The following is a 55,102-nucleotide window of genomic DNA, read 5'->3' as shown; positions in this document are numbered from 1 at the left end:
GCCAGGTCCGCGACGTCGCCTACCAGGCCACGACCACCGACTTCTGGCGATCGATGGGCGCGGTGGGCGGCCCCGAGACCTACGTCCTCGGCGGTGCGTTCAACTGCGGCAAGGCACAGCCCGGGCAGGTGGCAGCGGTCAGCCACGGCTGCCCCAGTGCGCTGTTCCGCGACGTCCGCGTGCTCAATGTGACCGACGAGGCCGGCGCCGACCAGCCGGGCGACGCCATCGCCGACGAGGAGCTCTGATGACCACCGTCACCCCGCAGTCCCTGGTCGAGCACGCGCTGGCCACCACCACGTCCGACCAGTGCGTGGTGATCGTCCAGGACTCCACGAGCGCCAACCTGCGCTGGGCGAACAACACGCTGACCACGAACGGCGTGATGCACGCCGTCGGCGTCACGGTGATCGCCTTCCAGGGTCCCGCCAACGCCTCGGTCAGCGGCACGGCCGCCTCGAGGGAGCAGGTCACCGACCTGGTCGAGCAGGCCGATGCCGCGGCACGCAGCGCGCAACCGGCCGAGGACCGCGCGCCCCTCGTCGGCGGGCAGGAGTCCGCCGACTGGGCCGACGCTCCCGGGGAGACCTCGGTGGAGGTCTACCGCGAGTTCGCTCACGCACTGGGGGCGGAGTTCGGGCGCGCCGACGCCGAGGGCCGGATCCTCTACGGGTTCGTCAACCACGAGGTCACCACGACCTACCTCGGATCGAGCACGGGTCTCCGGCTGCGGCACACCCAGCCCACTGGCCACTACGGCTGCACCGGCAAGACCGCGGACCTCACCGGCAGTGCCTGGGTCGGCGGCGCGACCCGCGACTTCACCGACGTGTCGGCCGAGCGGATCGCCGCCGACCTCGAGACCCGGCTCGGGTGGGGCAAGCGCCGCGTCGACCTGCCTGCGGGCCGCTACGACACCGTGCTCCCGCCGACGGCCGTGGCCGACCTGGTGCTCGACGCGTACTGGAGTGCCGGCGCGCGGGTCGCGCACGAGGGCCAGTCGGTGTACTCCCGGCCCGGCGGCGGCACGCGGATCGGTGAGCGGATCGTGGCCCCCGCGGTCACGCTCTACTCCGACCCGGCGTACCCGGGCCTGGAGTGCACGCCGTTCGTCGTCGCGAGCGGGTCGTCCAACGAGAGCAGCGTCTACGACAACGGCCTGCCGCTGGACCGTACGCCGTGGATCGACGCGGGCACGCTCGCCGCCCTGATCCAGACCCGCCACACCGGAGTGCTCACCGGCCAGCCGACCACGTCGGGCATCGACAACCTGATCCTGGAGGTCGACGGAGGCAGCGGCAGCGACCTCGACCTGGTCGCCGGTGTCGACGACGGTCTGCTGCTGACCTGCCTGTGGTACATCCGCGAGGTCGACCCGCAGACCCTGCTGCTCACCGGGTTGACCCGCGACGGGGTGTACCGCGTCGAGGGTGGCGAGATCACCGGCGTGGTGAACAACTTCCGGTTCAACGAGAGCCCCGTCGACCTGCTCCGCCGCTTCACCGCCGCCGGCGCGACGGTGCCGAGCTTCTCCCGCGAGTGGGGCGATGACTACTTCTCGCGCACGGCGACCCCGGCCCTGCGCATCCCGGACTTCAACATGAGCTCGGTCTCCCAGGCCCTCTGACGAGCCGACACCGGGCTCTTCCCAAGTGTGACGTGCGCCACTAGGTTCCCCTGTGGCGTCCCTCTCGGGGCGTGGTGAGGGAGATCCGCACGCACCCTGAGGAGTCCCGTGAAGACGCACCCGCCTCGCCGTCCCCTGCCCCGCCGCCGGCTCTCGGCGGTCCTGAGCACGTTGCTGATAGGCGCCGCGGCGCTCGTCGCGACTGCACCCGCCGCCTCCGCCGACGGGCCGGGAGTCGGCACCCCCTGGGTCGTCGCGGTCGGCGACTCCTACATCTCCGGAGAGGCCGGGCGCTGGGCCGGCAACACGAACAACGGCGAGTCCATCCACGATGCCGGTGGCCCGACGACGTACTTCGACAACGCCACGAACACTGCCGAGCAGATCAACCGGTGCCACCGGAGCAAGGCCGCCGACATCTACATCGGGGGCGGTGTCAACGGCCTCGACCTCGCGTGCTCCGGGGCGAAGACGACCACGTTCACCGACAGCAACGGCTACTTCAAGCCCGGGATCGACTTCTACGACAACGGCAGCGGCCAGCTGGGCCAGGCCAAGATGCTCCAGCAGTTCGCCGCCGGCCACAACGTGAAGATGGTCGAGCTCTCCATCGGCGGCAACAACTTCAACTTCGCCGGCATCGTCACCCAGTGCGTCGCCGACTTCCTCGGCTCGCCCTCCTGGTGGCCGGACTACTGCAAGGACGACAGCGTGGTCACCAGCCAGCTGACCAGCGCGTCGATCACCGCGCACCGCAACGAGATCTCGACGGCGCTGCAGAACGTCCGGCAGGCGATGCGCAACGCCGGGTACGCCGACAGCGCCTGGACCCTGCTGGTCGACAACTACATGTCCCCGCTGCCCAACGGGGCCGGCTTCCGCTACTCCCAGTCCGGCTACACCCGGCAGAGCACGGGCGGCTGCGGCTTCTGGAACGCCGACGCCGACTTCGCCAACGGGACCCTCCTCCCGACGATCAACCAGACCGTCGCCCAGGCGATCACCCAGTCGGGGCTCACGAACACCCGGACCCTCAACCTCACGAACGCGTTCAACGGCCGCCGGCTCTGCGAGAACACCGTCGGCCTCTACGAGGAGCAAGGCCTGTCCAGCTGGACCCAGGCGGGCGCGGTCGACAAGACCGAGTGGATCGACACGATCCGCACGGCTACCGCCACCGGCGACTACTACATCCAGGAGTCGCTGCACCCGAACTACTGGGGCCAGCTCGCGCTGCGCAACTGCGTCCGTCAGGCCTGGAACGGCGGGACGCCCCGCAGCGGCACCTGCACCCGCGGCGCCAACGGCTTCAACGCCTCCGGCGAGCCCAACATGACCCTCCAGTGACCCGTCGCGTGGCCAGTCGGTGACCTACGAGTGGTCAGTTCGTCACACCCACCGCGTGGCGAGCTGACCACTCACCGGTGACGAGCTGGCCACTCAACGGACGGGGTGGCGGGTGTAGACGAAGGTCGTGCACTCGAGGTGGTCGACCGTGCCGTCGGCGCGCCGGTGCACGTGGAGGATCTCGCCGAGGTGGTAGCCGGCGACCCCGACGATCTGATCCGGCGTGACGGCGTACCGGTCGGAGAGCTCGGGCGGGGCCAGCGTGTGTGACTCGAGGAACCCGTTGTGCCAGCGCAGCTCGAGCGCGCTGTTGCCCCAGAACCAGAGGCCGAGGAGCTCGGCGACCTCGCCGGGCACGGACGCCGACGGCACCCAGGACTCGACCGGGTCGGCACCGGGGTCGCCACCGACCAGGAGGTCGAGGGCGAGTCGGTCGGTGGCCACCCCGGTGGTCGCGTTGGTGAGGGCGACCACGCCGTCACCCGTGGCCTGGTCGACGAACGCGGTCGCCAGGAAGCCCGGCATCGATCCCGTGTGCCCGACCAGCACTCCCTGCTGACCGCGCAGCAGCCGCAGCCCGAGCCCGTACTCCCGCGCGGGAGCGACCGGCGCGGCCATCTCGAGCAGGGTCGACCGCTCCAGCACGTCGGGGTGCCCGGAGGCGAGGAACGCCAGCCAGCGCGCCAGGTCCTCGACCGTGCTCCACAGCTGTCCCGCGGGCGCCATCGCACGCGTGTCCGCGTGCGGCTCGTCGTGCCGGGTGCCGGCGAAGTGGTCGACGCTGCTCCCCTGCGCGTGCGGTGCCGTGGCGCCGTACGTCGTGCGGCTCATGCCGAGCGGCCCCAGCAGCCGGTCGGAGACCAGGGACCACCAGTCGGCACCGCGCAACCGGGCGACGACCTCTCCGAGCAGCGCGAAGCCGAGGTTGCTGTAGTGGAACGCCATGCCCGGCTCGAGCACCCGGCCGGTGCCGTCGTTCGCGGCGAGCAGGTCCGGCACCGGGACACCCGGCGAGCGCTCCCACCACGGCCCGACCGGCTCGGCCTGCATGCCCGACGTGTGCGAGAGCAGGGCGCGCAGGGTCACGTCGCGGTAGCCCGACTCCGGCAGGTGTCGTCCGAGCGGGTCGTCGAGGTCGAGCAGGTCCTCGTCGCGGCACTGCAACACGAGCACGGCCGTCAGGGTCTTGGTGATCGAGCCGATCCGGTACTGCTGCTCGACGCCGGGGGTGTCGCCGGCGACGCCCGTCCAGGCCAGGCGCCCCTCGTGCAGCACGCCGCCGACGACCGACGGCAGCCGGCCGGCGCCCTGCGCCCGCGCGAGCGCGGCCTGCCAACCCTCGGGAGTCGCGGTCATGCCCGGCTCAGGCGAACGCCTCGGGCGGCGGGCAGGAGCACACGAGGTTGCGGTCGCCGTACGCCTGGTCGATCCGGCCCACCGGCGGCCAGTACTTGTCCGGGTCGAAGCCGGTCGGGAAGACCGCGGTCGCCAGGTCGTAGGACAGCTCCTGGTTCAGCGCGTCCGCGGTGTGCGGCGCGCCCCGCAGCGGCGAGTCCTCGGCGCTCCACTCCCCCGTCGCGACCTTCTCGATCTCGGCGCGGATCGCGATCATCGCCTCGCAGAACCGGTCGAGCTCCGCGAGGTCCTCGCTCTCGGTCGGCTCGACCATCAGCGTGCCGGCCACCGGGAAGCTCATCGTGGGCGCGTGGAAGCCGTAGTCGATCAGCCGCTTCGCGACGTCGTCGATGCTGACGTGGGTCTCCTTGGAGAGGCCGCGCACGTCGAGGATGCACTCGTGGGCGACCAGGTCGTTGTGCCCGCGGTAGAGCACCGGGAAGCTCTGCTCCAGCCGCGTGGCGACGTAGTTCGCCGCCAGCACGGCGACCGCGGTCGCGCGGGTCAGCCCCTCGGCCCCCATCATCCGCACGTAGGCCCACGAGATCGGCAGGATGCCCGCGGACCCGTACGGCGCCGCGCTGATCGGCCCGATGCCCTCGCGCTTCTCGGCCTCGGGGTGCATCGGGTGGGTCGGCAGGTACGGCGCGAGGTGCTCCCGCACGCCGACGGGGCCGACGCCGGGGCCGCCGCCACCGTGCGGGATGCAGAACGTCTTGTGCAGGTTCAGGTGGCTGACGTCCCCGCCGAACTGGCCCGGGCGCGCGTAGCCGAGCAACGCGTTGAGGTTCGCGCCGTCGACGTAGACCTGACCGCCGTGCTCGTGCACGATCGCGCACAGGTCGGAGATGGTGTCCTCGTAGGCACCGTGGGTCGACGGGTAGGTCACCATGATCGCGGCCAGGTCGTCGGTGTGCGCCTCGCACTGCGCCCGCAGGTCGTCGAGGTCGACCGCGCCGTCGTCGGCGGACTTCACCACGACCACCTTCATGCCCGCCATGACGGCGGACGCGGCGTTCGTCCCGTGTGCCGAGGACGGGATCAGGCACACGTTCCGGCCGACGTCGCCGCGGGCCCGGTGGTAGCCGCGGATCGCCAGCAGCCCGGCCAGCTCGCCCTGCGAGCCGGCGTTCGGCTGGATCGAGACCCGGTCGTAGCCGGTGACCTCCGCCAGCCAGCCCTCGAGGTCGGCGATCAGCCGCTGGTAGCCGCGGGCGTCCTCGGCCGGGGCGAACGGGTGCAGGTCGGCGAACCCGGGGAGGCTGATCGGCTCCATCTCGCTGGTCGCGTTGAGCTTCATCGTGCACGAGCCCAGCGGGATCATGCCGCGGTCCAGCGCGTAGTCGCGGGCCGAGAGCCGGCGCAGGTAGCGCAGCATCGAGGTCTCCGACCGGTGGGTGTTGAACACCGGGTGGCTCAGGAAGTCCGTGGTGCGCTCGAGCTCGGCCGGGATCGACCGGGCGCCGAACCACCCACCCTGCTGCTCGATGCCGAACGCGGCGAGCACGGTGCCGAGCGCAGCGTCGTCGGCGTTCTCGCCCACGCTGATCCCGACGTGGTCGGCGTCGACGAGGCGCAGGTGCACGCCGCCCTCGCGGGCCGCCGCGACCACCTCGCCCGCCCGGCCGGGCACGCGGACGAGCAACGTGTCGAAGAACGCCGGGTGCACCACCTCGACGCCGCCCTCGCCCAGCAGCTTCGCCAGGCCGGTCGCCTTCCCGTGCACCTCCTGCGCGATCCCCCGCAGCCCGTCGGGGCCGTGGTAGACCGCGTACATCGCGGCCACCACCGCCAGCAGCACCTGGGCCGTGCAGATGTTCGACGTCGCGCGGTCGCGGCGGATGTGCTGCTCGCGCGTCTGCAGCGACAGCCGGTACGCCGGCCGACCGGCCGCGTCGACCGAGACGCCGACCAGGCGCCCGGGCATGTGCCGCTCGAGCCCGGCCCGGACCGCCATGTAGCCGGCGTGCGGGCCGCCGTAGAACAGCGGCACGCCGAACCGCTGGGAGGACCCGACGACGACGTCGGCGCCCCAGGTGCCTGGCGCCTCGAGGAGCGTGAGCGCGAGCAGGTCGGCGGCGACCACGGCGAGGGCGCCGCGCTCGTGCGCGTCGTCGATGAGCGGCCGCGGGTCGAGGATCCGCCCGGAGGCGCCCGGGTACTGCACCAGCACGCCGCACAGCTCGCCGTCGGGCAACCCGTCGGTGAGGTCGGCCACGACCACGTCGATGCCCATCGCGGCGGCACGCGTCTGCACGACGGCGATCGTCTGCGGCAGCGCGTCGGCGTCGACGACGAACGGCCCGGCGGCCTTCGGCTGCGCACGGCGTACCAGGGTCATCGCCTCGGCGGCGGCCGTGCCCTCGTCGAGCAGCGAGGCGTTCGCGGTCGGGAGGCCGCTCAGGTCGGCCACCATCGTCTGGAAGTTCAGCAGCGCCTCGAGCCGGCCCTGGCTGATCTCGGGCTGGTACGGGGTGTAGGCGGTGTACCAGGACGGGTCCTCGAGCACGTTGCGTCGGATCACCGACGGGGTGATCGTGCCGTGGTAGCCGAGCCCGATCATCGGCGTCGCCGGCCGGTTGAGCTCGGCCAGGGCGCGCAGCTCTGCGGCGGCCTGGGCCTCCGACGCGGCGGCCGGGAGGCCCAGCGCGTCGGTCGCACGGATCCGCCCGGGCACGGCTGCATCCATCAGCGCGTCGAGGGAGTCGAAGCCGATCGCCTTGAGCATCTCGGCGACGGCCTCCTCGTCGGGACCGATGTGCCGGTCGACGAACGGGCGGGCGCCGAAGGGGCGCGAACCGGGGGCGGTGTCCAGGGTGTGGCTGTCCGACATGAGGCTCCCATGCACTGGCTGCGGTCTCGGTGCTCGTCGCGAGCACCGGGTGGGTACCTCCCCCTCTGTCGAGCGACGGTGCTCTCCAGAGTTGCCTGCCCCGCACGGTCCTTGCGCCTGAGAGGTTCCGGGGAGGGATTGCCCCTTCGGCGCTCCGGCCCGGTGTCCGCTCGCGCGGTCTCCGCCGGAGGCTCTCCCATGCAGGGTGGTCAGCGGCTCCAAAACTACCAGCCCCGGGGTTTCGGCACGCCCAACCACCGCTGGTTGAGCCTGCCGACACCCCGGGGCCGGTGCAGGTCTGGGGTCAGGCGGTCAGCTGGAGAGCCGGGCCTGGCGTCGGGCCGCGAGCTCGTCGGCGGCATCGAGCGCCTCCGCGCTGTCGGCCGCGGTGCGCTCCGAGGGCAGCTCTGCGAGGGATCCCTCGATCTCGCGCCAGACGCCACCGATGGCGATGCCGAACACGCCCTGGCCGCCCTGGAGCAGGTCGATGACCTCGTCGTTGCTGGTGCACTCGTAGACGGTGGCCCCGTCGCTCATCAGCGTCACCCGGGTGAGGTCGTCGGTGCCTCGGGCGCGCAGGTGGGCCACGGCGGCCCGGATCTGCTGCAGGGAGACGCCGGCGTCGAGCAGCCGCTTGATCACCTTGAGCAGCAGGATGTCGCGGAAGCTGTAGAGCCGCTGCGTGCCGGAGCCGGTGGCACTGCGGACGCTCGGCTCGACCAGGCCCGTGCGGGCCCAGTAGTCGAGCTGCCGGTACGTGATGCCGGCCGCGTTGCAGGCGGTCGGCCCGCGGTAGCCGAGGTCGTCGGGCAGGGTCGACACGTCGTCGTCGAACAGCAGGCCCTGCTCCCCCGCTGCGTGCGCTGCCTCGGCCGCGGCGCGCTGCGCCTCGGCGTCCAGCTCGGCGGCGGACTTGCCGGTTCCGTTGTTGGTGCCCACTGCGACCTCCGAAGTCTCGCTTCACTGAGCGTAACCCCTGGGAAAGGGCAGATGCGGGATGTCGGCGTGCGAGTTGCATCTGTGGAGTTACAGCGAAGACATCCCGAACGGTAAACCTGAGGTTGAGGGTTGGTCAAAGACACGCACCGGCGTGTCGCGAACCTTCAACTTCTCCTTGAGACTTCCGGGCTCAGCCGGACGGTTCCTCGAAGTCCTCGGGGGTCACGTGGTCGAGGAACTCGCGGAACTTCTCGACCTCCTCCTCGCGCTCGTCCGGGACGGCGATGCCGGCGTCGTCGAGGATCTCCTCGGCGCAGACGATCCGAGACCCGGTGCGCAGCGCGAGGGCGATCGAGTCCGACGGACGCGCGCTGACCTCCACTCCGGAGGAGAGCACCAGCAGCGCGTAGAACACTCCGTCGTTGACCTCCGTGATGCGGACCTCGGTGAGCACGTTGCCGGTCGCGTCGAGAACGTCCTTGAGGAGGTCGTGCGTCAGCGGCCGGGGCGGGACCACGCCCTGCTGGGCGAAGGCGATCGCCGTCGCCTCGACGGCACCGATCCAGATCGGCAGGTAGCGCTCCCCCGCCAGCTCACGCAGCAGCACGATCGGCTGGTTCGAGGGCACCTCGACCCGGACTCCGACGACTTCGACCTCGCGCACGCCCCAACCCTAGCCCGCGCACCGCAGACGTGCGCCGGATCGGTGCCGGCGGCCGGACCCGGTCTCAGCGCAGGGCGCGGAGACCCGAGCGGACCAGCGTGGCGTGCAGGCGGAGGGACAGGGCCGCGATCTCGTCGACGGCCTGCGCGGCGCGTCCCTCGGCGCCGTCCTCGCGGCTGCGCCGGATCGGGGTGACCACCTGCTCGACGAGCCCGACCTCACGGTCGGCGGCGGTCTTGAACGCGCGGAGGTGCCGCGGCTCGATGCCGAACGCCGCCAGCGCACCGGCCGTCTTCGCGACGACGAGCGCGTCGCCGTCGTAGTGCTGGCGGGACCCGGCCCGGGTGTGGACGAGCCCGTAGGTCTCGAGCTGCTCGAGGAGCTCCTCGGTGATCTCGGCTGTCTTGATCAGCTCGCGGCGGGAGATGCGCACGTCGCCCCGGTCGCTGCGGAGCAGCTCCGCGGCCGCCGTACCGTCGCCAAGGACACCGACCGGCACGGTCGGCCCGCCGTTGAGGGACGGCGGCTCCAGGCCGCGGTCCATCGCCTCGAGGTGCTCCCTGATCACCTTCAGCGGCAGGTAGTGCTCGCGCTGGGCCCGGATGATGTAGCGCAGGCGCTCCATGTCCTGGGTGGAGTACTTGCGGTAGCCCGAGGGCGTGCGCTCCGGCTCGACGAGACCCTCGGCCTCGAGGAAGCGCAGCTTGGACTCCTTGATGTCCTCGTCGGGAAACTCCGCGGTGAGCTCGGCCAGCGCCTGGCCGATGCTCTTGCGAGCCGCCTGGCGCACCTCAGTCCCCCGTGGCGGCGCTGGCGAAGAAGACCAGCCGGAACTTGCCGATCCGGACCTCGTCACCGTTCTGGAGCAGGGCGTCGTCGATGCGGTCCCGGTTGACGTAGGTGCCGTTGAGGCTGCCCACGTCGTGCACCCGGTAGGAGCCCTCGGTGCGATGGAACTCCACGTGCCGACGGGACACCGTGATGTCGTCGAGGAAGATGTCGCTCTCCGGGTGACGCCCGGCGCTGACCACATCGGTGTCGAGGAGGTAGCGGCTCCCGGCGCCCGGGCCGCGCTGGACGATCAGCAGCGCACTCCCGGCCGGCAGCGCGTCGGCGGCGGCGGCGTCGGCCTCGTTGAGGATCGCGCGGTCGTCCCCGTCGGTCTTGGCCGTCGGGCCACCGAAGCTGATCGTCGCGGTCGTCTCCACCTGCGCCGGCTCGAGCGGGTGACCGCACTGGGAGCAGAACTTCGCATCGTCAGTGTTCTGGTTTCCGCACTGCGAGCAGGTCTGCATTCCGGACCTCCCAAGTCACCTCTCGTCGCGGACGTGAATCCCCGCCGCCCAAACCTTCAAGACGCAGTGGAGGTTCACAGTTCTGCCGCCAACCTATCAGTGCCCGGCAACCGGGCGACGGCGGAACGCGTCAGGACGCGACGAGCTGCTCGTACGCCGCGGCGTCCAGCAGCTCGACGCCGGAGTCGGCGTCGTCGACCGTGACCTCGAAGAGCCAGCCCGAGCCGTACGGGTCGGTGTTGACCAGCTCGGGGGTCGCGTCGAGCGACTCGTTGCGGGCCACCACCTGGCCGGTCACCGGCGAGTAGACGTCGCTGACCGACTTGGTCGACTCGAGCTCGCCCACGGCGGCGCCGGCAGTCACGCTCTCACCGACCTCGGGGAGCTGGACGTAGACGATGTCGCCGAGGGCGTCCTGGGCGTAGTCGGTGATGCCGATCCGGACCGACCCGGCGCTCTCTCCCGGCGTGCGGACCCACTCGTGCTCGGCGGTGTACTTCAGGTCGTCGGGATACAACGCTGCTCCTCTGGCTGCTCGGGAGGACCCGTCCACGGGTCCCGCTGGGATGAAACTACCGGCCCCCGGTCAGTCCGGGTTGGACGGCTCGGCGTACCTGGGCTGCGTGACCTTCCGCAGCGACGTCACCCGGATGTCCTGGCTCTGCTTGATGCTCACCTTGCCCTCGTCGAGGGAGATGTCGTCCACGAACCCGCCCGGGAACTTCAGCGCCGGCGTGAGCGTCGCGGGGTCGCCGATCACGTCGATCGTGTACGGCGAGGTCAGCACCCGTCCGTCCACGTCGACGCCGCCACTGGCCGACTCGAACGACGTCTGCGCCACGACGCGGACGGAGTCGTTGATCTCGATCGCCTCGGCCCCGGCGTCGCGCAGCTCCTCGATGCCGTCGAGGAGCAGGTTGAGGCTCAGGTGCGAGTCGGGAACGGTCACGGTGATCCGCACCCCGGGACCGTGCGCGGCGAGCGTGCCCGCGAGCACCCCGAGGGAGGTCAGCTCCTCGCGGGCCTGCTGCAGGGCCGCTGCGGTCTTGTCGTTGCTGTGGCTCAACGAGTCGCGGGTCGCCTGGAGGTCGGCGATGTCCTGCTCGGTCCTGCGCGAGGCCGCCTGCAGACCGTTGAGAGCCTGGATCAGGTCCGCCTGGCGCAGCCCGGCGTAGTCGTCGTCCCGACCCGCGATACGGACCTGCGTGACGGCCGCGGCCCCGAGGACGGCGAGGAGCACCGCGACGACCACCTGACCCCGCCCCGGCTGGAGCAAGGCCCTCCGGAGCCGGTGCCCGGCCGGATCCGCACCGGCGGACTCGGGACCGACGGTCGGCTCGGGGACCGGCTCAGGAGCAGGCTCGCGGACCGGCTCGGTTGCGGGCTCCGGCGCGGGCCGGGGGTCCTGGCTCGGGTCGTCCATGGCGTCGGTCGGGCGGTCGGTCATGCGTGGAAGAGATGGCGACGAATTGCGGCCACGTTGGCGAAGATGCGGATCCCGAGCACCACGATCACGCCGGTCGAGAGCTGCGCACCCACGCCGAGCTTGTCGCCGAGGAACACGATCAGCGCGGCGATGAACACGTTGCTGATGAACGAGACCACGAAGACCTTGTCGTCGAAGATGCCGTCGAGGAACGCGCGTGCGGCCCCGAACACGGCATCGAGAGCCGCGACGACGGCGATCGGCAGGTAGGGCTCGAGGCCGATCGGCACGTCGGGCTTGAGGAAGAGGCCCACTCCCACGCCCAGGAGCAGCCCGATCACGGCAATCACGACAATCCCTTTCCTGCTGACGTTCCTGCACTCCTGGCCAAACGCAGGTCGGGCACCGAGGCCGCCGGCAGTTGGAGCGAATTCTGCGCGAGCATCCGGAACCTGAACCCGAACTGTCGTTGCAGATCCAACCACGTCGCCCCGCTCGTGGTCTCCGCGAAACGAGACGGCAGGCGCTTCGGGTCGCCGATCGCGAGGATCACGTACGGCGGGCTCAGGCGCGTGTAGTTCACGGTGATCGCGCTCCCTGCGTGCCGGATCGCCGACAGCGCAGTCAGCCGCTGGCCGTTGATGGTGATCGCCTCGGCACCCGCGGCCCACAGTCCGTTGACCAGCTTCTGGAGGTCCTTGTCGAGGACCTTGCTGCTGTCGTTCTGCGAGCTCGGTGCGTTGGGCGGGTTGTCGACCGTGATCTCCACGCCGGGCCCGTGCACCGCGGACGTCCCGCTGCCCAGCGCCAGCAACCGGACCTCCCTGAGCAGACCGGACGAGGTCTCGCCGCTGCGCAGCAGCGCCGACCGGAGTCGGGTGTTGCCGGCCTGAAGCTGCGCCACCGTCGTGCGGTCGGCCGCCAGCGCCTCCTTGCGCGCCTTGACCTGGTCGATCAGGGCCTGGCGCTCGCGTTCCTGGCTCGCACTGTCCTGCGAGGTCTGCGCGGCGGCGGTCACGGCCAGCACGGCGAACACCGCGAGTGCGAGCGCCCCGGCCAGGCCGATCGGCTTGCGGGACCTCACGCGCGTTGCCCCACCTGCTCCCGCGGCCGACGCCCGGCGTGCGGCGGCCTGCGCGTAGTCCTCGTCGAGGGCGTGGGAGGTGAGGTAGGCGAGCAACCCCATCGTCACCTGGTCGGGCAGACGGGGGCGGCCCTCCCCGAGGCTCGGGACCGGCGGGTCGTACACGTCAGCCTCCGCCGAGGTCGGGCGCCCGTCGGTCACGGTCGGCCATGAGCTTGCGCACCTGCCACGCGTAGAGCAGGCCGGCCCACCAGTACAGGCCGATCCCCCAGATCGCGAACGCCCAGCCGAAGACCTTGCCGAGCGTCGCGGCGGGGCCGCTGCCGTCTCCGATGAACAGCAGGGGGAAGGCGTAGAGCAGGTTGAACGTGGCCGCCTTGCCCAGGAAGTGCACGGGCAGCGCGCTGTACCCGCGCCTGCGCAGGAACGGGACCAGGCACCAGAGGAAGGCGTCACGCGCCGGCAGGATCAGCGCGACCCACCACGGGATGATGTCGCGCACCGCGAGGCCGACGACCACGGCGAGGATGTAGAGCCGGTCGGCGACCGGATCGAGGATCTGCCCGAGCTTGGAGGTCTGGTTCAGCCGGCGCGCCAGGTAGCCGTCCAGCCAGTCGGTGAAGCCCGAGACCATCAGCAACGCCAGGGCGAGGACGTCGGCCTCCGGGCCCAGGACCAGCCACAGGAACAGGGGCACGCCGAGCAGGCGCAGCGCGCTGATCGCGTTCGGCACGGTCCAGATCGCCGATCCGCGTGCGTCGTCGCGGCCGGCCGTGCGGGCTCCCCGGGTGCTGCTCATGTCGCAGTCACCCTATCCGTGCACCAGCCTCGTTCCGCGCGGGCCGGCACCGCGCGCGAGCCGGTCGCCCGGACCGGTCCGCGCGGGTGGTCGCGAATGCGTCAGACGGCCGTCCGGGCGAGGGCGTCCGCTGCCTCGCGCTCGACCAGGATCTCCACGAAGTCGCGGATCCGGGCGCCGTCGAGGCCGTGGTAGGCCGACTCGACGGTGGTCCGCAGGTGGTCGGGCGCCGCCCCCGGGAATCGGGTGTGCAGGCGGGCGCTGACCTGGTCGACCACGCGGGTCTCTTCATCGGCGAGGGCCATGCCTCATCGTGCTCCCCCGGGCGGGCGCGGTAGGTGAACAGCGGGTGAACAGATCCTGTGAGGGTCGGCGACCGACCAGCCTCGTCGAGCTCAGGCGCGGCGACGGATCTGCACGCGGGGCGGCTCACGCAGGCTCTGGCCCACCACGCAGTACCGCTCGGTCGCACGGGCGAGACGGTCGAGCGTGCCGTCGTCGACCTCCCCGGTGACCTCGACGTCCACCTCGAGGCCGCTGATGCCCACCGGCACGCCACGGTCGATGCCGAGCGTGCCGCGCGCGTCGAACGACGCGCTCGCCTGCAGGCGGACCTCGCCGAGGTCGAGCTCCATGGCGGTGGCGACGCTGCGCATGGTCGCTCCGGCGCAGGCGAGGACCGCCTGGAGCAGAAGGTCACCGGAGCACGCGTCCTGCCCGTCACCGCCGGTCGCGGGGTGCAGCCCGGCGCGCACCGGACCGGCGAAGCCCGCCACCGTGCAGGTCACACCGGCCTCGGCGAAGTCGGCGCTCGCGGTCAACGGGGTGCGGGCGGCCGCCGGGTCGGAGCGGTACCGCTCCTTGAGGGGAGCCTGGAGCGAGCGCAGCGTCGAGGAGTCCATCGACCCAGTATCGAGCCCGGTCGCCCGGACCCGCAGGGGTCGGACGTGCTCGACGGGTCAGGCCACGGGTCAGGCGGCGCGGTGGACCTGGCAGCCGCAGCGCGGGCAGTGCTCGCGCTCGCAGCAGTCCAGGTCCTGGCCGCACCCGCAGACCTCGGGACGTCCGGCGGCGGCGGTGCCGTCGTCCGGCGCCAGTGCTGCTTCGGTGGTCATGGTGTCTCCCTGGAGTTGCTCTCTCACCAGGAGAAACGGCCGACCGTCCGGATACATGACGCGATCTGCCCGAAATGACCCATCTGGGCCATGCCGGCACGGTCAGGACGTGCGGAGCGGCTCGACCGGACCGCTGACCTCGACCCGACCCGCGTCCCAGTCGACGCTGCGCACGGACTCGATCGGCACCAGGTGGCTGTGCCGGTGCAGCGAGGTCACCGCCCACTTGACGAGCGCGGGTCCGTTGAAGTCGCCGCGGTCGTAGCCCAGGAGCGATCCGGGCCGGCCGCGGCCCACGACCAGGCTCACCACGAGCATCCGGGACTCCTGCTTCCGGGGCTGCAGGCGCACGTCGAGCACGTGGCCGAGGCGCTCACCGTCGCGGACCACGTCCATGCCGAGGAAGTCGTCCATCCGGTGCTGCGCGGTCCCCGGTCCACTGGCGGGCTGACGGTCCAGGAGACCCTCGCGCGGGACGCGGATCCGGACGTCGGAGCCGACGTGCTCGACCAGGTCGAGGGGCAGGTAGAGCGGTACGTCCCGAGCGGCGTACTGGGCGCCGAGGCTGATCCACGTCGCCCGGAGCCAGTTGCCGAGGCGACCGGAGAAGCGCGGGACGAGCGCCGCCGCACCGACCAGGATCCCGGTGACCGCCATCTCACCGCCGGCCCCCTCGATGAGCTCGAGGTCGTCGACGTTGCACACCATCTTCCCGTCGACGTCGACGACCTGGCGGTCCAGCAGGTGCAGCGCGGCGTCGAGCCAGGGTGCGTCCAGTCGGTTCGTCAGCGGTGGCATCTCACATCCCCGCTCCCATGTGGGTGATCACCAGCAGCGGGATCGCGGCGACGGCGATCACCACGATCAGCACGAGGAAGATCGTGCCGAGCACGTTGGCGAACGCCTTGTTGACGTGCTCCCCCATGTAGTCACGGTCGTTGGCGACGACCAGGATCGGGAAGTACGTGAGCGGCAGCGCGACCGCGGAGAACACGACCGAGATCTCGGTGACCATGATCGGGTCGACTCCGGTCATCAGCACGCCGATCGCGAGCAGGGTCGCGAGGATCAGGACCAGGTGGAAGCGGGCCGCCTGCCGCGGCTTGACGAACTTGCCCCACTGCCAGCCGAAGAACTGCGCGATCGAGTACCCCGCGGAGAGCCCGGTCTCGCACGCGGCTCCGAACGTCGCCGCCACGAAGCCGATGATCACGAATGCGAACCCGATCTTGCCCACCGCGACGGCCACCGGAAGGGCCACCTGGCTCAGGGCGCCGACGTCGACCTGCAGCGGCCCGAGGACGACTGCCGTGCACCCGGCGATGGAGAGCGAGAGCAGGCCCCCGAGCGGGAAGCCGATGAGGACGTTGGCGCGCATGATGCCCAGGCTCTTCGACGTCCACTTCTCCTCGACGCCACCGGAGGAGAAGAAGAAGACCTCGTACGGCGTCATCGCCGCGCCGAACAGACCCACGGCGAAGTACGCGTAGGTCGGCCAGTCCTCCTTGCCCGGCTTGTCGAAGGTCGCCGCCTGCGAGACGAAGTCGCCCCACGAGGGACCGAGCTGCCAGAGCGCGACCGTGAAGACCACGAGCCCCAGCCCGAGCAGTCCGAGGACGTTCTCCATCACGCTGAACTTCGCCCGCCACAGCACGGCCCAGACCAGCAGCCCGACGAACGGGACGATCAGGACCTCGGAGATCGAGGTGACCAGCATGATCGCCAGGGCCACCCCACCGATCTCGGCGATGAAGGTGAGCAGGGTGACGGCGACGGAGGCGACGAGGTTGGCCAGTCCCATGCGCGGGCCGAGGCGCTCGCGGACCAGGTCGAAGGTGGCGCGACCGCTGCAGGCGGCGACCCGGCCGGACATCTCCGCGAAGACGCAGATGCCGAAGACGCCGAGCAGGGTGACCAGAGCCAGCGACATGCCGAAGCGCGCACCGACCTGGGCGTTGAAGACCAGGTCACCGATGTCGACGAACCCGCCGATCGCGGTGAGGATGCCGAGGGCGACCTCGAAGACCTTCTTCACCGCGCCCTCACTTCGCCCTCACGGGGATCCCACCGACGCCGGTGAGCTCTGCACCTGCTGGTCGAGGTCGTCGAGCTTCTTGCGCAGCGCGTCCACCCGGTCGATCAGCTGTCCGGCACCGGCGCCGTCGACTCCCGGGGACGCGAGTGCGATCCGCACGTCGACGAGGAGGGACATCGCGTCGTCCAGCGCCTGGTTCACAGCCGCGTTCGCCCGGTGCAATCCGTCCGGCGGCTGGGCGACCTGGAAGCCGGACACCTCCTTGCCGGTGGTGTCGATGGCGTCGGTCACGGTGACCACCGTGAAGTCGTGCGGCGCGCGATCCTGGGCCTCGAGCCGCAGGGCGACCCGCGCGGTGCCGAGCCCCGAGAGTGCCTGACCGAGAGTGCGGTCGGCCGAGCCCTGCCACGCCGACGTACTGGCCGGCGCGCCCGTCCCGCAGCCGGCAGCGAGCCCCGCCGCGACGATCAGGGAGCCGGCTCGCGCACACCACTTCCGGGCTCGCCGCATGGCACCGCAGTACCCGTGCCGGCTCGCCGCCATGCAGTCGAACCCGCGTGCGAGTCGGCCACCCGAGTCGGGTCCGCGCCGCGCATGGGGCCCGGGGCGAGGGGTACTCAGCGGTGGCGAACCGAGGAGGTGGCCGATGCAGGACACGAGTATCGGAGCAGTCGTGCTGATCGCCGTCGTGGCGATCGTCATCGTGGGGATGTTCGTCCTGCTCTGGGTGCGGGACAAGGGACGAGCCGACGAGGTGTCGGCCGACCGTGGCCGCACCGAACCCGCTCCGGTCCGCACCCGGTCTCGGAGCGCACGGGAGGGAGCGGCGGACGAGCCGCCCCACGTTTCAAGAGAGAGGCGGCAGTGACATGGAGTTCATCCTCTGGATCCTCGCGGTGATCCTGGTCATCTCCGGGATCGTGAGCCTGGTCCGCGGACAGGTGCTCTGGGGCATCGCGCTGATCATCATCGGGCTCCTGGTCGGTCCCGGCGGCGTCAGCATCTTCACCTGACCCGAGAAAGCCGATCAGGCGGCGGCTCGCAGCCAGAACGTGGCTGCGGGCCGCCGTTTCGGCGTCCTCGACCGTCCAGCCCCAGCAGCGTCCCAGGAGGAACATGAGCGAGCACTCCCGCCTCGTCGCGTCCGTCGCCGACCTCGCGTCGGCCCACACCTTCCGCGTGGGTGTGGCCGAGTCGTTGACCAGTGGTCAGCTCGCCGCCGACCTCGGGGCCGGACCTGAGGCATCGACGTGGTTCCGGGGCGGCGTCGTGGCGTACGCGTCCGAGGTGAAGTTCGCGGTGCTCGGGGTCACGCCGGGTCCGGTGGTCACCGAGCGGTGTGCGCGCGAGATGGCCGAGGGCGCCGCGAGCCTGCTGGGGGCGGACGCCGTCGTCGCCACCACCGGGGTCGGCGGACCCGATCCGGAGGAGGGAGAGCCGCCGGGTCGCGTCTACGTCGCCGCGTACGTGCGCGGTGGCCAGACCTGTGAGCGGCTCGACCTGTCGGGCGAGCCCCCGGACGTGCTCGAGCAGACACGCGTGCGTGCGCTCGCCCTCCTGCGCGAGGCGATGGAGCGCTCGCTGGAGTCGGTCAGCGGACCACGGCGACCGGGCACTGGGCGTGATGGAGGACCTGCTGGCTCACCGAGCCCAGCAACATCCCGGTGAACGCCCCGCGTCCTCGCGAGCCGACCACCAGCAGTGTCGCTGCGGCGGAGGCGTCCGCCAGGGCACGCCACGCGACGACCGGGATCGCCTCCGGCACCAGGTGTACGTCGGGATGGTCACCCTGGATGCCGGCGACGGCCTCGCCGAGCAGGCGCTCCTCCTCGGCGATGCGCTCCATGAACTGAGCCGGCACCTCGCGACGGGTCGTGCCCGTCGCGCTGCCGTCACGCCACCCGTGAACCACCACGACGTGCTCGCCGGTGAGCTCGGCCCGGCGGCACGCGAACTCCAGGGCCGCGTCGCTGCCGCCCGAACCGTCCACCCCGACCACGATCCGTGAGGCGGCGGGGTGTGCCACCGGTCGGGCCACCACGACGGGGCACGACGCGTGCCGGGCGAGGTGCTGGCTGACCGAGCCGGCGACCAGACCGGCCACCTGGCCGTGGCCGCGGCTGCCGACGACGAGCAGGCCCGCATCGGCCGCCGCGTCGAGGAGCACGGGAACGGCGGGGCCGGCGCGGAGCTCCACCGACGCGTCCTGCAGCAGGGCCTCCCCGAGCACCTGCTCGGCCGACTGCCGCACCTCCTCGAGGTGGTCGCCCCAGAGCAGCGACCGCTGCGGCATCAGGTCGTCCGCCGCCGTGGCGATCACGGCCTCCACGGGCTGCTCGGTGAGGAGCGCGGTCCGGATCGCCCAGGTGAGGGCCGTCTGTGCGTCCGGCGAGCCGTCGTACGCGACGACGATCCGGTCCTTGCTGTTCACTGTCATGGTCCCAGCATCCCCTGTCCCGGGTCCGCCCGCTCAGGGTCGCTCGGAACTCCTGCCCGGGACCTTCGGCACACCGAGTCGGGTCGCACGTCGCTGTGCCCCCGCTGCGCCACGAGGGACCGTGGTGTCATGGAGAAGATCGAGGTCCCGCACGGCGCCGTCGTCGTCGGTGTCGACGGCTCACCGGCCAGCGATCGCGCGGTCGTCTGGGCGGCACGACAGGCCGCACTCGAGGGACGTCCGGTCGCCCTGGTCCACGGGGCCAGCCCGACGGTCGCCACCACGTGGATGGGCGCACCTGCCTTCAACCCGGCCACCCTGCTGCAGGCGCTCGAGGACTCCGGCAGGGCCCAGCTCGAGGCCGCCGGTGCCGTGGTGCACGAGCGCGAGCCCGGCGTCGCCGTGTACCGGGTGTTCGACCACCGCGATCCCCGGGATGCGCTTCTCGCGCACGCCGCGTCCGCCTCGATGGTGGTCGTCGGGTCGCGCGGACGGGGGCCGATGGCCAGCCTCATCCTCGGCTCGGTGAGCCTGGCGGTCTCCCAGCACGCCCCGTGCCCGGTGGTCGTCGTGCGGCCGACGGGCGAGGAGGCACACGGTGGGATCGTCGTCGGTGCCGACGGCACGGTGCGCTCGGACGCCGCGGTCGGGTTCGCCTTCAGGCAGGCATCCCTGCGCTCGATGCCGCTCACCGTGGTCCACGCCTTCTGGAGCGAGCAGGACGAGGGGTACCCGTCGGAGGCACGCGACTACGAGCAGGCAGACCTCGAGGACATGCGGCTGCTGCTGGCGGAGTCGATCGCAGGCCCGGAAGCGGACTACCCCGACGTCAAGGTCACGTTGCACGTCGAGCGCGGGATCCCCGACAAGGTGCTGCTGCACGCGTGCGCGACCGCCGATCTCGTCGTGGTCGGCACGCATCCCAGCAACGCGGTCTACGACCTCCTCGCCGGCGAGGTGAGCCGGTCGGTCCTCGGCCACGCCCGGTGCCCCGTCGCGGTCGTTCCCGACCCCGTCTGAGAGGTCTCGTCCGATGTCCCCCACCCCCAGACGACGCGTCGTACCCGCACCACGGTCCGTGCCGGTCGCGGTGACGGGCATCGAGCGCGACCGGATCGTGGTCGCCGTGGACGGCTCCGCCGCCAGCGTGCGGGCGCTGGTCTGGGCGTTTCGGCGCGCAAGCGAGCTGGGACTGCGGGTGGAGGCCCTGACGACCTGGCCGCTGCACGGGGCTGTCTTCGTCAGGGAGGTGGCCGGTCACTTCTGCGAGCCGCGCTGGCGGGCCCGCGAGGTGCAGGCCGACGCGGTCTCGCGCGCGCTCGCGGCGGTGGACGACGCCCCGCCCTACGAGCTGCGCGTGGTCAACGCCGACCTGGTCGACGCACTGGTGCGCGCCAGTGCGCGAGCCGTGATGGTCGTCACCGGCTCCGACGGACCCGCGCCGGGCCGCGGCCTCCGTGGGCGGATCACCGACCGGCTGCGCGCCGCGCTCCCGGTCGACCTGGTCCTCATCGGTCCGGAGAGAGCCGACCAGGACGATGCGGCCGAGACTCGCGCGGAGACTGCGTCCACGGCCGGCGGCCGGAGCCGGCGCCCTCAGCGGCGATGACTCCTCGCGTGGCCCGTCCCACGTGGGCGACGGGCTACCGCCGGTCGTGGCTGCGCGGTGACGTCGTCGCCGGCGTCACCGTCACGGCGTACCTCGTGCCCCAGGTGATGGCGTACGCCGACCTGGCCGGACTCCCCGCCGCCACGGGCCTCTGGGCCGCGGTCGGGGCGCTCACGGCGTACGCGCTGGTCGGCACCTCGTCGACGCTGTCCGCCGGTCCGGAGTCGTCCACCGCCCTCATGACCGCTGCGGCGCTGGGCTCGGTCGGAGCGTCGGCGGGTCGGGCCGCCGACATGGCGGTCGTGCTGGCCCTGGCCGTGGCGGTGCTCTGCCTGCTCGGCTGGTTCGGACACCTCAGTGCGATTGCCCAGATGTTGTCGCGACCGGTGCTGGTCGGGTACATGGCCGGCATCGCCGGGATCATGGTGATGTCCCAGCTCGGCAAGCTGGCCGGCGTCCCCACGTCCGCGGACACCTTCGGCGGCCAGGCACGGCAGCTCGCGGCACAGGTCGGCGACGCCGAGCTGCCGACCCTGGCGGTGGGTGCCGCGACCCTCGCGGTGATGCTCGTCGGCGCCGCACTGAGGCCACGCGCGCCGATGGCCCTCGTCGGCATGCTGGGCGCGACCGCGGTGGTCGCCCTCCTGCACCTCGACCGTCACGGCGTGACCCTCGTCGGCGACGTCCCGGCACGCCTTCCGGGGGTCGGCGTGCCCCGGCTCTCCACCCGTGAGCTGCGCGACCTGGTCGCTCCGGCGCTCGGCATCGCCTTCGTGGGCTACACCGACACGATCCTCACCGCGCGGTCGTTCGCGACCCGCACCGGTGACCGGATCGACGCACGTCGCGAGCTGCTCGCCGTCGGGGCGGCGAACCTCGGATCGGCGCTCATGCACGGGTTCCCGGTGAGCAGCAGCGGCAGTCGCACCGCGATCGCCGACGCGGCCGGTGCGCGCAGCCAGCTGGCCAGCCTGGTCACCGTCGTCGTCACGCTGGTGTCGGTCTGGACGCTCGAACCGCTGCTCTCCGCGTTCCCCGCGACGGCGCTCGCCGCAGTCGTCGTGTACGCCGCCGTTCGGCTCGTGGACGTCGCCGAGCTGCGCCGGTACGCGTCGTTCCGCCGCAGCGAGCTGACCCTCGCCCTCGCGACGACCGTCGCGGTGCTCGCTGTCGGCGTCCTCAACGGCGTGCTCGTGGCGATCGGGCTGTCGGTGCTCGACCTGCTGCGCCGGGTGGCTCGGCCGCACGACGCGATCGAAGGATTCGTCCCCGGACTCGCCGGGATGCACGACGTCGACGACTTCCCCGAGGCCGTGCCGGTGCCCGGGCTGGTGATCTACCGGTACGACTCCCCGCTCTTCTTCGCGAACGCCGAGGACTTCCACGCCCGAGCGCTCGCCGCGGCAGCGGCGGAGGGCGTGCGCTGGTTCGTCCTCAACACCGAGGCGATCGTCGAGGTCGACATCACCGCGGTCGACGCGCTCGAGGAGCTGCGTCGGGAGCTCGAGTCGCGTGGGATCGTGCTCGCGCTGGCCCGGATCAAGCAGGACCTCCGCGCGGACCTGGCTCCGTCGGGGCTGCTCGACCGGATCGGCGAGGAGCACCTGTTCCCCACCCTGCCGACCGCAGTCGAGGCCTACCACGCATGGGCGGCGGCGCAGCCGGGTCCTGCCTGAGACCGGGCTCGACGCCGGATCACGCGATCCGCACGCGCTCCTCGTACCGCGGCACGACCGCGGTCCACCACAGCTGGGAACGCAGCCGCCCGGCGAGGGCCTCGGCCGCGCTCGGCTCCCCGTGGACGACGTACGCGGTCTGGGGCTCGGGCAGGTCGCGGAGCCAGGCGACCACCTGGGAGGCGTCGGCGTGCGCCGAGAAGCCCCGGATGTTCGCCACCTCGGCACGCACCGGGACGTACCCGCCGTGGATCTTGATCTCCCGGGCCCCGTCGGCGAGGGCGCGACCACGCGTCCCCGGCACTTGGTAACCCGTGAGGATCACGCAGTTGCGCCGGTGCGGGAGCTGGTGCTCGAGGTGGTGCAGGACGCGACCGCCGGTCGCCATCCCCGAAGCCGAGATCACGATGCAGGGGTGCGACGGGTCGTTGAGCTGCTCGGACTCCACCGGGCCGGGAACGAGGGTGAGCCGGCCGGTGTCGAAGGGGTCGCCACCGACGAGCAGCTCACGGCGGAACTCCTGGTCTCCGCGGTCCGCGAGCGCCTCGCGGTACACCGCCAGCGCGGTCAGCGCCATCGGACTGTCCACGTACACCGGCACGTTCGGGATGCGGCCCGCGGACACGAGATCACGCACCACACGCAGCAGCAGCGGGGTGCGGTCGATCGCGAACGCCGGCAGCAGCGCGACGCCGCCGCGTGCCAGCGTGTGGTCGAGCGCAGCCACGAGCTCCTCGACGGGGTTGCCCTCGTGCGCGCGGTCGCCGTACGTCGACTCGACCACCACGTGGTCGACCGGCCCCGGCTTCTCCGGCGGCAGCAGCAGCGGATGGTCGGGCCGACCCAGGTCGCCGCTGAAGAGCATGCGGGCACCCTCGCGCCCGACGACGGCGAAGCGCGAGCCGAGGATGTGGCCGCCACGGTGCAGGTCGACCCGGACGTCGTCCCCCAGGTCGAGGGTCTCCCCCGGCCTGAGGACCTCGAGCAGCTTCAGGGCGGCTTCGGCGTCGGCGGTGTCGAACAGCGCCCGCGGCTCGGCGTGCTTGGACAGCTGCGACTCGCGGGCCCACCGGGCCTCCTCCTCCTGGATGTGCGCCGCGTCGCGCAGGACGATCTCGATCAGCTGCGCGGTGTGGCGGCTGCAGACGACCGGACCCGAGAAGCCCTCGCGCACGAGCACCGGGAGGAAGCCGCAGTGGTCGAGGTGGGCGTGCGTCACCACGATCGCGTCGATCGTGCTGGGCGGGACGGCGAGGGGTTGCCAGTTGCGGCGCCGCCACTCGCGGTCGCCCTGGAAGAGACCGGCGTCGACCAGGATCCTGCGTCCTTCGGCGTCCAGGAGGAACTTGCTCCCGGTCACCGTGCCCGCAGCTCCGAGGAACGTCAGGTTCGTGGTCATCGCCGGCCTCCGATCGTCGTGGTTCAGCCGCTCAGCTCGACCGGCTTGTGCAGCACGCCGGAGATGTCGTCGGCGGCTGCTTCGAGGAGTGCGTGCGCCAGCTGCGAGAGCGCCCGCGCGGTGGCGAGCTCGTCGCCGATCTCGGGCACGTCGGGGTCGGCCGGGTTCAGCCGGGCGGTCCCGGTGCCGGTGAGCGCCGTCCGGTCACCGGTGCGCAGGTGCGCCACGGCCCGGGTCATCCCCTCGTGCTCACCGATGTCGATCTGCACGGTCCACGACTTGCTGACGGGTGCGCCGGTCATGACTCCTTGCTTCCCGCCCGCTGCACCGCGACCTTGATCGGTTCGGCAGGGGCTTCCTTGAGGGGCACGGTCACTTCGAGCACGCCCGCGTCGTACCGGGCGACCACTTCGTCGGCGGTCGCGCCCTTGGGCAGGCGGACACTCCGCGTGAACGAGCCGTAGCGGACCTCGCTGTGTCCGTGCTCGTGCTCCTCCTCGCGGCGCTCGCCGTGGATCGTGAGGACGTCGCCGTCCACCTTGACCTCGATGTCCTTCTCCGGGTCGACGCCCGGAAGGTCGGCACGCACGACGTACTTGCCGTCCTTCGTGAAGCTCTCGACCGGGATGTAGTGCACGAGGTCCGACAGGCTCGAGGGCCGGTTGAGGTCCAGCCACTGGAAGAACTCCGAGAACGGGGTCTCCGCCGGGCGTACCAGGGTGGTCATCTGTCTCTTCCCTTTCTCTGTGGGGGCTGGCCGGAACCACCCGACCAGAAGGGCTACTTTCACGTTCTCTCCGCCCGCTCGCGGACAGCAGAGGCAGAGGTCCTCCGTCGAGCGAGGACCTTCTCCCCTTCGGCGTGGAGATCGCCTCCGTCCGGCAGGAACCGGACAGGAACGACGAGCAGGTGGGCCGCGTCAGCCGGTGCTTGACCGGGTACCTGCGGTGCATGAGTGACACGACTGCGGGCGGCATGACTGCCACCAACCTCCAGAAGGCCGCGGCCGCTGTCGGCGCCGTCTTCCTCCTTGTCGGCATCCTCGGGTTCGTCCCCGGGATCACGGCGCACTACGGCGACATGACGTTCGCCGGCCACCAGTCAGGCGCCCAACTGCTGGGCATCTTCGGGGTCTCGGTCCTGCACAACGTCGTGCACCTGCTGTTCGGCCTCGCCGGCCTCGCACTGGCGCGCACCTGGTCCTGGGCGCGCGTGTTCCTGATCGGCGGCGGCGCGATCTACCTGGTCCTGTGGCTCTACGGCCTGCTCGTCGACCAGAACGGCAGCGCCAACTTCGTGCCCGTCGACGACGCCGACAACTGGCTGCACCTCGTCCTCGGGCTCGGCATGGTCGCCGTCGGCCTCGCCCTGGGGCGGGACCCGCGCCACGACCCCCGCACCCTTCAGTGACGGCCGGGCAGGACGGCGCGTGAGGGCCGGCCCGGCTCAGCCGACCTCGAGGACCGCAGCCCCCACCAGCGCGCCGCGCGCAAGGTCGTCGAGGGCGCGGTCGGCGTCCGCGAACACGTACCGCGTCGTGCGCGGACTCAGCTTCAGGGCGGCCGCGAGCGCCAACAGCTCCTCACCGTCCTGACGGGTGTTCGCGGTGACGCTGGTCAGCGTCCGCTCGCGGAACAGGTGCCGCTGGTAGTCCAGCACCGGTACGTCGGACAGGTGGATGCCCGCGACCGCCAGCGTTCCTCCCTGGTCCAGCGCCTCGAGCGCCACCGGGACGAGGTCACCGACCGGCGCGAAGAGGATCGCCGAGTCGAGCGGCACGGGCGGGGCGTCGTACGCGCCGCCGGCCGATGCCGCGCCGAGCTCGAGCGCCAGCCGCTGGGCGTCCTCACCCCGGGTGAGCACGTGCACCTCGGCGCCCTGCGCGATCGCGAGCTGTGCGGTCAGGTGGGCGCTGGCCCCGAAGCCGTAGAGGCCGAGCCGGCCGCCGGGTGGAACCGCCGCGCGGCGCAGCGCCCGGTACCCGATGATCCCCGAGCACAGCAGCGGCGCGGCGTCCTCTGCGGAGAAGGCGGCGGGCATCCGGTAGGCGAACCCCTCGGCCACGACGGCGTACTCGGCGAACCCCCCGTCGGCGTCCCACCCGGTGTACTCCGACGCGCGGCAGAGGTTCTCCCGACCGGACCGGCACTCCCGGCAGCGGCCGCAGGTCCGCCGCAACCACGCGATCCCGACCCGGTCGCCGACGCGGAAGCGCGTGGCAGCCGACCCCGTGCCGACCACCTCGCCGACGACCTCGTGGCCGGGCACGCGGCCGGGCGCCTTCGCGGTCAGGTCTCCGTCCGCGAGGTGGAGGTCCGTGCGGCAGACACCGCACACCTCCACCTTCACGAGCACCTCGTCGGGAGCGCACTCGGGCACAGCGCGATCGACGGCGGCGAGCCGCCCCGGCACGCCAGGACGTCCCGAGACCGCCCACGCCCGCATCACCGGGACGTGCCGCTCTTCGCCTTGCCCGGAGTCTTCTCCTCGGCGTCCTCGGCAGCCTTCTCGTGGTAGGCCTCGGCCGCGAGGTAGCGCATCAGGCCACCCTCGATGTCAGCTGCCCGTGAACCCCGTGCGTGCGGGTGTCCGGCTGCCTCGGTCGCTTCCCGCGCCGCGGCGGCGTTCTCGATCCTCTGGTTGTCGGTCACGGTTCCACCTCCGATCGCTCACTCCGAGCCTTGCCGACGCAGCCTCGCGGAGGGAAGGGCCGAACGGCATCGGCAGGCCGGGTCGAAGGCCGTCGCCGACGGAGCAGGTGGCGGTGACCTGCACCAGAGACGGTGGTCCCGGAGCTCGCGGCTTTGGTCCCTGACGGTCTGCGCCGGAGCGGAGAAGAGTGGGAGGAGAACCTGGAGGCGAGGCACATGACCGCGTTCTATCCCGTGCACGTGGAAGCACACATCGACCCCAAGCTGAGCCGCTGGCAGTGGTTGTTCAAGTGGCTCCTGGCCATCCCGCACTACATCGTGCTGGCCTTCCTCTGGCTGGCCTTCGTGGTGCTGAGCTTCGTGGCCTTCTTCACGATCCTCTTCACCGGCCGCTACCCCCGCGGCATCTTCGACTTCAACGTCGGCGTGCTGCGCTGGACCTGGCGCGTCTCCTACTACGCGTACGGCGCCCTGGGCACCGACCGCTACCCGCCGTTCTCGCTCCAGGACGTCCCGGACTACCCGGCCCACCTCGAGATCGACTACCCCGAGCGGCTCTCGCGCGGCCTGGTGCTGGTCAAGTGGTGGCTGCTCGCGATCCCGCACTACCTCGTGGTCGGCCTCTTCCTGGGCGGTGTCGGCTGGGCCGCGAGCGACGCCACGCAGACCGACCACACCTGGCAGACCAGCGGCGGCGGGCTGATCTCGCTGCTGGTCCTCTTCGCGGCGGTCGTCCTGCTCTTCAGCGGCCGCTACCCGCGCTCGATCTTCGATCTGGTGCTCGGCCTGAACCGCTGGGTGCTCCGCGTCGCGGCGTACGCCGCCCTGATGACCGACGTCTACCCGCCCTTCCGTCTCGACCAGGGCGGAGACGACCCCTCTGTGCTGCACGCTGCCACGGGCACACCCCCGTCCGGCCCCGCGGCAGGGCCAATGGCCGGCCCTGTGGCGACCACCTCGTGGCCCGCGGACCCGGCTGGGCCGGCCCCCGTGGCGCGTGTCAGCACGGTCGGCTCGACCGGCGCCCCCGCGTCGGTGACGCCGTCCGGCTTCCGGTGGAGCGCCGGTCGGATCGTCGCGCTCGTGGCCGGGAGCGTGTTCGTGCTCGCCTCCGCCGGCGTCGGACTGGCGGGCGGCGCCCTCGCGGTCGCCGACCACGGGCTGCGTGACCACGACGGCTTCCTGATGAGCGGCACCACGCAGCTGACCGCCGGCGGCTACGCGATCGCCACCACCAGCATCACCCTCGACGCGAACGTCTCGTCGGCGTTCGTGCCCGAGCAGCTCCTGGGCAGTGTCAAGGTCACCGCGACCGGGACCCGGCCCGTGTTCCTGGGCATCGCCCGGACCGCCGACGCGAACGCCTACCTGCGCGGGGTCGAGCACGCGACGCTGACCGACTTCACCGACAAGCCCGTCTACGAGACGAGCACCGGCGGCGCGCCGAGCACGCTCCCGACCGCGAGCGACATCTGGGTGGCCCAGGTGAGCGGGAGCGGGACCCAGGAGCTGATCTGGCCCGCCCGCAGCGGCGAGTGGACGCTCGTCGTGATGAACGCCGACGGCAGCTCCGGCGTCACCGCTGACGCGGCCGCCGGTGCGACCGTGCCGGCCCTCGACTGGCTGGTTCCCACCTTGCTGGTCACGGCCGGCCTCGGACTGGTCGTCGGCGTCGTCCTCCTGGTCGTGGCGCTGAGGCGCGGCGCACCGTCGGCCGCCCCGGCGGCCACCCCGACGAGCGGCGTCTGACCCCGCGCCGCTCGCCGGTCACTGAGGCCCGGACGGTTCTCCGTCCGGGCCTCAGGCCGGGGCACGGCGACCGAGGGCGCGGTCGCCGCGGGCGCGGAGGCTCAGGCGGCCTGCCAGAAGCCGGTCGCCTCGAACCGCGACGAGCCGAGCTGGGTCCCGCACCGGGGGCAGTGGCCGGCGGAGCAGCACTCGAGGTCCTGGCCGCAGCCACAGCTGGCTGCTCGGTCGACCTGGGGGCTGACCGGCCGACCGGCCGGAGCCACCTGCTGTGTCGGGTTCATCGCCATCACCTGGACCTCGCTGCGGACCTTCCGCCTGGATCCATTCGACCTGATCCGACCGTCGCTGTCGGGAGTCGGACAGCCTTACCTCAGTTGACGCTCGACCCGGGGACCACGGGCCGTTGGTCCCGTTTCAAGACCTTCGTCGACCTGGTGAGCCTGCCCTCACGGCCGCGCTCGGTGGTCGGCAACGACGAGCGTTGTCGCCCAGCCGACTCAGGAGGATCGTGGAGGAACCAGAGAGGAGCAGCCGATGAGCACCATCCGATCCACGGCAGGCGCGGCCGTCGCGGCGATCGTCGCGACCGGCGTCGTCGCCGGGGCGCCGGTCGCGACCGGCGGTCCGGCCGGGCCTGCGTCGGGAACGTCCGCGGCAGCGTCCCGCGGGCGCACCGCGCAGTTCGACCATCCGCAGGAGAACGCGTACTTCCCCCTGCGCCCCGGCACGGTGTCCCACTACCGCGCCCGGGAGGACGGTGAGCGGTTCCGCGAGGTGGTCACCGTCACCGACCGCACGAAGGTCATCCTCGGAGTCGCGACGACCGTGGTGCGCGACGTGATGCGTCGCCAGGACGGGACGCTCGCGGAGAAGACCCATGACTGGTACGCCGCCGACGACGACGGCAACGTCTGGTACTTCGGCGAGCAGACCGCGACCTACGACGAGCACGGTCACCTCGAGAGCCGGGAGGGGTCGTGGCAGGCCGGGGTCGCCGGCGCGGTGCAGGGCACGATCATGCCCGCCGACCCGCAACCCACCGACGCCCACCGGCAGGAGTACCTGCGCGGGCACGCCGAGGACCAGGCCTGGATCGTGCAACGCAACGCGACGGTGCGCGTCCCCTACGGGCGTCTGCGCCAGGTCGTGCGCACCTTCGAGTGGAGCCGGCTCGAGCCACGGGTCATGTCTGCGAAGTACTACGCGCCCGGGCTCGGCATCGTGCGCGAGCAGGACATCGCCGGCGGCACGGAGACGGTCGAGCTGGTCTCGGTGCGCCACCGGTGAGCGCCGCCGCCGCGTCACAGCGCGGCGGCGTTCAGCTCGTCGAGCCGGGTCGTGGCCTCGACGTACTCCTCCACCCAGCGCTCGACCACGGTGGCGGTCTTCTCGACCTTGGTCAGCTGGCCGACGACCTGACCCACCGGGTTGAACGCCACGTCGACGGTCTGGTCGGGGTACTTGTGGGTCGCCTTCACCGCCATGCCGGAGACCATGTACTGCAGCGGCATGCCCAGCGGCTCGGGGTTGCCCGGCGTCTGCCAGGCCTCGGTCCAGTCGTTCTTGAGCATCCGGCAGGGCTTGCCGGTGAACGAGCGGCTGCGCACGGTGTCGCGGCTGGTCGCGTCGGCGTACGCCTTCTGCTGCACCGCGGTGTTCTCGGCCTCCTCGACCATCAGCCACTGCGAGCCGGTCCACGCGCCCTGGCAGCCGAGGGCGAGCGCAGCGGCAATCTGCTGGCCGCTGCCGATCCCGCCCGCGGCCAGCACCGGCACCGGAGCGACCTCCTTCACCACCTGCGGCCACAGGACGATCGAGCCGACCTCGCCGCAGTGGCCGCCACCCTCACCGCCCTGGGCGATGATGATGTCGACGCCCGCGTCGGCGTGCTTGCGCGCCTGGTACGGCGAGCCGCACAACGCCGCGACCTTCCTCCCGGCCGCGTGGATGTGCTCGATCATGTCGGCCGGCGGCGTGCCGAGGGCGTTGGCGATCAGGGTCATCTTCGGGTGCTGCAGGGCGACCTCCACCTGGGGCGTCGCGGTGGCCTCGGTCCAGCCGAGCAGCTGCAGCGTGTCCTCGTCGGTGCTCTCGTCGACGGGCACGCCGTGGTCGGCGAGGATCTTGCGGCCGAACTCGAGGTGCTCCCGGGGCACCATCTTCCGCAGCATCTCGGCGAGCTCGTCGCCGGACATCTCGGAGTCCATGCCCTCGTACTTGTTGGGGATGACGATGTCCACGCCGTAGGGGCGGTCGCCGATGTTCTCGTCGATCCAGCTCAACTCGATCTCGAGCTGCTCGGGAGTGAACCCGACCGCCCCGAGGACGCCGAACCCGCCGGCCTTGGCCACCGCGACCACCACGTCGCGGCAGTGGGTGAAGGCGAAGATCGGGAACTCGATGCCGAGCTCGTCACAGACGGGTGTGCGCATGGGGGCTCCTCCGGGCGGAAAACTGGAACACGTTCTACCCTAGCGCGAGAGGGCTCCTCCCGGGGAGACGCCGTCACACGAGGTGCGGGAGACCGTGCCGGTCCCCCGTGCTGGTGTCGATCAGGGCGGCTCGTGAGGCCGTCGTGACCAGCGGGAGCACGTCGTTGACCAGGTGCGCGACGACCGGCAGCTGATCCAGGTGGAGGCGCGGCGCAAGTGTCACGTGCGGGGTCCACTCGCCCGGCCGGTAGTGCTTGTGCAGGTCGGCACCGGTCGCGACGGCGGCCTCGGCCACGGCCCGCTGTCGCGGCTCGAGGTCCGGCGTCAGCGCCGGCGCGAGCCAGCACCGGCTGCGCCGGAAGACGCCGAGACCGTCGAGGTGCAGCCGCATCGGGGGCCCGGCGGGCAGCGCGGAGAGCGCGGCCGTGACCGCAGCGAGGTCCCAGGTCCGCAGCGACGCGTAGGTCAGGTGCGGCACGTGGCGGCCGTGGGTGTGCGACGCCAGCGAGGGCACGCCGGCCTCCTCGAGCCGGGCCCAGAGCCGGCGTACGACGGCGTCGGCGGGCGGGTCCAGCAGCAGGCAGACGGCGAGGGCCATGGTCCACTCTGCACCCGGTGCCCTGCTCGAAGAGGACGTGGGTCAGGCGTCCGACCGCTGGTGCTCGAAGTGCTCGACGTACGCGTCCGGTCCCGGGAACACCAGCGCCTCGTGGCCGGAGTCCGACCAGCGCACCACGTAGGGCGGGCTGCCGTCGGCGTGCCGGACCTCGAGGATCTCCGCGTCCCGGTCGGGCTCACCGACGTGGTGACCGTGGATGACCAAGCGGTCTCCTGCCTTCGCGAACATCGCTCTCACCGAACCTTTCCGGGCACCGCCGCTTCTGCGGCACGTCCTCCGCCCCCCACTCTCGTCGCTCGTGCCCTCGGGTCCGAGGGCCGTTGGTCCCACATCACGAGGCGTTCCGACCCCGGCGCCGCGGGGCTCACCGGACCAGAGCCGCCAGCCGGCGCTCTGCGCGCTCCTGCCAGGGCGTGATGCCGGCGGCGCGGTTGCGGTCGCGCGCCAGGGCGTAGCGGGTCCGGGCGGCGTCGGCGTCTCCGAGCGCCTCGAGCCCCCGGCCGATGAAGTAGTGCAACGAGCCGATGCAGTCCGTGGACCCGTAGATCGCGAACTCCTCGCCCCAGTCGATGATCCGGAGCAGCGCCGGCTCGAGCTGATCGCGACGCCCCGCGGTGGCGAGGGCGTCCACCCGCAGGCAGTCCCCGACCACCGACGCGTAGTCCCACGCCCCGTCCGGGACGGGGCCGCCGAGCAGGTCGACCCCCTCGTCCGCCCGGCCCGATTCGGCCAGTGCGTGGGCGACGAACGCGCGGAACGCCGGGTTGGCATGGACCCGAGCCTGCTCGACGCAGGCGTCGGAGACCTCCGCACCGGGGCCGGCGAGCCGGAGCCGGGCCATCGGCTCCATGTCGCTGATCGCCACCGTCGAGCTCTGCCGGTGCCTCCTGAGCGCGTCCTGCAGGAGGACCTCGGCGGCGGCGACGTCTCCCGCGTCGACGGCCCGGTAGAACAACCACCAGGCGATCGGTACGTCGGCTCCGCTGTGCCGCAGCCGCCGGGTCAGCTCGACGCAGCGGTTCATCTGCGCGACCGCCGAGGACGTGTCGCCGAGCTGGACCCGGGCAGCGGCGGAGCCGAACCGCACGTAGAGCTCCTGCTCGAGCGACAACGGACGCGTGAGCGCCTCCTCCGCGAGCTCGATCCGGACGCCGGCTGCTCCGGGCTTGCCCCAGAGCTGGAGCGTGCGCATGACGATCACGTCGGCGAACAGCTCGTGGTCGTCGAGCGGGCGCACGGCGTCGACCGCGCCTGCGCCCACTGCCCCTGCCTCGAGGCACCTCCACTCGTAGTTCAGCTCCATCGCCAGGCTCACCTGCACGCGCGCCCGCAGCGGTCCGAGCGGCAGCGCGGCGAGGCACTCCTCCAGGACGGCCACCATCGTCGGGTCGCTGGTGCCGAACTCCCGCCAGTGCCAGACCCCCGCCCCGCGGAAGCTGGTCGCCGCCTCGGCCATGAGCGCCGGATCGCCGAGCGAACGGCCGAGCTCGACGGCCTCGGTCAGGGCGGTGCGCGACCCCGCGACGTCTCCGCGGCGGTGACGAGCACGCCCGAGACCGAGCAGCACGTCGTACCTGCGCCGTGGGGCGCTCTGCTCGCGCGACTCGGCGTCCAGCGCCTCCTCCCAGTGCACCAGGGCCTGGTCGAGCGCGCCGCGCGCCTCGGCGACCCGCGCCGCCCGCATCGAGTGCCGCACCGCCGGCTCGACGAGTGCCGGCCGCAGCGCAGCCCCCAGGACGAAGTGGTGCGCGACCTCGGCGACCAGGTCGGGGTCGGCGGCCAGCCGCGGCTCGAGGAGCTCGGCGAGACGCGCGTGGAGCAGTCCCCGCCGGGCCACCGAGAGCGAGCCGTAGAGCGTCTCCCGCACGAGCGCGTGCACGAACCGGTAGCTCCCGGCCGAGGCGTTCTCCTCGACGGTGTGGCTCGCCACCGCGGCGTCGAGGAGGTCCAGGACGTCCTCGACGGGCCGGCCCGACGCCTGCACGAGGAGGTCGAGGTCGAAGGTCCGCCCGGCGACGGCCGCGATGCACAGCAGCTGGCGGACGTCGTCGTCCAGCCTGGCCAGCCGCAGCCGGAGCACGTCCCCCACGCCGTCGGGCACCTCGATGGCCCGTGCACCGGCAGCGTGCAGGCGTTCCTCGGCCGCCAGCAGGCGGACCAGCTCGATCACGAAGAACGGATTGCCGTCGGTGCGCTCGGTCAGGACCGAGGCCAGCTCCTCGTCGGTGCTCACACCGGTCAGCTGCCCGACCAGCGCCTGGACCTCGGCGGCCACCAGCCCCGCCAGCGCGACCCGGGTCGCCGACTGCCGCGCCAGCGCCGCGAAGCAGGCACGCAGGGACTCCGGCGGGTCGGCGACCAGTCGCGAGGTCGCCACGAGCAGCACCGGAGCGTCGGCGAGCGCCTCGGCGGCGTACGCGAGGAGCTGCAGCGACGCAGCATCGGCCCAGTGCACGTCCTCCAGGACCACCACCACGGGCGATTCGCGCGCCGCGTGAGCCACCAGCCGGGTCACCGCGTCGTACGTGCGGAGGGCGGCGGAGCTCGCGTCGCTGCTCATCGAGGGCTCGGCGGGTGAGAGCAACGCGCGCACGGCGTCACCCGGGCGCGTCCCGGCCAGCTCGCGCACCACCGGCACCCAGGGCCAGTACGCCGGGGACACGTCGGCCTCGTGACAGCGGCCCCAGAGCACCCGGGCTCCGCGCTCCTCGGCGGTGCGGGCCAGCTGGGTGACCACCCGGGTCTTGCCGATGCCCGGCTCGCCGCTGACCAGCACGACCCGACCGGACACCCCGGCGAACACGTCCTCGAGGGCGCTGTCGAGCGCGGTGAGCGCGCTGCGCCGCCCGATCACCGCGTCCTGCCGTCGCGCGGGAGCCCCGTCACGCCGCGCGGGGGCCGACGCCCGGCCGGAAGGACCCTCCAGGCTGCCGTCCTGCGCGAGCAGCCCCGCCTCCAGCTCGCGCAGCGCGGGCGACGGGTCCACCCCGAGCTCGTCGGCCAGCACGCGCCGGGCGCGACGGAGCACGTCCAGGGCGTCGGCCTGCCGCCCGGAGCGGTACAGCGCGAGCGCGTGGAGGCCCCACAGCCGCTCACGGAAAGGGTGCGCGGCGACCAGACCCTCGAGCTCCCCGGTGGCGAGCGCGTGTCGCCCGAGAGCCAGCAGTGCCTCGGCGCCCAGCTCGAGCGAGGTCAGCCGGAGGTCCTCCAGGCGCGAGCGCTCCGCGGTCACCAGGTCGCTGTCGATGACGTCCGCGAACGGCGCGCCGGACCAGAGCTCACCCGCCTCCTGGCACAGCCGCAACGTGCGCTCCGGCTCGCCGGAGTCGAGGGCCGCGTGGGCCTCGTCGACCAGCAGCGCGAACCGCTCGGCGTCCACGTCGTCCGGGGGCGCGAGCAAGGCGTACCCGGCACCGGAGCTGACCAGCACCTTGGGCTCCTGGCGAGGCGCGCGGCCGGGCTCGATGAGGGAGCGCAGCCTCGACACCGCCACCTGGAGCGACCCTGCGGCGGACGCGCTCGCCCCGTCGCCCCAGACGTCCTCGATCAGCCGGTCGACCGACACCACCGTCCGGCGGGCAGCGAGCAGCGTGGCCAGCACCGCACGCTCCCGGCGGCCCGGGATCCGTACGTCGTCACCGCCGGCCGTGACAGCGACGCGGCCCAGGACACGGAACTGGACCCCGCTCATGCGCGGAGGGTATCCGCCGCGAGCCGGCCGCACCGGCAGAACGACGGTAAGCCGCCGGTAAGTCGGCCGGCTCCGACGGTAACCGGGTGGTGAGCGGGTCGGTCGATCGTCGTGCCACAGAACGCGACCCACCACCCGAGGAGACCTCCATGTCGCACCACCGCAGCTCCGCCCGACGCATCCGCCTCCTGGCCGCCACGCTCGCCTGTCTCATGACGTCCCTGCTCGTCGGGAGCACCGTCCCGGCGTCCGCGCACGGCGACGAGTCCACGACCGGAACCGCCGCCGACCTGCACTCGCGGGACGGCGCCGGGCAGGCCCTGGCCCAGCTCCGCCACGACCTGGCGCCGTACGCCGACGTCCACCGCGCCCTCGCCGACGGCTTCGTGCCCGTCAGCGACTGCACGTCCTCCCCCGCCGGCGCGATGGGAGTGCACTTCCTGAACCCTGCCCGCGCGATGGCGCCGGTCGACCCGACCAAGCCGGCGATCCTGCTCTACCTGCCCACCGGCGACGGCGGCTACCAGCTGCTCGGAGCCGAGTGGTTCCAGGCCGACGCCGACCAGGACCTCAGCACCGACGGCGATCGCCCGACCCTCTGGGGCCGGCCGTTCAACGGCCCGATGCTCGGCCACGAGCCCGGGATGCCCATCCACTACGACCTGCACGTCTGGCTCTTCCAGGCCAACCCCGACGGGGTGTTCGCGCCGTGGAACCCCTCCGTGCACTGCTGACCCACTGACCTGACCCACTGACCTGGACCCGAGAGGAACCCATCATGACCATCAACCTGACCACCACTGCCCAGGTGGAGAGCGCGCTCGACGAGCTCTCCTCCGTCCTGCCCGGGCAGGTCGTCGACCCGCGGCACCCGGACTGGACCGCGCTGAGCCGAGCCTGGATCCTGTCGGTCGACCAACGCCCTCGCGCCGTGGTCACCGTCACCGACGAGGAGGACGTCGTCGCCGTCGTCGGCTGGGCCGCTCGGCACGACATGACCGTGTCCGTGCAGCCCGTCGGTCACGGCGCCACCCACGCGCTCGACGGCACCGTCCTCCTGCGCACCCGCGGGCTGCGCGAGATCACCGTCGACGCGGAGAACCGGATCGCCCGCGTCGGAGCCGGCGTCAAGTGGGGCGAGCTGCTCGCCGCCGTGAGCGACCTCGGACTCACCGGTCTGGCCGGGTCGAGCCCGGACCCGTCGGTCGTCGGCTTCACCCTCGGGGGCGGGCTCAGCTGGTTCAGCCGCGCCTTCGGGCTGGCCGCGCACAGCGTCGTCGCGGTGGAGCTGGTCGACGGCGACGGCGAGCTCCGCCGGGTCACCGCCGCCAGCGACCCGGACCTGTTCTGGGCGATCCGCGGAGGTGGGGGCGACTTCGGGATCGTCACCGCGCTCGAGTTCCGGCTCCACCCCGCGCCGCACGTGTACGGCGGCCGGCTGCTGTGGCCGATCGAGATGGCGCGGCCGGTGATGACCGCGTTCGCGGAGGTGACCGCGTCGGCCCCCGACGAGCTCACCGCCTGGGCGCACCTCCTCCGGTTCCCACCGCTCCCGGAGATCCCGGAGCCGCTGCGCGGCGGCTCCTTCGTCTCGGTCGATCTCACCTTCCTCGGCAGTGCCGAGGAGGCGGAGCGACTGCTGGCGCCGCTGCGGTCGCTGCCGGCGCTCCGGTTCGACACGCTCGGAACGGTCCCGCTCGCGGAGCTCGGGGGCATCGCCGCCGAGCCGGTCGACCCGATGCCCACGATGGAGCTGTCGGGGCTGCTGCGTGACTTCGACGAGGTCACGATCGACCGCCTGCTGGCGGCTGCCGGTGGCCCGGACTCGCCCCTGGTCGTGGTGCAGGTCCGTCACCTCGGTGGCGCGCTGACCCGCGCCACCGACGCCGACGGAGCGGCCGGCGCGCTGTCCGAGCCCTACCAGCTGTTCTGCCTGGGCGTGCCGGTCTCCCCCGAGGTGGCATACGCGATCGGTCAGGCGTTCGCCGAGGTCCGCACCGCCCTCGGCGAGCACCTCACCGGGCGGCGGGCGTTCAACTTCCTGTCCGACGACCACGACCCGACGAGCGCGTTCTCCCCGACCGCGCTGGAACGGCTCGTGGCAGTCAAGGCGGAGGTGGATCCGCACGGCACCATCCGCAGCAACCGGCCGGTCAACCGCTCCTGACGCCGCGCCGGCACACGCCGCCCCCGTTCGGCCATGCTCGGGCGGGGGCGGTGCGGCGTACCGGGACACTGGGCGGGTGGACGGGAGCGGGTGGACCTGGTTGATCGCCGTCGGTGGCGGGCTGCTGCTCGTGTGGCTGGCCCTGGTCGCGGCGCTGTGGCTGGGCCGGCCGGACGACGTACGGGTCCGCGACGCGCTGCGGCTGCTCCCCGACCTCGTCCGGCTGCTGCGCCGGCTGGCGGCCGACCCGTCGGTCCCGCGGGGCGTCCGGATCCGGCTCTGGCTGCTGCTGGGCTACCTCGCGCTGCCGCTCGACCTCGTGCCCGACTTCATCCCGGTGATCGGGTACGCCGACGACGCCGTCATCGTGGCGCTCGCCCTCCGATCCGTGACCAGGCATGCCGGCGCGGAGGCCCTGAGCCGGCACTGGCCCGGGTCGCCCGAGGGGCTCGCAGCGGTCCGCCGCCTCGCCGGGATCAGCGGCACCTGAGCGAGGCCGTCCGACGTCGACGCCGGCACGGCAAGGAGGACCACGAGACCGCCCGCCGAGGGCAGCTCGCCTGCGTGAGCCGAGGTGCCCCGGCGGTCTCGAGGTCCTCCGCCGTTGTCCGGAGTCAACTCCCGGCGCGCCGCTGAGAGCAGAGCCGAGGGTCACGAGTCGCGGGACCTCCGTCCCGAAACGGGCGGATCCGGCGTGCTCAGGAGCCCGAGGGCTCGGTCTCGAGCTCCGGCTCACGTGGCGTCGCCGAGTGGGCCGCGCCGAGCAGCACGCGGACCTCGTCGTCCGTGGTCGGCCGGAAGTCGCGGTAGTGCTCTCCTACCGCCCGGAAGGCGAGCGGCATCGCGCAGCAGACCAGCTCGTCGGCCCCGAGCTCCTCCGCCGTGGTGCCCGCCGGAGCCACGGGGACGGCGAGGACGACCCTCGCGGCGCCGAGCCGGCGTGCGACCTCGCACGCCGCCCGGGCGCTCGCGCCGGTGGCGATGCCGTCGTCCACGACCACGGCGACCCGGTCGCGCAGCGGGACGTGGGGGTGCGCGCCGCGCAGCGACGCGATCCGGTCCTCCAGAACGGCGCGCTCTCCCTCCTCGACGACGCGCACCTCCGCGTCCCTGATGCCGAGGCGGTCGATCAGATCCGGATCGACGACCCGGACTCCTCCCTCACCGATCGCCCCCATCGCGAGCTCGGGCTGGAACGGCACGCCGAGCTTGCGGACGACGATCACGTCCAGCGGCGCGCCGAGGAGCCTCGCGATCTCGGCCGCAACCGGGACTCCTCCACGGGGGAGCCCCAGAACCGCCGGGTCCTGCCCGCCCAGGTGGGCCAGGCCTGCAGCCAGACGCCGCCCGGCGTCGACCCGATCCGCGAACATGGTCATGGCGGGCACCTCCGCTCGTCCCTCGTCCCAGCGTCCCCCGTCCGCCCAGCTCGGCACAGGGTCGGACGCAACCGGTGACGAGGACCTTCGACGGGACCGGCCTGGTGGATCACCGTGCGCGGAAAGGGCCGTCGGCGACGCAGACGGGTCCTTCGACCCCTTGGTCGTCGAGCCCGGGTCCCGCACGATGGGCTCCATGACCGTGGCCTCCCGGCGGTTGACCACAGCCGCGCGCACGCACGCGGCCGGGCACCGACTGCTGACCCTCGCCGTGGCGGGGGTGCTGTTCGCCGGTGTCCTGAGCCTGCGCCTGCTGGCCGGCGACGCCGCCGACGCGTACTCCATGCTCTACGTCTTCCCGGTGGCGCTGGTGGCGACCACGTTCGGCATGCGTGCCGGCACCGCCGCGGGACTGCTCGCGGTCGCGCTGATCGCGCTGTGGGCCGCGGCCGATCAGGTCTCCCTGCCCCCGGTCGCCTGGGCCGCGCGAGTGCTTCCGATCCTGCTGCTGGGGTTGCTGGTCGGCGAGGCGACCGACCGGCTGCGACGCTCGGAGGCGGAGCGCCGCCGCCTGGAGGCGGCGGCCCTTCTCCACCGGGAGGCGATCGAGATCAACGACTCGCTGGTGCAGGGCATGGCCGCGGCGAAGTGGTCGCTGGAGGCGGGCAGCGTCGACGCCGGCCTGCGCGTGCTCGACGACACGATCGCGCGCGGGCACGAGCTGGTCTCCGGCCTGATCCGGCGCGCCGACATGGGCGGACGCAGCGAGCCCCTGGGCGAGCGGGTGGACCCGACGTCCCGGGGCTGAGCCACCTCTCGACGCCACGCTGGTCGATGCGTGTCGTTCGCCGCGCTCCCGGGGGTCGTTCGGCCCTCCCGGTCGAGCGCCCGGTCGGAGCATCGTGCAGACATGAGCGTGCTGCTGATGACCGGGTTCCCCGGCTTCCTTGGATCCGCCCTCCTCCCCCGCCTGCTTGCCCGGCGCACCCAGGTTCGCGCGCTGCTGCTCGTGCAGCCGCGGCACCTGGAGACCGCCCGCCGGCGCATCCGGGAGATCGAGGCCGAGCATCCCCACGTCCGCGGGCGGGTCGACGTCGTCGAGGGCGACATCACCCAGCCGGGTCTGGGCATGTCCGACGTCCCGCACGACGAGCTCGGTGCCGTCACCGAGGTGTGGCACCTGGCCGCGGTCTACGACCTGGCCACATCCGCGGAGCTCGCCCGGAGGGTGAACGTCGACGGCACCGCCCACGTCCTCGACTTCTGCCGCTCCCGTGAGCACCTCGACCGCCTCCAGTACGTCAGCACCTGCTACGTCAGCGGCCGCTACGACGGGGTGTTCGCCGAGACCGACCTCGACGAGGGCCAGATCTTCCGCAACCACTACGAGGAGACGAAGTTCGAGGCCGAGGTGCTGGTGCGCAAGGCGATGGCCGACGGCCTCCCGGCGACGATCTACCGCCCCGGCATCGTCGTGGGCGACTCCGCGACCGGTGCGACGCAGAAGTACGACGGGCCGTACTTCGTGGCGACGTTCCTGCGCCGCCAGCCGCCTGTCGCGGTGGTGCCGCGGGTCGCCTCCCCCGACGAGGTCCGCTTCTGCCTGGTGCCGCGCGACTTCGTCGTCGACGCGATGGACACGCTGTCCGCGAGCGAGCTGTCGATCGGCAAGACCTACGCTCTGACCGATCCTGAGCCACCGACGATCCGCGAGGTGGTGGACACCTTCGCCCACGAGCTGCACCGCCGGATCGTCTGGGTGCCGCTTCCGCTCGGCGTCACCCATGCGGCGGTGGACAAGGTGCCCGGGATGGAGCGCCTGCTCGGCCTCCCGGCGGAGGCGATCGACTACCTGGCCTCACCGACCCTCTACGACACCACGCAGACGACGACCGACCTCGCCGGGACCGGCGTGACCTGCCCTCCGTTCCGGACCTACGCCGCTCGTCTCCTGCGGTTCATGGCCGACCACCCGGAGTTCGACGCGAAGGCGATGACCTGAGGAGCATGAGGTGAGCACCGAGCCGACCCTGGTGGTCAACGTCAGCCTGACCGGGCCCGAGCGTGACTACGACACGTACGTCACGCTCTTCGACCGTCCCTTCCACCTCGTCCGGATCGGCACGGGTGGCGACATCCGTGCGGCGGAGGAGCTCGTGCGGCACTGGGCCCCCGACGCCGCGGCGATCGCCGTCACCGGAGCCCGCGAGGCACGGGCGGCGGGCCTGTACGACGGCGAGCTGGCCGCGATCGAGCGGGTCAAGGCTGCGACGACCGACGTGCCCGTCACCGACGGACGCTCCCTGCACGACGTGCTCCAGGAGTGGGCGATCCGGCACGTCCAGGCGGAGATGCCGGGCTACTTCGACAACGCCCGCACGCTCGTGCTCGGCGGGGACAACCACGACCGCGCCGTGCGGATCCTGCGTGAGTTCACCGACAACGTCGAGTACGCCGACCCGCTGCTCCGGCTCCACCTGCCGTCCCTGCTCGACGCCAACCCCGTGCTCGACCTGGCTGCGTCCGTCGGGACCTGGCCGCTGCACCTGGTGCCGCACGGGCTCCGGTCCGAGCTGCTCGCGCCCGCGCAGCTGGTGGCCCACGCGCTCGCCCGTCGTACCGCGAAGGACGCAGACGTCCTGGTCGCCAGCTACGACGAGCTCGCCGGGTTCGGCCTGGAGGAGCTCGCCGGCAAGACCCTGGTCACCTCGATCATCTCCGAGGGCCGCCTCGCCGAGCTCGCCGGGCGCGGTGTGGACCTGGTGGTCGACAGCACGCCGCAACCCTTCGACGTCACCGTCTCGGCCGCCGTGCTCGAGGCCATGATGCTGGCGTCGGTCTCCGGCCCGCTGACCGACGACGACCTCCTCGAGATGATCGTCTCGGCCGGTCTCGAGCCGCGCGTCCTGCGCCCCAACGGGCCGCGCCGCAAGAGCAGGTTCGCGTTCGTGATCCACCCGCTGTCGCAGGAGTACTTCGCACAGGTCGAGCCGCTCGGGACGCTGAGCAAGGTGGCCCCCAGCGTCGTCATGGACGTCGTCGAGAAGGCGATGGCCTACGCGCCGCCGTTCACCTACAGCCACGTCACCGGGATCACGTCCCCCACCGGCGCCGAGGCGGAGGGCTGGCTGATCACCGTGGGCGGCACGCCCAAGGAGCTGATGGCGCACAGCCCCGAGTTCACCTACTCCCGGCTCCTCGCCGCCGCGGACATCGCCCGCAAGCTCGGGGCTCAGGTTATGGGGCTCGGCGCGTTCACGAAGGTGGTCGGGGACGCCGGCGTCACGGTGGCCAAGCGGGCGCCGCTGCCGGTCACCACCGGCAACAGCTACAGCGCGTCGGCAGCGCTCTGGGCCGCCCATGAGGCGATGGACCGGCTCGGCCTGGCCGAGGTCGACGACGAGGGCCGCATCCATGGCCGGGCGATGGTGGTCGGCGCCACCGGTGCGATCGGCTCGGTGTGCGCCCGCCTGCTCGCCCTGGCCAGCGACGAGCTGTGGCTGGTCTCGCCCGAGACCGCGAAGCTGCTCGCGCTCAAGGAGGACATCGAGCGAGGAGCACCCCGGGCGCGGATCAAGGTCGCCGCGACGCCTGACGACCACCTGCCCGACATGGACCTGATCGTCACCGCCACCTCGGGAGCGGGGAAGCGAGTGCTGGACATCATGGCGGTCAAGCCGGGGTGCGTGATCACCGACGTGGCCCGTCCGCTCGACCTCTCGGCCGAGGACGTCGCGCAGCGACCCGACGTGCTGGTGATCGAGTCGGGCGAGATCGAGCTGCCGGGCGACGTCTCGATGCGCGACATCGGGCTCCCCCCGGGCGTCGTCTACGCCTGCCTCGCCGAGACCGTGGTCCTGGCGCTGGAAGGTCGCTACGAGACCTTCACGGTGGGCCGCAGCATCGAGTGGGAGAAGGTCAAGGAGATCTACCGGCTCGGCCTCAAGCACGGGATGCGGCTCGCCGCGATCTCCGGAGTCAATGGCGTCTTCACCGACGAGGACATCGCCCGGGTCCGTGAGCTGGCCCTCGAACGCAGAGGCCTCGCGCTCGCCGGCCATTCCTGACCGGTCCGGCATGCGTCACGGGAACCGGCTCAGCCCGGCTGGACTCCGGGCAGACGCGGGAGCACACCGGTCACCGGGAGACCCTGCTCGCCGAGGTGACCCGCCAGCTCGTGGGCCGTGCGCACCGCCTCGGGACCGCCCACGGCGATCGTGGTGAACTTGTCGATCTCGTCGTAGGCCAGGAGCAGCAGGTGCTCGCCGATCACGAAGGCCACCGAGCGCTGCTCCGGCGCCGTCGCGCCCAGCGACACCAGCGCGCTCTTCACGTCGCCCAGCCCCGCCTGGACGTCGAGGATGGCCGGCTCCGGCTTCAGGGGCACGCGAGCATTGTCGTCCCGCGGCGCCTCGCCTGACCAGCGACGCGTCCAGCGGCGACCGTCGGTGCCGTTCGCCGGTTCCGCCCGGGCCGTTCGACCCTCCCGGGAGCCGACCGCACCGCGGGATGGTCGAGACATGAGGTCCCCCAGGCACCGTCGCCCCACGGACCGGGGCCCGGCGGTGCGCCCGGCTCGAGGAGGTGCGTGCGGTGTTCACGCGGCGACGTGACGCGACGTACCTGCGCGACGTGCCGGCCTTCCGGCGGATCGTGCCCTACCTCATGCGCACCCGGACGGAGTCGGCGGTCTACTTCCCGCAGCGGATCGAGGTCGACGGCCTCCTGGCCTGGCTGGAGGAGGTCAACGACGGCCGCCCCGAGAGCGAGAGGATCACCCTCTTCCACGTCCTGGTGACCGCGATCGCCCGCACGATCAGGCTGCGTCCGGAGCTGAACCGTTTCATCGTCGGGCGCCGCACCTACGAGCACGACGACATCAGCATCGCCTTCATCGTCAAGACGGCGATGGCCGACGACGCCCCGGAGACCGAGGTCCGGCTGGTGTTCACCGGCCTCGAGACCGTCGAGGAGGTCCGCGACCAGGTGGACTCCGCCGTCGAGCACAAGCGGGCGACGCTGGGCGGCAAGGACGACCAGCTGGTCGACCTGTTCGCGCCCGCGCCGCGTCCGGTGCTCGACCTGGTGGCGCGCACGGTGGCGGCGCTGGACTACCACAACGCGCTGCCGGCGTTCCTGCGCGAGGCGATCCCGCTCTACACCAGCGTCTACCTCGTCAACGTCGGCTCCATCGGCATCGACCCTCCGTTCCACCACCTCTACGAGTACGGCACCGCCAGCGTCTTCGTGGCGATCGGAGCCATCCGGAAGGAGCCCGTCGTCGACGAGACCGGCGCCGTCGTCGCCCGCAGCTGTCTCAACGCGGTCTACACGCTCGACGAGCGCGCCTCCGACGGGTTCTACTTCGCCCGGACCGCCGAGGTGTTCCGGCGCCTGGTCAGGGAACCGAGGCTCCTCGACCGCACCGAGCTCACCGTCGACGACCTGCTGGGCGCCTGGCCGCGCGGGGCCTGACCGGCCGAGGCGTACGCCGTGACCTGGGCACCACCGACGCTGCGGGAGAGGCGGACCGCCTCGGACCGGGCGGCCGTCCTCCCGGAGCTCGGCTTCGTCGCAGCGGCCCTGGTCTGCTACCTGGCCGTCCGCTGGTACACCCTCGACCGCACCCCGGAGGCGGTCCGGCACACCGCAGCCGTCCTCCGGCTCGAGCGGCTCCTCCACCTCGACGTCGAGCACCGGTTCCAGGACGCCGCGCTCTCCGTCCCCGGGCTCGGCACCTTCCTCACCCAGTTCTACGTCTGGGGATACTTCCCCGCGCTGATCGTGATCGTGGTCTGGATGTACCGGCGCCACCCGCCGGCGTACCGGCGGCTGCGCACGGCCCTGCTGGTGTCCGGGGTCGCCGGCCTCCTGGTCTATGCGACCTACCCCACGGCCCCTCCCTGGATCGGCGGCACCGGATTCACCGACACGGTCGCCCACGGGTCCTTCGAGGGCGTGGCGCGCCCGCACGGCCTGACCAACCACCTCGGCGCCGTGCCCAGCTTCCACGTCGGCTGGGTGGTCCTGGTGGCCGTCGTGGTCCTCCCCCTGCTCCGGTCCCCCGTGCTGCGCGTGCTGTGCGTGCTGCACCCGGTGCTGATGGCCTGCGCCGTGGTCGCGACCGGGAACCACTGGGTGCTCGACCTGCCTGCCGGCCTGGCGCTCGCTGCGCTCGGACTCGCCGGCGCCCGGGCTGTCTCCCGGGTCGCAGCCGGCGTATGTTAGCGATCACATCCACGTCGTCAAGCACCGGCTGACGCCTGGACCAGACGTCCCAGGTCACAAGCTGGTCTCGATCCGAAAACATCCGCGGAGCACGCCCGGTTTGCCGTCACGCCCCCTTGACGGGCGCGGTGACGGGGGTCACACTCTGCGATGTTAGCGCTAACTGTTAACGCTAACTTTTCGGAACTCACCGGCGCCGGAGCTACGCCTCGGGACACACCGGTCCACGACGAATGGGAGCAAGAGAAGTGCGAAAGCTGATCGCAGGCGTCGCCATCGGCGCGCTCGCCCTGGGCCTCTCGGCCTGCGGCACGAGCGCCTCCGGCAGCGGCGGCGGCAAGGGCACCGTCGGTGTCGCCATGCCGACGAAGTCGTCCGAGCGCTGGATCGCCGACGGGAACAACATCAAGAAGCAGCTGGAGAAGGCCGGCTACAAGGTCGACCTCCAGTACGCCGAGGACGACATCCCGACCCAGGTCTCGCAGGTCGAGAACATGGTCACCAAGGGCGACAAGGTCCTCGTGATCGCCGCGATCGACGGCACCGCACTCGGTGACGTCCTGAAGCAGGCCAAGGACAGCAAGATCCCCGTGATCGCCTACGACCGGCTGATCCGCGAGAGCGACGCGGTCGACTACTACACGACCTTCGACAACTTCAAGGTCGGCGTGCTGCAGGCCCAGTCGCTCGTCGACGGTCTCAAGGCTCGCGGCGCCGGCCCCTACAACGTCGAGCTGTTCGCCGGCTCCCCCGACGACAACAACGCGACCTTCTTCTGGAACGGCGCGATGTCGATCCTCAAGCCGATGATCGACTCCGGCGACATCAAGGTCGTCTCCGGCCAGACCGACTTCAAGCAGGCCGCGATCCTGCGTTGGGACCCGGCCACCGCGCAGAAGCGCATGGAGGACATCCTCACCTCCAAGTACACCTCTGCGACGGTCGACGGCGTGCTGTCGCCGTACGACGGCCTCTCGATCGGCATCATCGCCGCGCTCAAGGCCAACGGCTACGGCGGCGCCGGCAAGAAGCTGCCCGTGGTCACCGGTCAGGACGCCGAGGTCGCCTCGGTGAAGTCGATCCTCGCCGGCGAGCAGTACTCCACGATCTTCAAGGACACCCGCGAGCTCGCCAAGGTGACCGTCAGCATGATCAAGGACATCGCTGCGAAGAAGAAGCCGCAGGTCAACGACACCAAGACCTACGACAACGGCAAGAAGGTCGTGCCGTCCTACCTGCTCGACCCGGTCCCGGTGACCAAGGACAACGTGACGCAGGCGCTGGTGGACACGGGCTACTACACCCAGTCCGAGCTGCAGTGACCGCTGCGGGGTCCGGGTGACACGTCCACCCGGATCCCGCTCGCCGCGGGTGCCCGGCCACCGCCGGGCACCCCCGGCCCCCGTCCACCGACCAGTCCGAGCCCGCGCCCCCAGGAGCGGGCACCACGAGAGGGGTGACCGGCCCGATGGCCCAGCCCATCCTCGAGATGCGCTCGATCACCAAGGAGTTCCCCGGGGTCAAGGCGCTCACCGACGTCAACCTCACCGTCCACCCGCTGGAGATCCACGCGATCTGCGGCGAGAACGGTGCCGGCAAGTCGACGCTGATGAAGGTGCTCAGCGGCGTGCACCCGCACGGCAGCTACACCGGCACGATCACGTTCGACGGCCACGAGGTGACCTTCCGCGACATCCGCCACAGCGAGGCCGCCGGGATCGTGATCATCCACCAGGAGCTCGCGCTGATCCCCGAGCTGTCGATCGCCGAGAACATCTTCCTCGGCAACGAGAACGCCCAGCGCGGCGTCATCAACTGGGACGCCACCAACCGGCGGGCGATCGACCTGCTCGCCCGCGTGGGACTGCGCGAGAATCCCCTGACCCCGGTCAAGCACCTCGGCATCGGCAAGCAGCAGCTCGTCGAGATCGCGAAGGCGCTCTCCCGCGACGTCAAGCTGCTGATCCTCGACGAGCCGACCGCCGCGCTGAACGACGACGACGCCCAGCACCTGCTCGGCCTGCTCAAGGAGCTGCAGCGCAAGGGCATCACCTCGATCATGATCAGCCACAAGCTCAACGAGATCGAGCAGATCGCGGACCGGATCACCATCCTGCGCGACGGCCGCACGATCGAGACCCTCGACGTCACGGAGGGTGACGTCGACGAGGACCGGATCATCCGGGGCATGGTGGGTCGCGACCTGGAGCACCGCTTCCCCGACCACACCCCCCAGATCGGCGACGTCCTGCTCGAGGTGGAGGGCTGGACGGTCATGCACCCGCACGACCACGAGCGCACCGTCATCGACGACGCCGCGCTCCAGGTCAGGCGCGGCGAGATCGTCGGCATCGCGGGCCTCATGGGCGCCGGACGCACCGAGCTCGCGCGGTCCATCTTCGGCCGGTCCTACGGCAGCCGGATCCAGGGCAGCCTCCGGCTCGAGGGCAAGGAGCTGACGCTCAAGACGGTGGCCGATGCGATCGACGCGGGCCTCGCCTACGTCAGCGAGGACCGCAAGTCCCTCGGGCTGAACCTCCTCGACGACATCAAGACCTCGATCTCGTCGGCCAAGCTGGACAAGCTGGTGACCGGCCTCACGGTCGACGAGAACCGCGAGGTGCTCGTCGCCGAGACCTACCGTCGCGACCTCGCGATCAAGGCCCCCTCGGTGGCAGCGGGAGTCGCGAAGCTCTCCGGCGGCAACCAGCAGAAGGTCGTGCTGAGCAAGTGGATGTTCACCGACCCCAAGGTGCTCATCCTCGACGAGCCCACCCGCGGCATCGACGTGGGGGCGAAGTTCGAGATCTACGGCATCATCCAGCAGCTCGCCGACCAGGGGCGCGGAGTCATCGTGATCTCCTCCGAGCTCCCGGAGCTGCTCGGCCTCTGCGACCGGATCTACACGCTCGCCGAAGGCCGCATCACCCACGAGTTCTCGCACGAGGAGGCCTCCCAGGAGGCCCTCATGCGCCACATGACCAGCCACACGAGGTGACCCCGATGAATTCCCTTCGCCGCATGCTCGGCAGCAACATCCGTCAGTACGGCATGGTCCTCGCCCTGGCGGCGATCGTGCTGTACTTCCAGTTCCGGACCGACGGCGTGCTCCTCAAGCCGCTCAACGTCAGCAACCTGCTGACCCAGAACAGCTACATCCTGATCCTGGCCATCGGCATGGTGATGGTGATCATCTCCCGCCACATCGACCTGTCGGTCGGCTCGGTCGCGGCGTTCGTCGGGGCGGTGGCCGCGATCATGATGACCAAGTGGGACCTCCCCTGGTTCGTCGCCGTCGTGCTCTGCCTCGGCCTGGGCGCGCTGATCGGCGCGTGGCACGGCTTCTGGGTCGCGTACGTCGGCATCCCGGCCTTCATCGTCACCCTGGCCAGCATGCTGATCTTCCGCGGCCTGACGCTGACCGTGCTCAACGGCGAGACCGTCGCCAACCTGCCGCCGCAGTTCGAGGGGATGGGCAACGGGTTCCTGCCGGAGATCGGTCCGGACACCGGCCTGCACAACCTCACCATGCTGATCGGCGCGGCCATGTCGGCGTTCGTCGTGTGGATCGAGTTCCGACGCCGGGCCTCGGCCACGCGCTACCAGTTCGATGTCGCTCCGCGACCGCTGTTCCTGGCGAAGGTCGCCCTCGAGGTCGTCGTGATCATGTACTTCGTCTACGTGCTGGCGCAGTACCGCGGGCTCCCGGTGGTCGCCGTGATCCTGTTCGCGCTCGTCGGGCTCTACACCTTCTTGATGAGCCGGACCGTCATCGGCCGGCAGATCTACGCGGTCGGCGGCAACGTCGACGCAGCCACGATGTCGGGCGTGCGGACCCGCCGGATCGACTTCCTGGTGCTCACCAACATGGGCATGCTCGCCGCGCTCGCCGGCATGGTGTTCGCCGCCCGCCTCACCGCCGCGAATCCCAAGGCCGGCGTGAACTTCGAGCTCGACGCCATCGCCGCGGCCTTCATCGGTGGCGCGGCCGTCACCGGCGGTGTCGGCACGGTGGTCGGGGCGATCATCGGCGGTTTCGTGATGGGCGTGCTCAACAACGGCATGTCCCTCCGGGGCGTCGGGATCGACTGGCAGCAGACGATCAAGGGTCTGGTGCTGCTCGCCGCCGTCGCGTTCGACGTCTACAACAAGCGCCGCGCCGCCGTCGGCGGCGGCGCCGGGGCCGAGAAGGAGAACGCCGCCGCGCCACCGCCTCCCGAGCTGGAGGAGCAGCTCGCGGAGCTCCCCGACTCGCTGGTGACCACCACCGGCACGGGCGACGCGACCGCCGGCACGTAGCGCAGGCCCCCGGAGCGGGCGTGCCTCACGCCTCGCCGGCGAGCATTGCCGCGACCTCGGCCGCGGTCCAGGCGGGCCGGACGTCGGACGGGTCGTCCACGGCGACCCACCCGAGGCCGGCCTCGAACCGGCGTACGGCGCGGGCGGGCACGCCTGCCACGACGCTGTGGTCGGGCACGGTTCCTCGTACGACGGAGCCGGCGCCCACCACGACGTGCCGTCCGATCCGCGAGCCGGGCAGGATGACCGCCCCGTGGCCGACCCAGGTGCCCGAGCCGATCGTGATCGGCTGGTGGCTGCCGAGCTGCCGGCCGATCGGGGTCTCGGGGTCCTGGTAGCCGTGGCTCGCGTCGGACACGAAGACGTCCTGACCGAACCACACGTCGTCGCCCAGGGTGATCGACTCGTGCGCGGTCAGCGTGCTCCCGGCGCCGATCACGCACCGGTCGCCGATCACGATGCCGCGCTCAGGGATCTCCGGGTCGTCCGGCGCGTAGCCCACCAGCAGCGAGCAGTGCCGTCCGATCAGGGTGTCCCGGCCGAGGTGGATCGCGCGGGCGCCGTACATCGTCGCCATCGGGAACGTGATGTAGCTGCCCTCCCCGAACGTGCCGAAGGACTCCGCGAGGTCGGTGCCCGGCTGGATCGCCCCCGCGCGCGTCACCCACCGATGGGCGGCATGGACCAGACGGTTCGTCAGGCGTCGAGCGAGGTGTCGCTTCACGGGCACGGCCGGAGGCTACCGCTCCCGGGCGTCGACGCACGGGGGCGTCCGCGTCCCGACCCCGCCGAACCGCCCGGCTCCGCCGTCACACGTCGGTAAGGCTCACCTCTGTCCAAGCGGCGCCGAGGCTCGTAGATTCAGTGACGCCGGAGGTCGATCCCGGGCGGCCCTTCACACTGGAGGTAGCCATGGCAGTACTCGACTCTCAGAACATCGACAAACCGCACGAGACCAGGCCGTTCCGCGACCACGGCCACATGGACGTCATCACGCTCGAGGACTTCACCCTCGGGGTCGGGACCTTCGAGCCCGGCTGGCGCTGGTCCGAGGACGTCAAGCCGATCGCGGGCACGGACTCCTGCCAGACGCGGCACACGGGCATCTGCATCTCGGGCCGGATGACCGTCCGGATGGACGACGGCACCGAGGCGACCGTGGGGCCGGGCGACGTCATGGTGATCGATCCCGGGCACGATGCCTGGGTCGTCGGCGACGAGCCGTGCGTGCTGTACGACACCGGCGTGGCGTCGTACGCCAAGAAGTAGGTCCCACCGGCGGGTCCTGGCCGCGGTGACGCGCCGGCCAGGACCCGTTCGCGCAGGACCAACGGTCCCCCGCGCCAGGGACTTCCGGATCTGGGGGCACCTGCGTCCGGTTCCCCACCATGGGTTCGTCCGTCATCGCGAGCCCACGGAGGCGTCATGGCCAACTACTACTACGACTTCAACCCCAGTGCGACGACCTGGGCGCTCATGCTCAGCGGCGTCGTGCTCTTCACCGTGGCGTTGTGCGTGGTCCTCATCGTGGCGATCAGCCGCATCGAGGCGTCGTCGGTCACCGTGCGCACCGAGGCGCCCGAGGTCGACAGGGCCGACGAGGCCACGCTTCCGGCGGCCAGTCAGGCCGGGACCGGATCCGAGCAGCTGGCCCGTCCGGCGGCGCGGGCTCCCCGGGCGCGACCGGCGTAGGTCACCGGCTCAGGGGGTCGCGCTGCTGGTGGCCGCGGCCGGGCTCACCTGCACCGACGGCGACGACGTCGGCGTGGGTGACGACGGGGTTGCCGTGGTCGGCGCCTGGGTCGGTGACGGGGACGCGCTCGGCGACGCGTGGGGAGTCGCGGTCGTCCTCGGCCGTGCGGGCTTCGAGGACGCCGACGGGCTGGGTCGCGTCGTCGACGTCGTCGGCCCGGCGGTCGGCCCTGTCGTCGCGCTCGAGGGCAGCCCGCTCAGCAGGTGGTCGACGGCGGCGAGCACGAGGCCGGCGTCGGTGGCGCGGAGGTCACCCGTGCCGCGCGCCCGGGCCACCTCGGCCTTCATGGCCCGCAGGTCGTGGCGCGCCTCGGCGTAGCGGTGCGCCGCCAGCTCGCCGTCGATCCGATCGAGGAGGACGCCGAGCCGCGGCACCTGCTCGGCCGCCGACGGGGTCTGTCGGGCTCCGCTGCCGCACCCACCGAGCAGCAGCGCCGCGACCGCCACCACCACTGCCGCACGACGCCCGGTCACGGGTGGTGCCCCTCGACGGCGTCGTGCAGGTCCGAGAGCGGCTGCTGCAGGCGGCTGGGCACCCCTGCGGGCACCGACCCGCCGGAGCCGCTCCCGGGCGTGTCCTGCTTCCAGGGAGCGACCACCGCCAGTGCGACCACGACCGCCAGGAGGGCAAGTGCGGCCAGGGCGACCGCCCAGCCACGGCGACGTGGCGCGACCTCGCCGGCCGTGACGATCTCCGGGCTCGACGGACCGGGGGTACCTGAGGAGGGCGGGACCGTGAGGAGCTCACCCTGGGTCAGCTCCAGCTCTCCGGTCGCCGCAGGATCGCCGACCCACCCGGCTCCGGGCTCGCCCCACGCCGGATCAGCGAGCGCGGCGGCCACCTCCGCGGCCGCCGGGCGCCGGTCCGGCTCTCGTCGTGTCATCGCCCTGATCAGCGAGCGCCAGGCCGGGGCCACCTCGTCCGGGATGCTCGGGGCCGCGTGGAGCCGCGCCATCGCGGCCTCGATCGCCGACCCGGTGAACGCCCGTACGCCGGTGAGGGACTCGAGCAGCACGAGGCCGAGCGAGAACACGTCCGACTCGGGGCCGACCTGCTCCCCCGCCACCTGCTCCGGCGACAGGTACGCCGGCGACCCGACCGTGCCGCCGGTCCGGGTGTGGTGCTGCGCCGAGCCGACGAGGCGGGCGATGCCGAAGTCCGCGAGGAGGACTCGCTCGTCGTCGCACAGCAGCACGTTGCTCGGCTTCACGTCGCGGTGCACCACGCCCTGCGCGTGCGCGTAGGCCAGCGCCGCGGCCAGCTGCCGACCGATCGCGCGCACCCGCTCGGGGTCGACCGGTCCCTGCGCGATGCACGCCGACAGCGTCTTGCCCGTGACCAGCTCCATGACCAGGTACGGGCGGTCGTGGAGGATGCCGGCGTCGAGCAGCGTGATCAGGCCGGCGTGGTTCAGTGACGCGAGGGTCCGGGCCTCGTCGACGAATCGCTCGCGCACCCCCGGCTCGGTGATCTCGCGGACGAGCTTCACCGCGACCGACCGCAGCAGCAGCTGGTCAGTCGCGCGGTAGACGTCGGCCATGCCGCCCCGCCCGATGATCTCCTCGAGGGAGTAGCGGTCATCCAGGACCAGCGGCTTCTCGACCGTCACGACCGGCCACCGCCCGGCTGCGGGAAGCGCACGGCAGCCCCCGCACGGGAACGAGCGCAGACCCGAGGTCCGAAAGCCATCACGGTCTCCTAGGTCGGACGCGGCGAGGGCCGCGCAGGGCACCCGGTTAGTGCCCGGAAGACCGGCCGCGAAACGTGCGCTTGCTCACCCGGGCTCGGGTCTCGTGCGCTCCAGGAGGGCGCCGTCCACCGAACAAGAAAGGCTCTGACCTGCAGGAGCAGATCAGAGCCGATCGGTCGGGCTGACAGGATTTGAACCTGCGACCCCTTGACCCCCAGTCAAGTGCGCTACCAAGCTGCGCCACAGCCCGATCACCCGCCTCACGTGAGCGTGGCGAGCGATCGGAACCTTACCGTGTCGGGGCACTCCGTTCCGAATCGGGGCACGTCGTACGCGCGGGTAGGTGCGGTGTTTGAAAGACTGCGCCCATGACCCATCCGATCGGCATCGACTTCGGCGGCAGTGGCATCAAGGCTGCGCCGGTCGACCTCAGCGTCGGCGACTTCGCCAGCGACCGCCAGCGCATCGACACCCCGCAGCCGTCCACCCCGGACGCGGTGGCGGACGTCATGGTCGAGCTCGTGGGCCGATTCCCCGAGGCCACCGGCCCGGTGGGCGTGACGGTGCCGGGGGTGGTCCGCAACGGAGTGGTCCACTCGGCGGCGAACATCGACAAGGCCTGGCTCGGCACCGACGCCGACGCGCTTCTGACCAAGCGGCTCGGCCGCGACGTGCACGTGGTCAACGACGCCGACGCGGCCGGCGTCGCCGAGCTCCGGTACGGCGCCGCCAAGGGGCGCTCGGGGCTGGTCATCCTGACCACGCTCGGCACCGGCATCGGCTCGGCTCTGCTCTACAACGGCGTGCTGGTGCCGAACTCCGAGCTCGGTCACCTCGAGATCGGGGGCCACGTCGCCGAGAAGCGCGCCGCCGCAAGCATCAAGACCAACGAGGACCTCTCGTGGGAGGAGTGGGCCGGTCGGCTCACGACGTACTACCGCACCCTGGAGAAGCTGTTCTCCCCCGACCTGTTCGTGGTCGGCGGCGGGGTGAGCAAGGACGCGGCGAAGTTCCTGCACCTGGTCGACATCGAGACCGAGATCATCCCTGCGACGCTGCGCAACCGGGCCGGCATCATCGGCGCGGCCGTGATCACCTCGGAGTGACCCGGTCCCGGCGCCGACCCGGTCAGCGCTTGCGCTTCTCCCGGGGTCGCACCTGCAGCACGATCGGCGTACCGACGAAGCCGAACTCCTCACGCAGCCGACGCTCGATGTACCGCTCGTAGCCCGCGTCCAGCTTGCCCGAGGTGAACAGGATGAACGTCGGGGGCGCCGACTGGGCCTGGGTGCCGAAGAGGATCCGCGGCTGCTTGCCGCCCCGCACGGGGTGCGGGTGCTCGGCGACGAGGCGACCGAGGAAGGCGTTCAGGGTGCCGGTCGAGACGCGCGTCTCCCAGCCCGCGAGGGCAGCGTCGAGCGCCGGCACGATCCGGTCGATGTGCCAACCGGTGCGCGCGGTGAAGTTGATCCGCGGCGCCCACTGCACCTGCACGAGCTCGCGCTCGTACTCCCGCTCGAGGTAGTAGCGCCGCTCCTCGTCCACGAGGTCCCACTTGTTGAAGGCGATCACCAGCGCCCGGCCGGAGTCGCGGACGGTCTGGATGATCCGCAGGTCCTGCTCGGAGATCGACTGGCTCCCGTCGATCACGAGCAGCGCCACCTCGGCGCGCTCGATCGCCGTGGTCGTGCGCAGCGACGCGTAGTACTCGTGGCCCGAGGCCGTCTTGACCCGCTTGCGGATGCCGGCCGTGTCGATGAACCGCCAGGTGCGACCGCCGAGCTCGACCAGCTCGTCGACGGGGTCGACCGTGGTGCCGGAGGCGTCGTCCACCACGGCCCGCTCCTCACCGGCCAGCTTGTTGAGCAACGAGGACTTGCCGACGTTCGGGCGCCCGATGATCGCCACCCGGCGCGGGCCACCGATCTCCTCGAAGGACTCCTCGGGCGTCTCCGGCAGGGCGGCCAGGACCGCGTCGAGCAGGTCGCCGGAGCCGCGCCCGTGCAGCGCAGACACGGGGTAGGGCTCACCCAGGCCGAGGTTCCACAACCCGAAGGCCTCGGCCTCGGCACGCTGGTCGTCCACCTTGTTCGCCGCGAGGACGACGGGCCGCCCGCTCTTGCGCAGCACCTTGACCACCGCCTCGTCGGCGTCGGTGATCCCGACGGTCGCGTCGACCACGAACAGCACCGCGTCGGCCAGGGTCACCGCCACCTCGGCCTGGGCACGGATCCGCTCGGCCATCCCCTGGGCGTCCGGGTCCCAGCCGCCGGTGTCCACGACGGTGAAGGCACGTCCGTTCCAGGTGGCGTCGTACGAGACGCGGTCGCGGGTCACGCCCGGCACGTCCTCGACGACGGCCTCGCGGCGGCCGATGATGCGGTTGACCAGGGTGGACTTGCCGACGTTCGGTCGTCCGACCACGGCGAGGATCGGCACCCTCACTGTCGACTGCGTGCCGTGGTCGTCGTACTGCTCTGTCACAGGATTTCCTTGTCCGTAGCCGGGATCGGCCCCGGGAGTGTCATGCCGGTGGCCTGCTGCGCCTCGTCCAGCGTGGCGAGCAGCGCCTCACGGATCCGTCCGCTCAGTGCGTGCGTCTCGGGCTGGCGCCGCGGCCAGCGGTGGTGCTCCACCCTCAGTGGCTCACCGAAGGTCATCACGAACTGGCTCCGCGCCGGTGGCACCGAGTTGGTGGACCCACCGGGCAGCCGGGTGCCGAGGAACACCAGCGGTACGACGGTCGCGCCCGCCGCCATCGCCA

At 72.0% G+C, this 55,102-nt stretch carries 61 protein-coding genes, 1 tRNA gene and 1 riboswitch (2 of these 63 running past the window's edge); of the genes, 26 read left to right on the top strand and 36 right to left on the bottom strand.

Features of this window, described 5'->3' with window-relative positions; genetic code table 11:
- The 3 genes from EFL26_RS23645 to EFL26_RS23635 all read left to right on the top strand — a co-directional run.
- A protein-coding gene (locus tag EFL26_RS23645; RefSeq protein WP_123225378.1) for a TldD/PmbA family protein crosses the window boundary here: on the top strand, positions 1-248 show its 3' end. It extends 1,330 nt beyond the left edge of the window; 248 of the gene's 1,578 nt are visible here — the last part of the coding sequence; its start codon lies off the left edge, out of view; its stop codon occupies positions 246-248.
- Positions 248-1,627, top strand: coding sequence for a metallopeptidase TldD-related protein (locus EFL26_RS23640; RefSeq protein ID WP_123225377.1), 1,380 nt, complete (start codon positions 248-250; stop codon positions 1,625-1,627). The genes EFL26_RS23645 and EFL26_RS23640 overlap by 1 nt, the downstream gene beginning before the upstream one ends.
- Positions 1,628-1,735: 108 nt before the next feature.
- Positions 1,736-2,974 (top strand): SGNH/GDSL hydrolase family protein, encoded by a 1,239-nt coding sequence (locus EFL26_RS23635; protein ID WP_246000362.1) that lies wholly within the window; start codon positions 1,736-1,738, stop codon positions 2,972-2,974.
- 93 nt (positions 2,975-3,067) lie between these two features.
- On the opposite strand, the gene EFL26_RS23630 is transcribed toward EFL26_RS23635, so the two are convergent.
- The 17 genes from EFL26_RS23630 to EFL26_RS23555 all read right to left on the bottom strand — a co-directional run bounded on the left by EFL26_RS23630 (position 3,068) and on the right by EFL26_RS23555 (position 17,069).
- The gene (locus tag EFL26_RS23630) at positions 3,068-4,330 is read right to left on the bottom strand and encodes a serine hydrolase domain-containing protein (protein ID WP_123225376.1); all 1,263 of its coding nucleotides are present in this window, start codon (positions 4,328-4,330) and stop codon (positions 3,068-3,070) included.
- 7 nt (positions 4,331-4,337) lie between these two features.
- Entirely contained in the window at positions 4,338-7,202 is a 2,865-nt protein-coding gene (gcvP, locus tag EFL26_RS23625) for an aminomethyl-transferring glycine dehydrogenase (protein ID WP_123225375.1), read from the bottom strand.
- Between the two features lie 95 nt (positions 7,203-7,297).
- A riboswitch (glycine riboswitch) is annotated at positions 7,298-7,411 on the bottom strand.
- A 103-nt stretch (positions 7,412-7,514) separates the two neighbouring features.
- Entirely contained in the window at positions 7,515-8,102 is a 588-nt protein-coding gene (locus EFL26_RS23620; RefSeq protein ID WP_281273837.1) for a MerR family transcriptional regulator, read from the bottom strand.
- Between the two features lie 229 nt (positions 8,103-8,331).
- Positions 8,332-8,805, bottom strand: a complete 474-nt coding sequence (locus EFL26_RS23615; protein WP_123225373.1) for a bifunctional nuclease family protein — start codon at positions 8,803-8,805, stop codon at positions 8,332-8,334.
- 64 nt (positions 8,806-8,869) lie between these two features.
- The gene (gene ftsR, locus EFL26_RS23610) at positions 8,870-9,595 is read right to left on the bottom strand and encodes a transcriptional regulator FtsR (protein WP_123225372.1); all 726 of its coding nucleotides are present in this window, start codon (positions 9,593-9,595) and stop codon (positions 8,870-8,872) included.
- Position 9,596: 1 nt separating this feature from the next.
- The gene (locus EFL26_RS23605; RefSeq protein WP_123225371.1) at positions 9,597-10,100 is read right to left on the bottom strand and encodes a double zinc ribbon and FHA domain-containing protein; all 504 of its coding nucleotides are present in this window, start codon (positions 10,098-10,100) and stop codon (positions 9,597-9,599) included.
- A 130-nt stretch (positions 10,101-10,230) separates the two neighbouring features.
- The gene (gene gcvH, locus EFL26_RS23600; protein ID WP_123225370.1) at positions 10,231-10,617 is read right to left on the bottom strand and encodes a glycine cleavage system protein GcvH; all 387 of its coding nucleotides are present in this window, start codon (positions 10,615-10,617) and stop codon (positions 10,231-10,233) included.
- 69 nt (positions 10,618-10,686) lie between these two features.
- Positions 10,687-11,547, bottom strand: coding sequence for a DUF881 domain-containing protein (locus EFL26_RS23595; protein ID WP_123225369.1), 861 nt, complete (start codon positions 11,545-11,547; stop codon positions 10,687-10,689).
- Positions 11,544-11,876, bottom strand: a complete 333-nt coding sequence (locus EFL26_RS23590) for a small basic family protein (protein WP_123225368.1) — start codon at positions 11,874-11,876, stop codon at positions 11,544-11,546. Before EFL26_RS23590 ends, EFL26_RS23595 begins: the two co-directional genes overlap by 4 nt.
- Positions 11,873-12,775, bottom strand: coding sequence for a DUF881 domain-containing protein (locus tag EFL26_RS23585; RefSeq protein WP_148046819.1), 903 nt, complete (start codon positions 12,773-12,775; stop codon positions 11,873-11,875). Before EFL26_RS23585 ends, EFL26_RS23590 begins: the two co-directional genes overlap by 4 nt.
- 1 nt (position 12,776) lies before the next feature.
- Positions 12,777-13,409, bottom strand: coding sequence for a cardiolipin synthase ClsA (clsA, locus tag EFL26_RS23580; RefSeq protein ID WP_123225366.1), 633 nt, complete (start codon positions 13,407-13,409; stop codon positions 12,777-12,779).
- Between the two features lie 101 nt (positions 13,410-13,510).
- Positions 13,511-13,714, bottom strand: a complete 204-nt coding sequence (locus EFL26_RS23575; protein ID WP_123225365.1) for a three-helix bundle dimerization domain-containing protein — start codon at positions 13,712-13,714, stop codon at positions 13,511-13,513.
- A gap of 90 nt (positions 13,715-13,804) precedes the next feature.
- Entirely contained in the window at positions 13,805-14,311 is a 507-nt protein-coding gene (locus tag EFL26_RS23570) for an OsmC family protein (protein ID WP_123225364.1), read from the bottom strand.
- Between the two features lie 69 nt (positions 14,312-14,380).
- Entirely contained in the window at positions 14,381-14,524 is a 144-nt protein-coding gene (locus tag EFL26_RS24445; protein WP_183408353.1) for a hypothetical protein, read from the bottom strand.
- Positions 14,525-14,626: 102 nt separating this feature from the next.
- Positions 14,627-15,322 (bottom strand): PRC-barrel domain-containing protein, encoded by a 696-nt coding sequence (locus EFL26_RS23565; RefSeq protein ID WP_123225363.1) that lies wholly within the window; start codon positions 15,320-15,322, stop codon positions 14,627-14,629.
- A 1-nt stretch (position 15,323) separates the two neighbouring features.
- Complete coding sequence (locus EFL26_RS23560) at positions 15,324-16,559, bottom strand: NRAMP family divalent metal transporter (protein ID WP_123225362.1); 1,236 nt, start codon at positions 16,557-16,559, stop codon at positions 15,324-15,326.
- 18 nt (positions 16,560-16,577) lie between these two features.
- Complete coding sequence (locus tag EFL26_RS23555) at positions 16,578-17,069, bottom strand: hypothetical protein (RefSeq protein WP_148046818.1); 492 nt, start codon at positions 17,067-17,069, stop codon at positions 16,578-16,580.
- Between the two features lie 136 nt (positions 17,070-17,205).
- On the opposite strand from EFL26_RS23555, the gene EFL26_RS23550 reads away from it, so the two are divergent.
- The 3 genes from EFL26_RS23550 to EFL26_RS23545 all read left to right on the top strand — a co-directional run bounded on the left by EFL26_RS23550 (position 17,206) and on the right by EFL26_RS23545 (position 18,227).
- On the top strand, positions 17,206-17,427 hold the full coding sequence (locus EFL26_RS23550; protein WP_123225360.1) for a hypothetical protein: 222 nt from the start codon (positions 17,206-17,208) through the stop codon (positions 17,425-17,427).
- A 1-nt stretch (position 17,428) separates the two neighbouring features.
- Positions 17,429-17,572, top strand: a complete 144-nt coding sequence (locus EFL26_RS24440; protein ID WP_183408352.1) for a GPGG-motif small membrane protein — start codon at positions 17,429-17,431, stop codon at positions 17,570-17,572.
- Between the two features lie 103 nt (positions 17,573-17,675).
- Complete coding sequence (locus tag EFL26_RS23545) at positions 17,676-18,227, top strand: CinA family protein (RefSeq protein WP_123225359.1); 552 nt, start codon at positions 17,676-17,678, stop codon at positions 18,225-18,227.
- Here the strand turns inward: EFL26_RS23545 and EFL26_RS23540 are convergent.
- Positions 18,151-18,996 (bottom strand): universal stress protein, encoded by an 846-nt coding sequence (locus EFL26_RS23540; RefSeq protein WP_123225358.1) that lies wholly within the window; start codon positions 18,994-18,996, stop codon positions 18,151-18,153. The genes EFL26_RS23545 and EFL26_RS23540 overlap by 77 nt on opposite strands.
- A gap of 129 nt (positions 18,997-19,125) precedes the next feature.
- Between EFL26_RS23540 and EFL26_RS23535 the strand changes: the two genes are divergently transcribed.
- Genes EFL26_RS23535 through EFL26_RS23525 form a run of 3 tightly spaced genes read left to right on the top strand, consistent with a single transcriptional unit; the run spans position 19,126 to position 22,281 of the window.
- Positions 19,126-20,016 (top strand): universal stress protein, encoded by an 891-nt coding sequence (locus EFL26_RS23535; protein ID WP_123225357.1) that lies wholly within the window; start codon positions 19,126-19,128, stop codon positions 20,014-20,016.
- Positions 20,017-20,029: 13 nt separating this feature from the next.
- Positions 20,030-20,605: a universal stress protein gene (locus EFL26_RS23530; protein WP_123225356.1), complete on the top strand. Its 576-nt coding sequence runs from the start codon at positions 20,030-20,032 to the stop codon at positions 20,603-20,605.
- A gap of 8 nt (positions 20,606-20,613) precedes the next feature.
- Entirely contained in the window at positions 20,614-22,281 is a 1,668-nt protein-coding gene (locus tag EFL26_RS23525; RefSeq protein WP_246000361.1) for a SulP family inorganic anion transporter, read from the top strand.
- Between the two features lie 19 nt (positions 22,282-22,300).
- Here EFL26_RS23525 and EFL26_RS23520 read toward each other — a convergent pair whose 3' ends face one another.
- Genes EFL26_RS23520 through EFL26_RS24430 form a run of 3 tightly spaced genes read right to left on the bottom strand, consistent with a single transcriptional unit; the run spans position 22,301 to position 24,407 of the window.
- Positions 22,301-23,680, bottom strand: a complete 1,380-nt coding sequence (locus EFL26_RS23520) for an MBL fold metallo-hydrolase RNA specificity domain-containing protein (protein ID WP_123225354.1) — start codon at positions 23,678-23,680, stop codon at positions 22,301-22,303.
- A 23-nt stretch (positions 23,681-23,703) separates the two neighbouring features.
- On the bottom strand, positions 23,704-23,982 hold the full coding sequence (locus EFL26_RS24435) for a DUF1876 domain-containing protein (protein ID WP_183408351.1): 279 nt from the start codon (positions 23,980-23,982) through the stop codon (positions 23,704-23,706).
- Positions 23,979-24,407 carry an Hsp20/alpha crystallin family protein gene (locus tag EFL26_RS24430; RefSeq protein WP_183408350.1) on the bottom strand — a complete coding sequence of 143 codons (429 nt, stop codon included), beginning with the start codon at positions 24,405-24,407 and terminating at the stop codon, positions 23,979-23,981. The genes EFL26_RS24435 and EFL26_RS24430 overlap by 4 nt, the downstream gene beginning before the upstream one ends.
- A gap of 224 nt (positions 24,408-24,631) precedes the next feature.
- On the opposite strand from EFL26_RS24430, the gene EFL26_RS23510 reads away from it, so the two are divergent.
- Positions 24,632-25,090, top strand: a complete 459-nt coding sequence (locus EFL26_RS23510; protein WP_246000360.1) for a DUF4383 domain-containing protein — start codon at positions 24,632-24,634, stop codon at positions 25,088-25,090.
- 36 nt (positions 25,091-25,126) lie between these two features.
- On the opposite strand, the gene EFL26_RS23505 is transcribed toward EFL26_RS23510, so the two are convergent.
- Positions 25,127-26,125: a zinc-dependent alcohol dehydrogenase family protein gene (locus EFL26_RS23505; protein ID WP_123225353.1), complete on the bottom strand. Its 999-nt coding sequence runs from the start codon at positions 26,123-26,125 to the stop codon at positions 25,127-25,129.
- Positions 26,125-26,331, bottom strand: a complete 207-nt coding sequence (locus tag EFL26_RS23500; RefSeq protein ID WP_123225352.1) for a hypothetical protein — start codon at positions 26,329-26,331, stop codon at positions 26,125-26,127. The genes EFL26_RS23505 and EFL26_RS23500 overlap by 1 nt, the downstream gene beginning before the upstream one ends.
- Before the next feature lie 216 nt (positions 26,332-26,547).
- Here EFL26_RS23500 and EFL26_RS23495 point away from each other — a divergent pair, with 216 nt between their 5' ends.
- Positions 26,548-28,080, top strand: coding sequence for a DUF4389 domain-containing protein (locus tag EFL26_RS23495; protein ID WP_123225351.1), 1,533 nt, complete (start codon positions 26,548-26,550; stop codon positions 28,078-28,080).
- 101 nt (positions 28,081-28,181) lie between these two features.
- On the opposite strand, the gene EFL26_RS23490 is transcribed toward EFL26_RS23495, so the two are convergent.
- Entirely contained in the window at positions 28,182-28,361 is a 180-nt protein-coding gene (locus EFL26_RS23490; RefSeq protein WP_148046817.1) for a hypothetical protein, read from the bottom strand.
- Positions 28,362-28,614: 253 nt separating this feature from the next.
- On the opposite strand from EFL26_RS23490, the gene EFL26_RS23485 reads away from it, so the two are divergent.
- Complete coding sequence (locus EFL26_RS23485; RefSeq protein ID WP_123225349.1) at positions 28,615-29,367, top strand: hypothetical protein; 753 nt, start codon at positions 28,615-28,617, stop codon at positions 29,365-29,367.
- A gap of 14 nt (positions 29,368-29,381) precedes the next feature.
- Here EFL26_RS23485 and EFL26_RS23480 read toward each other — a convergent pair whose 3' ends face one another.
- From EFL26_RS23480 to EFL26_RS23465, 4 genes are all read right to left on the bottom strand, one after another.
- Positions 29,382-30,512, bottom strand: a complete 1,131-nt coding sequence (locus EFL26_RS23480; RefSeq protein WP_123225348.1) for a nitronate monooxygenase — start codon at positions 30,510-30,512, stop codon at positions 29,382-29,384.
- Between the two features lie 73 nt (positions 30,513-30,585).
- Positions 30,586-31,110 carry a 2'-5' RNA ligase family protein gene (locus tag EFL26_RS23475; protein WP_123225347.1) on the bottom strand — a complete coding sequence of 175 codons (525 nt, stop codon included), beginning with the start codon at positions 31,108-31,110 and terminating at the stop codon, positions 30,586-30,588.
- Between the two features lie 42 nt (positions 31,111-31,152).
- Positions 31,153-31,359, bottom strand: coding sequence for a DUF1918 domain-containing protein (locus EFL26_RS23470; protein ID WP_123225346.1), 207 nt, complete (start codon positions 31,357-31,359; stop codon positions 31,153-31,155).
- Positions 31,360-31,495: 136 nt separating this feature from the next.
- On the bottom strand, positions 31,496-34,822 hold the full coding sequence (locus EFL26_RS23465; RefSeq protein ID WP_123225345.1) for an ATP-binding protein: 3,327 nt from the start codon (positions 34,820-34,822) through the stop codon (positions 31,496-31,498).
- 149 nt (positions 34,823-34,971) lie between these two features.
- On the opposite strand from EFL26_RS23465, the gene EFL26_RS23460 reads away from it, so the two are divergent.
- From EFL26_RS23460 to EFL26_RS23450, 3 genes are all read left to right on the top strand, one after another.
- On the top strand, positions 34,972-35,556 hold the full coding sequence (locus EFL26_RS23460; protein WP_123225344.1) for a hypothetical protein: 585 nt from the start codon (positions 34,972-34,974) through the stop codon (positions 35,554-35,556).
- A gap of 44 nt (positions 35,557-35,600) precedes the next feature.
- On the top strand, positions 35,601-36,989 hold the full coding sequence (locus tag EFL26_RS23455; RefSeq protein WP_123225343.1) for an FAD-binding oxidoreductase: 1,389 nt from the start codon (positions 35,601-35,603) through the stop codon (positions 36,987-36,989).
- A 76-nt stretch (positions 36,990-37,065) separates the two neighbouring features.
- The gene (locus tag EFL26_RS23450) at positions 37,066-37,479 is read left to right on the top strand and encodes a YkvA family protein (protein ID WP_123225342.1); all 414 of its coding nucleotides are present in this window, start codon (positions 37,066-37,068) and stop codon (positions 37,477-37,479) included.
- A gap of 208 nt (positions 37,480-37,687) precedes the next feature.
- Here the strand turns inward: EFL26_RS23450 and EFL26_RS23445 are convergent, their stop codons facing one another.
- Positions 37,688-38,368 (bottom strand): phosphoribosyltransferase, encoded by a 681-nt coding sequence (locus tag EFL26_RS23445; RefSeq protein ID WP_123225341.1) that lies wholly within the window; start codon positions 38,366-38,368, stop codon positions 37,688-37,690.
- Positions 38,369-38,564: 196 nt separating this feature from the next.
- Between EFL26_RS23445 and EFL26_RS23440 the strand changes: the two genes are divergently transcribed.
- The 3 genes from EFL26_RS23440 (at position 38,565) to EFL26_RS23430 (ending at position 42,435) form a co-directional block, all read left to right on the top strand.
- Positions 38,565-39,176, top strand: coding sequence for a DUF4118 domain-containing protein (locus EFL26_RS23440; protein WP_123225340.1), 612 nt, complete (start codon positions 38,565-38,567; stop codon positions 39,174-39,176).
- Between the two features lie 102 nt (positions 39,177-39,278).
- On the top strand, positions 39,279-40,370 hold the full coding sequence (locus EFL26_RS23435) for an SDR family oxidoreductase (RefSeq protein ID WP_123225339.1): 1,092 nt from the start codon (positions 39,279-39,281) through the stop codon (positions 40,368-40,370).
- A gap of 10 nt (positions 40,371-40,380) precedes the next feature.
- Positions 40,381-42,435 (top strand): dehydrogenase, encoded by a 2,055-nt coding sequence (locus tag EFL26_RS23430; protein WP_123225338.1) that lies wholly within the window; start codon positions 40,381-40,383, stop codon positions 42,433-42,435.
- A 29-nt stretch (positions 42,436-42,464) separates the two neighbouring features.
- Here EFL26_RS23430 and EFL26_RS23425 read toward each other — a convergent pair whose 3' ends face one another.
- Positions 42,465-42,755 carry a hypothetical protein gene (locus EFL26_RS23425; RefSeq protein ID WP_123225337.1) on the bottom strand — a complete coding sequence of 97 codons (291 nt, stop codon included), beginning with the start codon at positions 42,753-42,755 and terminating at the stop codon, positions 42,465-42,467.
- Between the two features lie 206 nt (positions 42,756-42,961).
- Here EFL26_RS23425 and EFL26_RS23420 point away from each other — a divergent pair, with 206 nt between their 5' ends.
- The 5 genes from EFL26_RS23420 to mmsB all read left to right on the top strand — a co-directional run bounded on the left by EFL26_RS23420 (position 42,962) and on the right by mmsB (position 48,895).
- On the top strand, positions 42,962-43,843 hold the full coding sequence (locus EFL26_RS23420; protein WP_123225336.1) for a 2-oxo acid dehydrogenase subunit E2: 882 nt from the start codon (positions 42,962-42,964) through the stop codon (positions 43,841-43,843).
- 18 nt (positions 43,844-43,861) lie between these two features.
- A complete protein-coding gene (locus EFL26_RS23415) occupies positions 43,862-44,596 on the top strand; it encodes a phosphatase PAP2 family protein (RefSeq protein WP_123225335.1) in 735 nt (244 codons plus the stop codon).
- A gap of 248 nt (positions 44,597-44,844) precedes the next feature.
- Positions 44,845-45,918 (top strand): multiple monosaccharide ABC transporter substrate-binding protein, encoded by a 1,074-nt coding sequence (chvE, locus tag EFL26_RS23410; protein ID WP_281273834.1) that lies wholly within the window; start codon positions 44,845-44,847, stop codon positions 45,916-45,918.
- Positions 45,919-46,064: 146 nt separating this feature from the next.
- Positions 46,065-47,594 (top strand): multiple monosaccharide ABC transporter ATP-binding protein, encoded by a 1,530-nt coding sequence (gene mmsA, locus EFL26_RS23405; RefSeq protein ID WP_123225426.1) that lies wholly within the window; start codon positions 46,065-46,067, stop codon positions 47,592-47,594.
- Positions 47,595-47,599: 5 nt separating this feature from the next.
- Positions 47,600-48,895, top strand: coding sequence for a multiple monosaccharide ABC transporter permease (gene mmsB, locus EFL26_RS23400; RefSeq protein ID WP_123225427.1), 1,296 nt, complete (start codon positions 47,600-47,602; stop codon positions 48,893-48,895).
- 25 nt (positions 48,896-48,920) lie between these two features.
- On the opposite strand, the gene EFL26_RS23395 is transcribed toward mmsB, so the two are convergent.
- Positions 48,921-49,625 carry an acyltransferase gene (locus tag EFL26_RS23395; protein WP_246000359.1) on the bottom strand — a complete coding sequence of 235 codons (705 nt, stop codon included), beginning with the start codon at positions 49,623-49,625 and terminating at the stop codon, positions 48,921-48,923.
- Positions 49,626-49,807: 182 nt separating this feature from the next.
- Between EFL26_RS23395 and EFL26_RS23390 the strand changes: the two genes are divergently transcribed.
- Entirely contained in the window at positions 49,808-50,164 is a 357-nt protein-coding gene (locus EFL26_RS23390; protein ID WP_123225333.1) for a cupin domain-containing protein, read from the top strand.
- Positions 50,165-50,320: 156 nt separating this feature from the next.
- The gene (locus tag EFL26_RS23385) at positions 50,321-50,587 is read left to right on the top strand and encodes a hypothetical protein (RefSeq protein ID WP_123225332.1); all 267 of its coding nucleotides are present in this window, start codon (positions 50,321-50,323) and stop codon (positions 50,585-50,587) included.
- A 9-nt stretch (positions 50,588-50,596) separates the two neighbouring features.
- Here EFL26_RS23385 and EFL26_RS23380 read toward each other — a convergent pair whose 3' ends face one another.
- From EFL26_RS23380 to EFL26_RS23370, 3 genes are all read right to left on the bottom strand, one after another.
- Positions 50,597-51,121: a hypothetical protein gene (locus EFL26_RS23380; RefSeq protein WP_148046816.1), complete on the bottom strand. Its 525-nt coding sequence runs from the start codon at positions 51,119-51,121 to the stop codon at positions 50,597-50,599.
- Entirely contained in the window at positions 51,118-52,257 is a 1,140-nt protein-coding gene (locus EFL26_RS23375) for a serine/threonine-protein kinase (protein ID WP_123225330.1), read from the bottom strand. The genes EFL26_RS23380 and EFL26_RS23375 overlap by 4 nt, the downstream gene beginning before the upstream one ends.
- 257 nt (positions 52,258-52,514) lie before the next feature.
- Positions 52,515-52,588: transfer RNA gene (locus EFL26_RS23370), tRNA-Pro, on the bottom strand.
- A 118-nt stretch (positions 52,589-52,706) separates the two neighbouring features.
- Here EFL26_RS23370 and ppgK point away from each other — a divergent pair.
- A complete protein-coding gene (gene ppgK, locus EFL26_RS23365; RefSeq protein WP_123225329.1) occupies positions 52,707-53,444 on the top strand; it encodes a polyphosphate--glucose phosphotransferase in 738 nt (245 codons plus the stop codon).
- Between the two features lie 22 nt (positions 53,445-53,466).
- On the opposite strand, the gene der is transcribed toward ppgK, so the two are convergent.
- Positions 53,467-54,822 (bottom strand): ribosome biogenesis GTPase Der, encoded by a 1,356-nt coding sequence (gene der, locus EFL26_RS23360; RefSeq protein ID WP_123225328.1) that lies wholly within the window; start codon positions 54,820-54,822, stop codon positions 53,467-53,469.
- Positions 54,819-55,102, bottom strand: partial view of a lysophospholipid acyltransferase family protein gene (locus tag EFL26_RS23355; RefSeq protein WP_183408349.1) — the end only. Its footprint extends 454 nt past the window's final position; 284 of the gene's 738 nt are visible here — the last part of the coding sequence; its start codon lies beyond the right edge, outside the window — the gene reads right to left on this strand; the stop codon is at positions 54,819-54,821. Before EFL26_RS23355 ends, der begins: the two co-directional genes overlap by 4 nt.

It is taken from the genome of Nocardioides pocheonensis (genome assembly GCF_003725535.1).
Classification (GTDB): Bacteria; Actinomycetota; Actinomycetes; order Propionibacteriales; family Nocardioidaceae; genus Marmoricola; species Marmoricola pocheonensis.
This window is presented reverse-complemented; position numbering and strand designations above follow the sequence as displayed.

Bases quoted from the DNA above. Each gene is read 5' to 3' on its own strand.
- EFL26_RS23640 (WP_123225377.1), top strand. From the start codon at position 248: ATGACCACCGTCACCCCGCAGTCCCTGGTCGAGCACGCGCTGGCCACC.
- EFL26_RS23630 (WP_123225376.1), bottom strand. From the start codon at position 4,330: ATGACCGCGACTCCCGAGGGTTGGCAGGCCGCGCTCGCGCGGGCGCAG.
- gcvP (WP_123225375.1), bottom strand. From the start codon at position 7,202: ATGTCGGACAGCCACACCCTGGACACCGCCCCCGGTTCGCGCCCCTTC.
- EFL26_RS23605 (WP_123225371.1), bottom strand. From the start codon at position 10,100: ATGCAGACCTGCTCGCAGTGCGGAAACCAGAACACTGACGATGCGAAG.
- EFL26_RS23595 (WP_123225369.1), bottom strand. From the start codon at position 11,547: ATGACCGACCGCCCGACCGACGCCATGGACGACCCGAGCCAGGACCCC.
- clsA (WP_123225366.1), bottom strand. From the start codon at position 13,409: ATGAGCAGCACCCGGGGAGCCCGCACGGCCGGCCGCGACGACGCACGC.
- EFL26_RS23575 (WP_123225365.1), bottom strand. From the start codon at position 13,714: ATGGCCCTCGCCGATGAAGAGACCCGCGTGGTCGACCAGGTCAGCGCC.
- EFL26_RS23570 (WP_123225364.1), bottom strand. From the start codon at position 14,311: ATGGACTCCTCGACGCTGCGCTCGCTCCAGGCTCCCCTCAAGGAGCGG.
- EFL26_RS24445 (WP_183408353.1), bottom strand. From the start codon at position 14,524: ATGACCACCGAAGCAGCACTGGCGCCGGACGACGGCACCGCCGCCGCC.
- EFL26_RS23565 (WP_123225363.1), bottom strand. From the start codon at position 15,322: ATGCCACCGCTGACGAACCGACTGGACGCACCCTGGCTCGACGCCGCG.
- EFL26_RS23555 (WP_148046818.1), bottom strand. From the start codon at position 17,069: ATGCGGCGAGCCCGGAAGTGGTGTGCGCGAGCCGGCTCCCTGATCGTC.
- EFL26_RS23550 (WP_123225360.1), top strand. From the start codon at position 17,206: ATGCAGGACACGAGTATCGGAGCAGTCGTGCTGATCGCCGTCGTGGCG.
- EFL26_RS24440 (WP_183408352.1), top strand. From the start codon at position 17,429: ATGGAGTTCATCCTCTGGATCCTCGCGGTGATCCTGGTCATCTCCGGG.
- EFL26_RS23545 (WP_123225359.1), top strand. From the start codon at position 17,676: ATGAGCGAGCACTCCCGCCTCGTCGCGTCCGTCGCCGACCTCGCGTCG.
- EFL26_RS23540 (WP_123225358.1), bottom strand. From the start codon at position 18,996: ATGACAGTGAACAGCAAGGACCGGATCGTCGTCGCGTACGACGGCTCG.
- EFL26_RS23535 (WP_123225357.1), top strand. From the start codon at position 19,126: ATGGAGAAGATCGAGGTCCCGCACGGCGCCGTCGTCGTCGGTGTCGAC.
- EFL26_RS23530 (WP_123225356.1), top strand. From the start codon at position 20,030: ATGTCCCCCACCCCCAGACGACGCGTCGTACCCGCACCACGGTCCGTG.
- EFL26_RS23520 (WP_123225354.1), bottom strand. From the start codon at position 23,680: ATGACCACGAACCTGACGTTCCTCGGAGCTGCGGGCACGGTGACCGGG.
- EFL26_RS24435 (WP_183408351.1), bottom strand. From the start codon at position 23,982: ATGACCGGCGCACCCGTCAGCAAGTCGTGGACCGTGCAGATCGACATC.
- EFL26_RS24430 (WP_183408350.1), bottom strand. From the start codon at position 24,407: ATGACCACCCTGGTACGCCCGGCGGAGACCCCGTTCTCGGAGTTCTTC.
- EFL26_RS23510 (WP_246000360.1), top strand. From the start codon at position 24,632: ATGAGTGACACGACTGCGGGCGGCATGACTGCCACCAACCTCCAGAAG.
- EFL26_RS23505 (WP_123225353.1), bottom strand. From the start codon at position 26,125: ATGCGGGCGTGGGCGGTCTCGGGACGTCCTGGCGTGCCGGGGCGGCTC.
- EFL26_RS23495 (WP_123225351.1), top strand. From the start codon at position 26,548: ATGACCGCGTTCTATCCCGTGCACGTGGAAGCACACATCGACCCCAAG.
- EFL26_RS23490 (WP_148046817.1), bottom strand. From the start codon at position 28,361: ATGAACCCGACACAGCAGGTGGCTCCGGCCGGTCGGCCGGTCAGCCCC.
- EFL26_RS23485 (WP_123225349.1), top strand. From the start codon at position 28,615: ATGAGCACCATCCGATCCACGGCAGGCGCGGCCGTCGCGGCGATCGTC.
- EFL26_RS23480 (WP_123225348.1), bottom strand. From the start codon at position 30,512: ATGCGCACACCCGTCTGTGACGAGCTCGGCATCGAGTTCCCGATCTTC.
- EFL26_RS23475 (WP_123225347.1), bottom strand. From the start codon at position 31,110: ATGGCCCTCGCCGTCTGCCTGCTGCTGGACCCGCCCGCCGACGCCGTC.
- EFL26_RS23470 (WP_123225346.1), bottom strand. From the start codon at position 31,359: ATGTTCGCGAAGGCAGGAGACCGCTTGGTCATCCACGGTCACCACGTC.
- EFL26_RS23465 (WP_123225345.1), bottom strand. From the start codon at position 34,822: ATGAGCGGGGTCCAGTTCCGTGTCCTGGGCCGCGTCGCTGTCACGGCC.
- EFL26_RS23460 (WP_123225344.1), top strand. From the start codon at position 34,972: ATGTCGCACCACCGCAGCTCCGCCCGACGCATCCGCCTCCTGGCCGCC.
- EFL26_RS23455 (WP_123225343.1), top strand. From the start codon at position 35,601: ATGACCATCAACCTGACCACCACTGCCCAGGTGGAGAGCGCGCTCGAC.
- EFL26_RS23445 (WP_123225341.1), bottom strand. From the start codon at position 38,368: ATGACCATGTTCGCGGATCGGGTCGACGCCGGGCGGCGTCTGGCTGCA.
- EFL26_RS23440 (WP_123225340.1), top strand. From the start codon at position 38,565: ATGACCGTGGCCTCCCGGCGGTTGACCACAGCCGCGCGCACGCACGCG.
- EFL26_RS23435 (WP_123225339.1), top strand. From the start codon at position 39,279: ATGAGCGTGCTGCTGATGACCGGGTTCCCCGGCTTCCTTGGATCCGCC.
- mmsA (WP_123225426.1), top strand. From the start codon at position 46,065: ATGGCCCAGCCCATCCTCGAGATGCGCTCGATCACCAAGGAGTTCCCC.
- mmsB (WP_123225427.1), top strand. From the start codon at position 47,600: ATGAATTCCCTTCGCCGCATGCTCGGCAGCAACATCCGTCAGTACGGC.
- EFL26_RS23390 (WP_123225333.1), top strand. From the start codon at position 49,808: ATGGCAGTACTCGACTCTCAGAACATCGACAAACCGCACGAGACCAGG.
- EFL26_RS23385 (WP_123225332.1), top strand. From the start codon at position 50,321: ATGGCCAACTACTACTACGACTTCAACCCCAGTGCGACGACCTGGGCG.
- ppgK (WP_123225329.1), top strand. From the start codon at position 52,707: ATGACCCATCCGATCGGCATCGACTTCGGCGGCAGTGGCATCAAGGCT.